At 65.2% G+C, this 57,141-nt stretch carries 51 protein-coding genes and 2 pseudogenes; 28 read left to right on the top strand and 25 right to left on the bottom strand.

Annotated elements, in window-relative coordinates:
• The 5 genes from J3S28_RS00005 to J3S28_RS00025 all read right to left on the bottom strand — a co-directional run.
• Positions 1-464: DUF222 domain-containing protein (locus J3S28_RS00005; RefSeq protein WP_207835341.1), on the bottom strand; the 464-nt coding region annotated here is incomplete at its 3' end.
• A gap of 51 nt (positions 465-515) precedes the next feature.
• Positions 516-1,286, bottom strand: coding sequence for an SDR family oxidoreductase (locus J3S28_RS00010; protein WP_207835343.1), 771 nt, complete (start codon positions 1,284-1,286; stop codon positions 516-518).
• Positions 1,287-1,372: 86 nt separating this feature from the next.
• A complete protein-coding gene (locus J3S28_RS00015) occupies positions 1,373-1,528 on the bottom strand; it encodes a hypothetical protein (RefSeq protein WP_207835345.1) in 156 nt (51 codons plus the stop codon).
• A gap of 24 nt (positions 1,529-1,552) precedes the next feature.
• Entirely contained in the window at positions 1,553-2,053 is a 501-nt protein-coding gene (locus tag J3S28_RS00020; RefSeq protein ID WP_207835348.1) for an STAS domain-containing protein, read from the bottom strand.
• Between the two features lie 146 nt (positions 2,054-2,199).
• Positions 2,200-2,931: an ANTAR domain-containing protein gene (locus tag J3S28_RS00025; protein WP_207835350.1), complete on the bottom strand. Its 732-nt coding sequence runs from the start codon at positions 2,929-2,931 to the stop codon at positions 2,200-2,202.
• A gap of 344 nt (positions 2,932-3,275) precedes the next feature.
• Here J3S28_RS00025 and J3S28_RS00030 point away from each other — a divergent pair, with 344 nt between their 5' ends.
• Both J3S28_RS00030 and J3S28_RS00035 read left to right on the top strand, forming a co-directional pair.
• A complete protein-coding gene (locus J3S28_RS00030; protein WP_207835352.1) occupies positions 3,276-4,040 on the top strand; it encodes a GAF and ANTAR domain-containing protein in 765 nt (254 codons plus the stop codon).
• 170 nt (positions 4,041-4,210) lie between these two features.
• Positions 4,211-4,834, top strand: coding sequence for an ANTAR domain-containing protein (locus J3S28_RS00035; RefSeq protein ID WP_207835354.1), 624 nt, complete (start codon positions 4,211-4,213; stop codon positions 4,832-4,834).
• Positions 4,835-4,838: 4 nt separating this feature from the next.
• Here the strand turns inward: J3S28_RS00035 and J3S28_RS00040 are convergent, their stop codons facing one another.
• From J3S28_RS00040 to J3S28_RS00050, 3 genes are read right to left on the bottom strand one after another with little or no spacing between them, the layout of a single operon-like run.
• Positions 4,839-5,465, bottom strand: coding sequence for a histidine phosphatase family protein (locus J3S28_RS00040; protein ID WP_207835357.1), 627 nt, complete (start codon positions 5,463-5,465; stop codon positions 4,839-4,841).
• Positions 5,462-6,061 (bottom strand): histidine phosphatase family protein, encoded by a 600-nt coding sequence (locus J3S28_RS00045; RefSeq protein ID WP_207835359.1) that lies wholly within the window; start codon positions 6,059-6,061, stop codon positions 5,462-5,464. Before J3S28_RS00045 ends, J3S28_RS00040 begins: the two co-directional genes overlap by 4 nt.
• A gap of 26 nt (positions 6,062-6,087) precedes the next feature.
• Positions 6,088-7,632 (bottom strand): AMP-binding protein, encoded by a 1,545-nt coding sequence (locus tag J3S28_RS00050; RefSeq protein ID WP_207835361.1) that lies wholly within the window; start codon positions 7,630-7,632, stop codon positions 6,088-6,090.
• A 215-nt stretch (positions 7,633-7,847) separates the two neighbouring features.
• Here J3S28_RS00050 and J3S28_RS00055 point away from each other — a divergent pair, with 215 nt between their 5' ends.
• Genes J3S28_RS00055 through J3S28_RS00080 form a run of 6 tightly spaced genes read left to right on the top strand, consistent with a single transcriptional unit; the run spans position 7,848 to position 14,150 of the window.
• Positions 7,848-8,876 carry a thiamine pyrophosphate-dependent dehydrogenase E1 component subunit alpha gene (locus tag J3S28_RS00055; protein ID WP_307796692.1) on the top strand — a complete coding sequence of 343 codons (1,029 nt, stop codon included), beginning with the start codon at positions 7,848-7,850 and terminating at the stop codon, positions 8,874-8,876.
• 21 nt (positions 8,877-8,897) lie between these two features.
• Positions 8,898-9,923 carry an alpha-ketoacid dehydrogenase subunit beta gene (locus J3S28_RS00060; protein ID WP_207835363.1) on the top strand — a complete coding sequence of 342 codons (1,026 nt, stop codon included), beginning with the start codon at positions 8,898-8,900 and terminating at the stop codon, positions 9,921-9,923.
• Between the two features lie 2 nt (positions 9,924-9,925).
• Positions 9,926-11,326 (top strand): dihydrolipoamide acetyltransferase family protein, encoded by a 1,401-nt coding sequence (locus J3S28_RS00065; protein ID WP_207835365.1) that lies wholly within the window; start codon positions 9,926-9,928, stop codon positions 11,324-11,326.
• A 7-nt stretch (positions 11,327-11,333) separates the two neighbouring features.
• Positions 11,334-11,735 (top strand): Zn-ribbon domain-containing OB-fold protein, encoded by a 402-nt coding sequence (locus tag J3S28_RS00070; RefSeq protein WP_207835386.1) that lies wholly within the window; start codon positions 11,334-11,336, stop codon positions 11,733-11,735.
• Positions 11,732-12,883 carry a thiolase family protein gene (locus J3S28_RS00075; protein WP_207835389.1) on the top strand — a complete coding sequence of 384 codons (1,152 nt, stop codon included), beginning with the start codon at positions 11,732-11,734 and terminating at the stop codon, positions 12,881-12,883. The genes J3S28_RS00070 and J3S28_RS00075 overlap by 4 nt, the downstream gene beginning before the upstream one ends.
• Positions 12,884-12,899: 16 nt before the next feature.
• Positions 12,900-14,150: an acyl-CoA dehydrogenase family protein gene (locus J3S28_RS00080; RefSeq protein ID WP_207835399.1), complete on the top strand. Its 1,251-nt coding sequence runs from the start codon at positions 12,900-12,902 to the stop codon at positions 14,148-14,150.
• 8 nt (positions 14,151-14,158) lie between these two features.
• Here J3S28_RS00080 and J3S28_RS00085 read toward each other — a convergent pair whose 3' ends face one another.
• Genes J3S28_RS00085 through J3S28_RS00095 form a run of 3 tightly spaced genes read right to left on the bottom strand, consistent with a single transcriptional unit; the run spans position 14,159 to position 18,395 of the window.
• On the bottom strand, positions 14,159-15,229 hold the full coding sequence (locus J3S28_RS00085) for an acyl-CoA dehydrogenase family protein (protein WP_207835410.1): 1,071 nt from the start codon (positions 15,227-15,229) through the stop codon (positions 14,159-14,161).
• Positions 15,226-17,772 carry a putative PEP-binding protein gene (locus tag J3S28_RS00090; RefSeq protein ID WP_207835412.1) on the bottom strand — a complete coding sequence of 849 codons (2,547 nt, stop codon included), beginning with the start codon at positions 17,770-17,772 and terminating at the stop codon, positions 15,226-15,228. Before J3S28_RS00090 ends, J3S28_RS00085 begins: the two co-directional genes overlap by 4 nt.
• Complete coding sequence (locus tag J3S28_RS00095; RefSeq protein WP_207835414.1) at positions 17,769-18,395, bottom strand: hypothetical protein; 627 nt, start codon at positions 18,393-18,395, stop codon at positions 17,769-17,771. Before J3S28_RS00095 ends, J3S28_RS00090 begins: the two co-directional genes overlap by 4 nt.
• A gap of 283 nt (positions 18,396-18,678) precedes the next feature.
• Here J3S28_RS00095 and J3S28_RS00100 point away from each other — a divergent pair, with 283 nt between their 5' ends.
• On the top strand, positions 18,679-20,112 hold the full coding sequence (locus J3S28_RS00100) for an aldehyde dehydrogenase family protein (RefSeq protein WP_207835417.1): 1,434 nt from the start codon (positions 18,679-18,681) through the stop codon (positions 20,110-20,112).
• Between the two features lie 30 nt (positions 20,113-20,142).
• Positions 20,143-20,631 carry a nuclear transport factor 2 family protein gene (locus tag J3S28_RS00105; protein ID WP_207835418.1) on the top strand — a complete coding sequence of 163 codons (489 nt, stop codon included), beginning with the start codon at positions 20,143-20,145 and terminating at the stop codon, positions 20,629-20,631.
• 24 nt (positions 20,632-20,655) lie between these two features.
• Here the strand turns inward: J3S28_RS00105 and J3S28_RS00110 are convergent, their stop codons facing one another.
• Entirely contained in the window at positions 20,656-21,180 is a 525-nt protein-coding gene (locus tag J3S28_RS00110; protein ID WP_207835431.1) for a VOC family protein, read from the bottom strand.
• 257 nt (positions 21,181-21,437) lie between these two features.
• On the opposite strand from J3S28_RS00110, the gene J3S28_RS00115 reads away from it, so the two are divergent.
• The 6 genes from J3S28_RS00115 to J3S28_RS00140 all read left to right on the top strand — a co-directional run bounded on the left by J3S28_RS00115 (position 21,438) and on the right by J3S28_RS00140 (position 28,251).
• Positions 21,438-22,961 (top strand): sugar ABC transporter ATP-binding protein, encoded by a 1,524-nt coding sequence (locus J3S28_RS00115; protein ID WP_207835433.1) that lies wholly within the window; start codon positions 21,438-21,440, stop codon positions 22,959-22,961.
• Between the two features lie 29 nt (positions 22,962-22,990).
• Positions 22,991-24,019, top strand: a complete 1,029-nt coding sequence (locus J3S28_RS00120) for an ABC transporter permease (RefSeq protein WP_207835436.1) — start codon at positions 22,991-22,993, stop codon at positions 24,017-24,019.
• 103 nt (positions 24,020-24,122) lie between these two features.
• A complete protein-coding gene (locus J3S28_RS00125) occupies positions 24,123-25,247 on the top strand; it encodes a sugar ABC transporter substrate-binding protein (RefSeq protein WP_207835439.1) in 1,125 nt (374 codons plus the stop codon).
• Positions 25,248-25,340: 93 nt separating this feature from the next.
• On the top strand, positions 25,341-26,183 hold the full coding sequence (locus J3S28_RS00130; RefSeq protein ID WP_307796696.1) for a sugar phosphate isomerase/epimerase family protein: 843 nt from the start codon (positions 25,341-25,343) through the stop codon (positions 26,181-26,183).
• 29 nt (positions 26,184-26,212) lie between these two features.
• The gene (locus J3S28_RS00135) at positions 26,213-27,181 is read left to right on the top strand and encodes a TIGR03621 family F420-dependent LLM class oxidoreductase (protein WP_207835442.1); all 969 of its coding nucleotides are present in this window, start codon (positions 26,213-26,215) and stop codon (positions 27,179-27,181) included.
• Positions 27,178-28,251, top strand: a complete 1,074-nt coding sequence (locus J3S28_RS00140) for a zinc-dependent alcohol dehydrogenase (protein ID WP_307796697.1) — start codon at positions 27,178-27,180, stop codon at positions 28,249-28,251. The genes J3S28_RS00135 and J3S28_RS00140 overlap by 4 nt, the downstream gene beginning before the upstream one ends.
• 135 nt (positions 28,252-28,386) lie before the next feature.
• Here J3S28_RS00140 and J3S28_RS00145 read toward each other — a convergent pair whose 3' ends face one another.
• Genes J3S28_RS00145 through J3S28_RS28665 form a run of 4 tightly spaced genes read right to left on the bottom strand, consistent with a single transcriptional unit; the run spans position 28,387 to position 32,943 of the window.
• Positions 28,387-29,157, bottom strand: a complete 771-nt coding sequence (locus J3S28_RS00145; protein ID WP_207835444.1) for an SDR family NAD(P)-dependent oxidoreductase — start codon at positions 29,155-29,157, stop codon at positions 28,387-28,389.
• Positions 29,154-30,260 (bottom strand): zinc-binding dehydrogenase, encoded by a 1,107-nt coding sequence (locus J3S28_RS00150; protein WP_207835446.1) that lies wholly within the window; start codon positions 30,258-30,260, stop codon positions 29,154-29,156. The genes J3S28_RS00145 and J3S28_RS00150 overlap by 4 nt, the downstream gene beginning before the upstream one ends.
• Positions 30,257-31,204 carry a TIGR03619 family F420-dependent LLM class oxidoreductase gene (locus J3S28_RS00155; protein ID WP_207835449.1) on the bottom strand — a complete coding sequence of 316 codons (948 nt, stop codon included), beginning with the start codon at positions 31,202-31,204 and terminating at the stop codon, positions 30,257-30,259. The genes J3S28_RS00150 and J3S28_RS00155 overlap by 4 nt, the downstream gene beginning before the upstream one ends.
• Complete coding sequence (locus tag J3S28_RS28665; protein ID WP_207835452.1) at positions 31,204-32,943, bottom strand: PEP-utilizing enzyme; 1,740 nt, start codon at positions 32,941-32,943, stop codon at positions 31,204-31,206. Before J3S28_RS28665 ends, J3S28_RS00155 begins: the two co-directional genes overlap by 1 nt.
• 277 nt (positions 32,944-33,220) lie before the next feature.
• On the opposite strand from J3S28_RS28665, the gene J3S28_RS00165 reads away from it, so the two are divergent.
• Together J3S28_RS00165 and J3S28_RS00170 are read left to right on the top strand one after the other, a co-directional pair.
• A complete protein-coding gene (locus J3S28_RS00165) occupies positions 33,221-36,604 on the top strand; it encodes a pyruvate carboxylase (protein ID WP_207835454.1) in 3,384 nt (1,127 codons plus the stop codon).
• A gap of 57 nt (positions 36,605-36,661) precedes the next feature.
• Positions 36,662-37,501 (top strand): mycofactocin-coupled SDR family oxidoreductase, encoded by an 840-nt coding sequence (locus J3S28_RS00170; protein ID WP_207835456.1) that lies wholly within the window; start codon positions 36,662-36,664, stop codon positions 37,499-37,501.
• Between the two features lie 99 nt (positions 37,502-37,600).
• Here the strand turns inward: J3S28_RS00170 and J3S28_RS00175 are convergent, their stop codons facing one another.
• The 4 genes from J3S28_RS00175 to J3S28_RS00190 are packed head-to-tail and all read right to left on the bottom strand — an operon-like array spanning position 37,601 to position 42,359.
• Positions 37,601-38,656, bottom strand: coding sequence for an acyl-CoA dehydrogenase family protein (locus J3S28_RS00175; protein WP_207835467.1), 1,056 nt, complete (start codon positions 38,654-38,656; stop codon positions 37,601-37,603).
• Between the two features lie 10 nt (positions 38,657-38,666).
• Entirely contained in the window at positions 38,667-39,893 is a 1,227-nt protein-coding gene (locus J3S28_RS00180) for an acyl-CoA dehydrogenase family protein (protein WP_207835487.1), read from the bottom strand.
• Positions 39,890-40,672 (bottom strand): enoyl-CoA hydratase-related protein, encoded by a 783-nt coding sequence (locus J3S28_RS00185; RefSeq protein ID WP_207835489.1) that lies wholly within the window; start codon positions 40,670-40,672, stop codon positions 39,890-39,892. The genes J3S28_RS00180 and J3S28_RS00185 overlap by 4 nt, the downstream gene beginning before the upstream one ends.
• Before the next feature lie 7 nt (positions 40,673-40,679).
• Positions 40,680-42,359 (bottom strand): AMP-binding protein, encoded by a 1,680-nt coding sequence (locus J3S28_RS00190; protein WP_207835493.1) that lies wholly within the window; start codon positions 42,357-42,359, stop codon positions 40,680-40,682.
• 200 nt (positions 42,360-42,559) lie between these two features.
• Between J3S28_RS00190 and J3S28_RS00195 the strand changes: the two genes are divergently transcribed.
• The 3 genes from J3S28_RS00195 (at position 42,560) to J3S28_RS00205 (ending at position 44,605) form a co-directional block, all read left to right on the top strand.
• Positions 42,560-43,306, top strand: coding sequence for a FadR/GntR family transcriptional regulator (locus tag J3S28_RS00195; RefSeq protein ID WP_207835495.1), 747 nt, complete (start codon positions 42,560-42,562; stop codon positions 43,304-43,306).
• Between the two features lie 108 nt (positions 43,307-43,414).
• Positions 43,415-43,633, top strand: a complete 219-nt coding sequence (locus J3S28_RS00200; RefSeq protein WP_207835504.1) for a hypothetical protein — start codon at positions 43,415-43,417, stop codon at positions 43,631-43,633.
• Between the two features lie 177 nt (positions 43,634-43,810).
• Positions 43,811-44,605: a BPL-N domain-containing protein gene (locus J3S28_RS00205; RefSeq protein WP_237340893.1), complete on the top strand. Its 795-nt coding sequence runs from the start codon at positions 43,811-43,813 to the stop codon at positions 44,603-44,605.
• Positions 44,606-44,656: 51 nt separating this feature from the next.
• On the opposite strand, the gene J3S28_RS00210 is transcribed toward J3S28_RS00205, so the two are convergent.
• The 3 genes from J3S28_RS00210 to J3S28_RS00220 all read right to left on the bottom strand — a co-directional run bounded on the left by J3S28_RS00210 (position 44,657) and on the right by J3S28_RS00220 (position 48,091).
• On the bottom strand, positions 44,657-46,252 hold the full coding sequence (locus J3S28_RS00210) for a serine hydrolase (protein ID WP_307796700.1): 1,596 nt from the start codon (positions 46,250-46,252) through the stop codon (positions 44,657-44,659).
• A gap of 104 nt (positions 46,253-46,356) precedes the next feature.
• Positions 46,357-47,457, bottom strand: a complete 1,101-nt coding sequence (locus J3S28_RS00215; RefSeq protein WP_207835530.1) for an inositol-3-phosphate synthase — start codon at positions 47,455-47,457, stop codon at positions 46,357-46,359.
• Complete coding sequence (locus J3S28_RS00220) at positions 47,450-48,091, bottom strand: PadR family transcriptional regulator (protein WP_207835532.1); 642 nt, start codon at positions 48,089-48,091, stop codon at positions 47,450-47,452. The genes J3S28_RS00215 and J3S28_RS00220 overlap by 8 nt, the downstream gene beginning before the upstream one ends.
• A 276-nt stretch (positions 48,092-48,367) precedes the next feature.
• Here J3S28_RS00220 and J3S28_RS00225 point away from each other — a divergent pair.
• The 3 genes and pseudogenes from J3S28_RS00225 to J3S28_RS00235 form a co-directional block, all read left to right on the top strand.
• Positions 48,368-48,757, top strand: a pseudogene (locus J3S28_RS00225) (DUF5318 family protein); the annotation flags it as partial.
• A gap of 101 nt (positions 48,758-48,858) precedes the next feature.
• A complete protein-coding gene (locus J3S28_RS00230) occupies positions 48,859-51,090 on the top strand; it encodes a transglycosylase domain-containing protein (protein ID WP_207835534.1) in 2,232 nt (743 codons plus the stop codon).
• Positions 51,091-51,169: 79 nt separating this feature from the next.
• Positions 51,170-52,780 carry a glycosyltransferase family 87 protein gene (locus J3S28_RS00235; RefSeq protein WP_207838011.1) on the top strand — a complete coding sequence of 537 codons (1,611 nt, stop codon included), beginning with the start codon at positions 51,170-51,172 and terminating at the stop codon, positions 52,778-52,780.
• Positions 52,781-52,793: 13 nt separating this feature from the next.
• Here J3S28_RS00235 and J3S28_RS00240 read toward each other — a convergent pair whose 3' ends face one another.
• Together J3S28_RS00240 and J3S28_RS00245 are read right to left on the bottom strand one after the other, a co-directional pair.
• Positions 52,794-53,366 carry a GNAT family N-acetyltransferase gene (locus tag J3S28_RS00240; protein ID WP_207835536.1) on the bottom strand — a complete coding sequence of 191 codons (573 nt, stop codon included), beginning with the start codon at positions 53,364-53,366 and terminating at the stop codon, positions 52,794-52,796.
• Positions 53,363-54,856 (bottom strand): glycosyltransferase family protein, encoded by a 1,494-nt coding sequence (locus tag J3S28_RS00245; RefSeq protein ID WP_207835554.1) that lies wholly within the window; start codon positions 54,854-54,856, stop codon positions 53,363-53,365. Before J3S28_RS00245 ends, J3S28_RS00240 begins: the two co-directional genes overlap by 4 nt.
• 344 nt (positions 54,857-55,200) lie before the next feature.
• Between J3S28_RS00245 and rpsF the strand changes: the two are divergent.
• The 4 genes and pseudogenes from rpsF to rplI all read left to right on the top strand — a co-directional run.
• Positions 55,201-55,476: pseudogene (gene rpsF / locus J3S28_RS00250) on the top strand (30S ribosomal protein S6); the annotation flags it as partial.
• 230 nt (positions 55,477-55,706) lie between these two features.
• Positions 55,707-56,237, top strand: a complete 531-nt coding sequence (locus J3S28_RS00255; RefSeq protein ID WP_084892104.1) for a single-stranded DNA-binding protein — start codon at positions 55,707-55,709, stop codon at positions 56,235-56,237.
• 63 nt (positions 56,238-56,300) lie between these two features.
• A complete protein-coding gene (gene rpsR, locus J3S28_RS00260) occupies positions 56,301-56,564 on the top strand; it encodes a 30S ribosomal protein S18 (RefSeq protein ID WP_023958686.1) in 264 nt (87 codons plus the stop codon).
• Between the two features lie 18 nt (positions 56,565-56,582).
• Complete coding sequence (rplI, locus tag J3S28_RS00265; protein ID WP_207835556.1) at positions 56,583-57,038, top strand: 50S ribosomal protein L9; 456 nt, start codon at positions 56,583-56,585, stop codon at positions 57,036-57,038.
• Positions 57,039-57,141: the final 103 nt, after the last annotated feature.

Genomic DNA, 57,141 nt, shown 5'->3' on the forward strand with positions numbered 1-57,141 from the left:
GACCACGATCCTCGGCGGCGTAGTTGCTGAGCGATGTCGCGGTCGATGTCGGCCATGTGCTCGGAGCCTTCGATCAGATCGGTGCGGGAGACGATCTGGGCGATGTGGTGGGCGGCGACCTGTCCTTGCTTCAGCAGCTGCTTGACGTGGGGGAGTCGGTCGCGCAGTGCCAGGGCTCGGGTCAGGTAGTGCTCGGCCCCTTGCTGGGTGATCTGCTGTGCGGCGGCCAGTTGCGCGGCGCAGACCGCGAACGGGTCGACCGCCCGCAGCGTCGCCGGGGTGTCGTCGAGGGGTGCCACGACCATTCGGTGCAGGTGAGCTGCGCTGTCGTATCGGACCCATTCGAAGTAGCTTTGCGCGGCGACCGACTGCTCGCAGTTACGGAGCAATTCATTAGGCCGCAACCAATTGGCGGGGCCGATACCGGCCACCCGCTGCACTTCGACATCCCCACCCTCGAACATATGAGCGACTATGCCAGAGGGGTACGACAAGGCCGAGGACAGTGCGCAGGCCTACTGCTCGGGGGATCGGTTGACTCGCTGCGTCACCACTGGTGCCAGTGAGGGGGCGTGGTTGGTCCAGGTGGGTGGGGCAGGGTCGCCGGACCGGGTTTGCGGTGGCGGATGGACGGCGTCGGTGTCATCGATGATGGGAGCGATCAGGTCGGGGTAGGTGAGCCGGTCGGGTCCGCCTAGTTCGTAGATGTCGTTGATCGGTTCCCCGGTGCCGGCAGCAATGAGCGCCGCGAGAACGTCTCCTTCCGTCAACGGTTGTGAGCGGGTGTCCATCCATCGCGGTGTGGGCCGGATGGGTAGGTGGTCGATGAGGTGCTGTGCGAGCCCGGTGGGTGTCGTAGGTGTGGCCGACAGTGGTGGTGGTGAGTGCATGATTCGAGTGGGTGTGCGTGCGGCAAGGAGGATCCGCTGCACCTCTGGGCTTGAGATACCGCCGTGGCCTGTGTCGTCAGCGACGCCGGCGGGTACATAGATGAGTTGCCGAAGACCTGCGTGGTCGCATGCCGCTCCTAAGGCGCGTGCGGTGCGGTCATCGTCGACGAGAGGGTCAACCAGGTAGTAGGCCAGATCTGTCCCATCGACCGCGTCGGCAATGCTGGTGGGGTCGGCGGGATCGAAACGCCGGGTCTGTAGCGCGTTGGGCTGGCCGAGCGCGGAAGGTGTTGCTGCAGTGGGTACTCCGGCGACAATCTCGTGGCCCGATCGCAGCAGTGCAGTGATGAGGCGGGTCCCGAGAAGGGTGTTCGCGGTGGCAACGAATGCGCGCATCAGTGGACTCTCTGTACTTGTGGAGCGCTGGTGGTCCAGGGATCTGCCCGTCCACGGTGCGCTGCCGTCAGTGACGGGCTTGGAGATCAGGTCAGCAGCGCATAGGTGAGGAAACCCGCTGCGACGACCAGGACGGCGAGGGTGCGGACGGTGGTGATCGTGAGGGTGCGCGGTGTGTGTTGGGCCAGGGCGTTGTGCCCGTCCACCCCGAAAGGCGAATGCCGCTGGTGCGGTGAAGACATGATGGATCTTTCGATGGCGTGTGGTTATCGCCCGGTGAGGGCCACGACTGCGCTGCGCAGGGTGGCGTGCACATTCAAGGTGTCGGTCAGGCCGGCCAGCGCAAGAATGCGGGTGGCGGCGCGGCTGGCAACGATGGCAACCTGGCCGGTGGGCGAGATGGCGTCGTGCGCATGCAGCAACGCTGCCATCCCTGCACATGACAGAAAACTCACGGCAGTGAGATCGATGATGACCCGCATCGCTGTGGGGTCGAGCATGGCCAGTTCACGCGACAGCACGGGAACGGTCTGCATGTCGATGTCGCCGGCGGCGGTGATGACGGTCAGTCCGTCGTGTACCGCTGTGCCGATCGTGAATTGCGCAGTGGCCGTCGACAAGACAATCCGGTCAGAACGTCGGAACCACGCTGCGGCTGCAGAGATTTCACGGCGACGCTGTGCGGTGCTGTCGGTGAGGCGGGTCAGCGTGTCACCCGAGTCAATCGGACCGCGTGTGTGCGGCGAGGGAGCGTGCTCGATGGTCATGGTGGGTACTCCGAAGAGTTGATCGCACCAGATGCCTGAACGGAACCCGTGCAGACGGGCTATAGGTTCGAACCCTGCATATCACCTTACCCCCGGCGCCATCGTCGTGCTGGACAACGACCGCTTCTCTCCGTAATGCGTGTACATCATGGCGCCTGACCGGGTACATCGTGGATGTGGCCGGACCTGATGGGGTGGTCGATCTCGATGAGCTTGCTGGCGGCGTCATACACCCGGATGTTGGTGTCTTGAGAGAGTTTTCGCAGGAGGGCAAAAGCGTGTTCGGCGTCGAGATCGAAGCGTTCCATGAGCATGCCTTTGGCTTGGCCGATGATGTCGCGGTGGGCCAGAGCGCATCGGAACTGTTCTGCGCGTTGCATCGCTTTGCACACCATCGCGGCTTGAGCGGCAAGGACGGCGCCAAGATCCAGGGTGTCGGCGTCGAAAGCATCGGCGGAATCGGCGTAGAGAGACAAGGCGGCGACGCTGTCGCGGGTGGTGAACAACCCGAAGGCGGCAATCGAACGGATCGGGGTCTGCGCAGCGGCGTCAGCGCGAAACACGGGCCACCTCGAGTCACTGTACAGGTCGGGAATGTAAAAGGTGTCGAGGTGGCCGGCGATGACGAAAGCGGGCCCTTCGCACTGTTTTTGAGCGATTGCGTCCAGAGTCCGGGGGTGCTCGTGGGTAGCTGCGGGGGTGGCAGTGTGTTCGCGGCGTTCGACGATGGTCACAGCGGCGTAGTCGGCCGCGGCGATGATCGGTGTGGATCGGGCCAGCAGCTGATCGAGTGCCGTAGCTGATGTATCGGGCGGTGCTGTGCTGATATCTCGCGCCACGGCAGCGATCTGCGCGCAACTGCTGGTGTGTCTGCTCATTGCTCGAGCCCTTCGCATCGGGGACAGAGAACAACCCAGGGCGGGTGAAACGGATGGCGATGGCCTTGTGCCCGCGGACCGCGCGGGGCCACTGCAATGGCCACAGGGGTGCGCAGGCCCACCGAGTTGTCGGGCGTCGCATATGCGGTGTCTGAGGCGTTCCCACAGACGGGCTCGTTGTTCAAACCCTGAGACTGACGGTACTCCAGGACGCCTGCAGTCGGGGCGCTTCGACCGGAGCCCTGGCAGGGGATCGGACACCTCGGCGAGGTGCTGCGCTTACACTGGTCGTGCGTTGCCGTTCTCCCCATGCGCCGCCGCGGACCAGAACAAGGGTGTCACCAATGGCTGATCACGAATCGGATTTCTCGCAGACACCCGATGATGAAGAAGACTTGAACAGTGCGCTTGCCGGGTTGTCGCAGCTGGCCACGGGATCGCTGTCTCTGGCTGATGCTCTCACTGCGGTAGCCGATTTCGCGGTCAAGGCCATTCCTGGCGCCGACGGCGCCGGAGTCACACTCTTGCATGAGGATCGGCCCGATACCGTCGTGGCCAGCGCGCCGTTTGTCCGAGAGATAGATGATATCCAGTACAGCATCGGTCAGGGCCCGTGCATTTCCGCGGCCGCCAACGGCTCCACCGTCCGCTCAGGTTCGCTGGGCGGCGAGGCGCGGTGGCCTGCGTTCGGGCCTCGGGTGGGACGCCTTGGCGTCCACAGCGTGCTCTCGCTGCCGTTGATCACCGGTGAGGAGGTCATCGGCGCGATGAACGTGTACGCGCACGCCAAAGACGCCTTTGACGAACGAGCAGCGGAACTCGGTGAACTGTTCGCCGTGCCGGCCGCAGTCTCGGTGCAAAATGCCCGCGCTCTGGCCACGGCGGTCCTGCTGTCGCAACGCCTGGAGAAGGCACTGACCAACCGCGCCGCCATCGACCAGGCCATCGGAATTCTGATCAGCCGCAGCGGATACACCCCGGCGCAGGCCTTCAACGCACTGCGCACCATCAGCCAGCAGGAAAACCGCAAACTCAACGACATCGCCCGCTCGATCGTTGACGACGCAGGCAAACGGGCCCGCGCCCGCCACCCCCACACCCCGCAGTGATGGGCAGCGAGGCAATTCTTCACCAGCTCCTGTGGGCGTAGGGTGAGGGTTGCGATGCGCACCGGCCATGGGACCCGACCCACGCGCCGGCATCGCACTTCCGCACGCGCAGTCTGACGCGTTCGGACACGGGCACGATGATGGGTTGCTCGGGTCACCCGGAGTACCCCGTGGATTCACCATCAGACGATCACCGCGCGCCGGCCAACCTGTATGCGGCGCTGCGCGCGTTGACCACAGCGCTCGACGAACCTGCCACCGATCTCGACGAGCACCTGAGCACCGTCCACGAACACCTCACCGGGGCGGTGCCCTCACTGCTCTCGGCGTCTCTGACCGTGATCGTGGACGGCTTCGACTTCAGCCTCACCGCGCCCCCGCGCGCCGACACCTCGGCACTCGCCGGATCATCGCTGCTCATCCCCCTCGCCGGCACCACGCTCGACCCGACGACCACAGCTCATCTGCTGCTCCGTGCGTCCACACCCGGCTCGCTGGTCGACTTTGCCGCCGACAGTGCGCATCTGCTCGGGATCGACCTCGCCGCACTCGACGTCGACAACCACCTCCACGGTGCACCCCCGGACCCGGAGTCGTCGTTGGACGAGCGTGCGGTCATCGACTACGCCGTCGGAATCCTGTACGAGAGCAACGCATTAGGATCGATCGCTGCTGCCCGAGCCGTCCTGCACCAGCTGGCCGACCGCGACCAGGTGACGATGTACACCGCCGCAGCCCGCATCGTCGCCGACGTCAATGCACAGCCACCCGGGCCGGCGGCCGACACCAGGTGATCTGTCAGCGCAAATGTGCTGTTTCGTTGACCGATTCGATGACGAACCGGCCTGAGCGCATGACGGCGATCCGGCTCATCGACGTGTAACCGGGGTTGAAGAAGAACGGCGACGGCGCGTGCAGGATGTCGGTGAGCAGGGTGTTGATGGCGCCACCGTGGGATGCGACGACCGTCAGTTGCCCGGGTGCCCGCCCCACGGCCTCGAGCACAGCAGCGCGCATCCGTGCCGCGAGCTCGACCTTGTCGTAGTCCGGGATGAAGTCGTCGAATCGTGCTTCGGCGAAGGCCTTTCCGCGCGGTGTCTCGGCGATGGCCTCCGGTGTGGAATAGGTGGTCCGGTCGCTGTCCCACTCGCGCAGCCGTTCGTCGACGACGACGTCGAGGCCATGCGGCTCGGCCGCGAACAGCGCGGTTTGGTGGGCGCGGGTGTAGTGGCTGGAGACAACCTGCGCCACCGGCTCGGTACGCAGCCAGTCGCCCAGTCGCTTGGCCTGGCCGATGCCCTCGTCTCCGAGTCCCGGATCAGCCACGCCGAGATCGCCGGGGAGTCCGTGTCTGACCAGGATCACCCTACTGGCGTTCGCCAGGGTGTCGGCGACGCCTGCAGCTGCGTCGACCACCTGTGTCATGCCGCCACCGTGCCGCGCAGGTGCGCGGTGTCGTTGATCGAATCGACGATCACCACCCCGGAATCAAGCTTCTGCACCCGGGCTACCGAGGTGTATGCGGGGTTGTGCCAGAACGTCTTCGGCATCTCCAGCACATCGGCGACGGCTGCGTTGATGATGCCGCCGTGGGCCACGGCGACCACTCGACCGGATTCGTACCGGTCGAAGATCTGATCCAGGGCCGAACGTGCGCGGGCCCGGAACTTCGGAAGGTTCAGGTCGGGGACGTACTCCTCGAATCGGCCGTCGCGCACCGCCGTCAGCCGGGCGTCGTCGGGCGCCATGTCCTCGAGGGCCATGTAGTCCTCGGGGCTGATGTCGTCATCCCATTCACGGAGGTCTTCGAGGACGAGGTCGACGCCGCGACCCATGCCCTCTGCGAGGGTCTCGGCAGTCTGGAGCGCGCGGGCCAGGGGGCTCGCGACGATCGCGTCGATCTGCTCGTGCCGCAGCCAGGTGGCGAGCTTGCGGGCATCGGCGATCCCCTCGGGCGCCAGGACAGGGTTACGCACCCGCGAGACGGGCTGGCCGTGCCGAACGAACAAAACCTCGATCATGAGTGCCTTCCAGTGGTTTCGCCGACCTAGCCGGCGATGGTGCGATCGCTGCTCCAATAGGGAGCACGCAATGCCTTCTTGTCGAGTTTGCCCATCACGTTACGGGCGAGTTCGTCGACGACGACGTACTTCTTGGGGCACTTGTACGACGCCATCGATTCCTTGGCGAACGCCTTCAATTCCCCGATGTCGAGGTTCGAGCCGGGCTCGGCGACGACAAGCGCGAGTAGGGACTCGCCGAGGTCCTCGTCGGGTACCCCGATCACCGCCACCTCGGAGACCGCGGGGTGGGTCAGCAGGACTCGCTCGCTCTCGGCCGGATACAGATTGACGCCGCCCGAGACCACCATGTCGGCAACTCGATCAGTGATGAAGACGTAGCCGTCCTCGTCGACATAGCCGACGTCGCCGAGGGTCGCGACACCGGGGAGGATGTATGCGGCAGCAGTCTTTTCGGGATCGGCGTGGTAGACGACGCTGCGCTCGGGCGGGGTGCGGAATCCGAGGATCCCCACTTCACCGCGGCCGAGTTCGGACCCGTCGGAGCCGACGACCACGGCCTCGAAAGGCGCAGTGGCGCGCCCGACGGAACGTGGATGCGCGAGCCACTCGACTGAATCGATGCGGCAGACCGAACCGATCTCGCTGCCGCCATAGGACTCGACCAGGATCGGTCCGAACCAGTCGATCATCGCGCGCTTGACGTCCGCCGGGCAGGCCGACCCCGTGTGGGCAACCCATTCGAGGCTCGTCACGTCGTAGGCGGCGCGGGTCTCCGCGGGCAATGCCAGCAAACGCTGGAAGTGGGTCGGGACCATCAGAGTGGAGGTGACCCGATGGGTTTCGATCAGCGACAACGCGCGTTCGGCGTCGAACCGGCCCATGACGACCACCGGGCGACCCGACAGCAGGTGCCGGATCGCGGTGAGCGGGCCGTTGTGCTGTAGGGGCCCGACCACCAGGTGCACGCCCGCCGGGTAACCCGACCGAGCGGCCACCGCATCGGCGTACTCCTGGGCGGTGTCGACGGGAGCCGGTAACCAACGCACCTGCGTGCCGCGGGCTCGACCGGTGGTGCCGGAGGTGTAGACGAGCGGGGGACGGGCCGGCCGGTCGGCGGGGCCGGTGGACACTGCGCCCTCGGCCGGGGTGACGACCTCCCGCCATGGCACGGTCTCCTCGCTCACCTGCGCGTTGTGGACGATCACGGCTCGCAGGCCGGTCTTCTGGGCGGCTGCCACAGAGGACGCGAGGCCCAGCGGGCCCGTGACCACCGCAACCGCTCCGGAATCGAGCAGCTGATCGGCCATCTCGTCGGGCTTGAGCTGCCGGGACACCGCGACCGTCCCGACACCGCGACCGATCGCTGCGGCATGGGTGAGCAGTGTTTCGATGGTGTTCTCACCGATCACCGCGACGCGTTCGTCGGGATCGGGGGCCAGTGCGATGAGGTGTTCGCCGAGCGCATCGAGAGCGTCCGCGGCCTCGGCCCACGTCAGCGAGCTGTTGTCGTCGATCAGTGCAACCCCGCTGGGGTCGGACACCGCCCGATCTCTGATTCGGTCGAGCATCGACTTTCTCCTTCAAACGGTCCACGTCCGGGCCTATCGTGCGATTTACTGGACACCAAGTCAAGTAAGAAGCAGTCTGACCTCAGACCTTAGTAACTTTATAGTGATTCTACTTACATTGGGCTACAGTTGTGGTCCATACTGTAGAAGACGTAAACAAAGTCAGCCCGAACTTCGTCGCTGCACTGTTGGAAACCAGAGAAGAGGTGCTCGTGGTGACTTCGACCGCGACAGACGCAACCCGTGAGGCCATCGAGCCCGTCGGATCGAACGACCCGACCCCGAGCCGCGAAGTGGTCTTGGACCTTCATCGCCGCATGGTGCGGATCCGACAGTTCGAGACCGAGGCCGGCCGCCTCATGGAAGGCGGCAAACTGCCGGGCTTCCTTCACCTGTACGTCGGCCAGGAGGCCGTGGCCGCGGGTGCGATGAGCAACCTGCGCGACACCGATCAGATCTCCTCGACCCACCGCGGACACGGCCATGCCGTGGCCAAGGGCGCCCAGTTCCGGCAGATGTTCGCCGAGCTGTTCGGCCGCGTCGACGGATACTGCAAGGGTCGCGGTGGCTCCATGCACATCAACGACCTCTCGATTGGCATGCTCGGCGCGAACGGCATTGTGGGCGGCGGTATCCCGATCGCCGTCGGTGCTGCGTTCGCGGCCAAGTACCGCGGCGAGGACACCGTCGCTATCCCCTTCTTCGGTGACGGCGCCAGCAACATCGGCGCTTTCCACGAGGCCGCCAACATGGCAGGCATCCTCAATCTTCCGGTCGTATTCGTCTGCGAGAACAACGGATACGCCGAGTTCACCGCACTGCGCGATCACATGAAACTCGAGAATGTCGCCGATCGTGCGCCTGCGTACGGCTTCCCGAGCGAGATCTGCGACGGCATGGACGCGATCGCGGTGCGTGCTGCGGTGGGCCGGGCCGTCGAGCGCGCCCGGAACGGTGGCGGCCCGACCCTGGTCGAGGCCAAGACCTACCGCTACTACGACCACCAGGGTGTGAAGGGTCTGCGCAAGACCTACCGCACCCAGGAAGAGGTCGAGGCGTGGAAGGAGCGGGACGCCATCAAGTTACTCGAGGCGCGCGCCGTGTCCGAAGGCCTCGTGACCGAAGGTGAGTTCGCGAACATCTGGGCCGAGGTCGACGCCGACATCGCCGAATCCGTCGCCTTCGCGGAGAACAGCCCGTTCCCCGACCTGGCCGACTTCGCCCTCAACGTCTACAGCGACTGAACCTCCCGAAAGGCTGAATCAATGTCTACTGCAACTGAATTGACCGTGCCCGCGGAGGCCGCCACGGCCCGGGTCACCACCTACGTCAAGGCCTACAACGAGGCCGTCGCGCAGACGATGCGTGAGAACGACGACGTCTTCGTCATCGGGGAGGACGTCGCCGGCTACGGCGGCGTGTTCCACATGTACGACGGACTCCTCGACGAGTTCGGGCCCCGCCGGATGGTCGACACCCCGATCGCCGAGATGGGCCTGATCGGCCTCGGTGTCGGAGCTGCTGCGCGCGGCCTGCGCCCGGTCGTCGACATCATGTTCATGGATTTCCTGGCCGTCGCGCTCGATCAGGTGGTGAACCAGGCCGCCAAGATGAAGTTCATGTACGGCGGCGAGGTGAAGGTCCCGATGGTCATCGCCGTTGCGTACGGTGCCGGCGTCAGCGCGGGCGCCCAGCACTCGCAGAGCTTGGAGACCTGGCTGGCCCACACACCCGGCCTCAAGGTCGTCATGCCGTCGAACGCTCACGATGCCAAGGGTCTGATGGTCGCCGCCGTGCGCGACGACAACCCCGTCATCTTCATGCTGAACAAGGTGCTGCTCGGTGCCCGCGGTGAGGTGCCCGAAGAGGTCTACGAGATCCCGCTCGGACAGGCCGCGATTCCCCGCGAAGGCGACGACGTCACCATCGTGGCGTTCGGCCGCATGGTGGTCGAAGCGCTGAAGGCCGCCGACATCCTGGCCGAGTCCGGCGTATCGGTCGAGGTCGTCGACCCGCGCTCGGTCCAGCCGCTCGACACCGCCGCGATCGTGAAGTCCGCGTCCAAGACGAATCGCATCCTCGTGGTTCACGAGGCCGTGACCTTCGGCGGCATCGGTGCCGAGGTGGCTGCACAGATCCAGGAAGAGGCGTTCGACTACCTCGACGCCCCGGTCCTGCGCATCGGTGCCCCGTTCACGCCCGTGCCGTTCAGCACACCGCTCGAGAAGGCCTACGTGCCGGACGCCGATCGCATCGTCGCCGGAGCGCGCCGCCTGCTCGAAAGGAACTGATCGTGGCTCAGCAGATCGTGCTGCCGAAGTTGGGGCTGACGATGCAGGAGGGCGTCATCGGCGAATGGCTGGCCGCTTCCGGCCAGCACATCGGTATGGGCGACGTGCTCCTGCGACTCGAGACCGACAAGGTCGAGGTCGACGTGGAAGCCGAAGGTGAAGGAATCCTGGCACTCAACGCGAAAGCCGGCGATGTCCTGCCGGTCGGAGCGGTGATCGGCTGGTTGCTCGGTGAGGGTGAGCAGGCGCCGGACGGCGTCGCGGCCGCGGTCGCCGACGACGTGGTCGCTCCCGAGGCGGAAGAAGTCGCCGCACCCGCTGTTGCCGTGGTCGCCGGAGACGGTTCCCGCATCAAGTCGTCGCCGAACGCCCGTCGCGTGGCAGCGGCATCGAACGTCGATCTCGCGACCGTCCGTGGCACCGGACCCGGCGGCCGCATCGTCTCCGAAGACGTCGAAGAGTTCATCGCAGCAGCGCCGGCAGCGGAACCTGTTGCCGCGACAGCTCAGCCCGCCGGCGACTCCGCAGGCCAGTTCGTCGGACCACTGGTCCGGCGTCGGGCCGCAGAACTCGGCGTAGACCTGTCGCAACTCGTCGGCACCGGTATCGGTGGACGCATCACCAAGGCCGATGTCGAGGGTGCGGCCGGCTCGACGGCAGCTCCGGCAGCGGTTGCGCCGCCGAAGACGACACCTGTCGCCGGACCGCAGCCTGGCGAGGTCATCCCGTTGACCGGCATGCGGGGAGCTATCGCCCGCAACATGGTCGACAGCCTGCAGACCATGGCGCAGCTCACCCACGGCTACGAGGCGGACGTGACCGCGCTGGTCGCAGCACGTGCCCAGCTCAAGGCGGAGTCCGCCGACACCGGTGCGAAGGCGCCCAGTCTCAACGACTTCATCGTCAAGGCGGTCGCTGTTGCGCTGCAGCAGCATCCGCTGCTGAACGCCGGTATCGCCGACGACAAGATCACCCTCTTCGAAGAGATCAACCTCGGCGTCGCCGTGGCGGTCGAGGGTGGGCTCATCGTCCCGGTCGTCAAGGGTGCAGACGCACTCTCGGTCGGCGAGATCGCCGGCCGCACCGGTGCACTCGCGGCGGCCGCACGGACGGGCAAGCTGGCTCTCGCCGACATGGAAGGCGCGACGTTCTCGGTCAGCACCCTCGGTGCCTATGGTGTCGATTTCTTCACGCCGGTCATCAACCCGGGCAACGTGGCGATCCTCGGCGTCGGGCGCGTCAAGGACGGATTCCGTTGGGAAGGTGAGACTCCGGTGAAGACCCAGGTCCTGACCCTGAGCCTGACGTTCGACCACCGGGCTGTCGACGGCGCACCCGCCGCGGAGTTCCTGCGCACCCTCAGCGGCGTGCTGTCGCGACCACTGAGCCTGTTGGCCGGGTAGGTACGACATGGATGCGATCGCCATCGACGAAACCTTGTTCGCACAACTGGATCCGCCTCTGTTGTCCGGAAGTGGTTGTGCCGAATGCGGTGTGGTGGTCTTTCCGGCTGCGGACCGGTGTCCTGGTTGTGCCGGGGCCAACGTCGTCCGGCAGGCGCTGCCCGGTCGTGGCACGGTCTGGACCTGGACGCGGCAATCGTTCGCCCCGAAGCCACCATTCGAGGCACCTGCATCCGGATTCGAACCGTTTGTCGTCGGTTACGTCGACCTCGGCGCGGTGCTGGTCGAATCGAGAATTGTCGGCGAGGTCGTGATCGGCGACCAGGTCGAACTGTGTCTGCTCGCCGTCAGTGATGCCGAGTTCAGCTTTGCGTTCGAGAAGGTCGCGTCCGAAAGGGTTGCGTCGTGAGCAACGAGGACATCTACATCGTCGGAGCCGGCATGCACGCCTTCGGGCGGCATGACGGGGTCACCGGCATGGACATGGGTGAGCACGCGCTGCGCGCCGCGCTCGCAGATGCCGGTATCACCTGGGCCGAGGTCGACGCGGCGGTCGGTGGCAGCAATGTGTCCGGCAAACCGGACTCGCTGGTCTCACGGCTCGGCCTGACCGGTATCCCGTTCACCACGGTCAAGAACGGCTGTGCCACCGGCGGAGTCGCGCTGTCGACGGCCGCGGACATGCTCGCTGCGCGCCGCGCAGACGTGGTGGCGGTCGTGGGCTTCGACAAGCACCCGCGCGGGGCGTTCGGTTCCGACCCGGCGGCCTACGGACTCGGTCAGTGGTACGCGCGTACCGGGATGATGGTCACCACCCAGTACTTCGCGATGAAGACGCGTCGGTACTTCCACGAGCACGGACTCGACGAGCATGCCCTCGCGGCGGTCTCTGAACGCGCCTTTGCGAACGGTGCCGCGCATCCGAAGGCCTGGCGCCGAAAACCTCTGACCGCGCAGCAGGTCCTCGACTCCGCGCCTGTCAATGACCCGCTCACCCAGTACATGTTCTGCTCACCCGGAGAGGGCGGCGTCGGCCTGATCCTGGCCCGCGGAGACCGCGCGCATGATCTGTGCGACAAGCCGATTCGCCTTGCTGCCGTCGAGGTGCGGACCCGCCGTTTCGGGTCGTTCGAGGTTTTCTCACCCTGGCTCCACACCGAACCGGTGCACAGTCCGAGCATCGACGCCGCTGCAGCAGCTTTCGCGAGTGCGGGTGTGAGCCCGTCAGACGTCAAGGTCGCCCAGCTCCAGGACACCGACTCGGGATCCGAGATCATCCACATGGCCGAGACCGGGCTGTGCGCCCACGGCGACCAGGGCAAGCTCCTCGACAGCGGGGCAACCCGTTTCGACGGCGACCTGCCCATCAACACCGATGGCGGTTGCCTGGCCGGCGGTGAGCCGATCGGCGCCTCCGGTCTGCGACAGGTCCACGAAGTGGTCCGGCAACTGCAGGGCCGGGCCGAAGGCAACCAGGTACCGGGTGGCCCACGGGTCGGGTTCACCCACGTTTATGGCGCTCCCGGGCTCTCGGCGTGCACGGTGCTGACGGTCTGAGAATGAAAGGCATGTCGTGACTCGAACACTCGGTGTGGTTCCCGAATTGGCCACTTTTCAAGAAGAAGTGCGAACGTGGCTGGCCAGTATCCTGGCGCCTCGACCGGCTCCGTCGCCGGACGACCGGGCCGACCTCGCGGTCTTTCGGAACCTGTCGGATGACGACGAGCTGTCGTTGCTGAACGCGGTTCGTGACTATCGCAGGCAGCGCTTCGACGCCGGCTATGGTGCGGTGACGTTGTCGGTAGAACACGGCGGACGGGGGCTACCGGCCTCGTTCGCGTCCGCGATCGCCCAGGCCGAGCGCGACTTCGATGTGCCACCCTCTACCGAATTGATCAGCGTCACCACGGGTCTGGTCGGCCCCGCCGTCGCGATGTTCGGTTCCGATGACCAGCGCGCTGCCTACGCGAACCCGTTGCTGCGTACCGACCTGCTGGCCTGCCAGCTCTTCAGCGAGCCCGGAGCGGGATCCGATCTGGCGGCCCTCAGCTGCCGCGGCGTCCGTCAGGGCGACGAGTGGGTGTTCAACGGACAGAAGGTGTGGTCGTCGGGGGCTCGGTTCGCTGATCTCGGCATGTTGCTGGCCCGCACCGACCCGGATGTGCCCAAGCACAAGGGCATCACCGCGTTTCTGATCCCGCTCGACGCCGAGGGCGTCGAGATCAGACCCATCCGCCAGATGAGCGGGGGCGCATCGTTCAACGAGGTGTTCCTCCACGACGTGCGCGTCCCGGACAGCATGCGGCTCGGTGAGGTGGGACAGGGCTGGAAAGTCGCCGGTGCCACGTTGGCGTTCGAGCGGACCGCGTCCGGTTCGGTCACCCGGAAGAAGGGTGGCTCAGTCGCCGAACTGGTCGCGTTGGCGCAGTCCCTGGGCGTCGCCGACGATCCGCTGGTTCGTCAAGACCTCGCCGATGTCTACATCCGCTCCGAACTCCGTGCCGCCACCGCCGATCGCGTCGCCCGCGCTGCTGCGGCAGGGATCTCGCCAGGGCCCGCGGCGTCGGTCGGCAAACTGATGGCCTCCGACGTCTTGGGCAAGATCGGGGAGATCGCGGCAGATCTGCTGGGCAACAACATCACCGCCGCTGTCGACGCGGACCAGTTCGCCTGGACCGAACACCTGCTGGGCAGCCCCGGCTATCGACTGGCAGGTGGAACTGACCAGATCCAGCGCAACATCATCGGCGAGCGGGTGCTCGGCCTTCCGCCGGAGCCTCGCGAAGACCGCGATCAGCCGTGGTCGCAGCGCGACAAGCGCTGACCCGGGGTTTACCAGGCGAGGGTGGCAGCGAGACGTTCGCGATGGAGCGCGGTTCCGCCGAAGAGCTGGGCGTCGGCGCGGGCACGGCGGAAGTACAGGTGGCAGTGGTGTTCCCAGGTGAACCCGATACCACCATGGAGTTGCACGGCCTCGGCGCTGACAGTCCGGTAGGCATCGCTGCACCAGGCCTGAGCGAGCGCACCTGCCTCCACGAGATCGTCGGCCTCCACCGCCCGGGTGACCGCTGATCTGCTCGCCTCGACGAGCACCAGCAGGTCGGCGAGGGTGTGCTTGACGGCCTGGAAGCTGCCGATCTCGCGACCGAACTGCCGGCGTTCTCTCACGTACTCGACCGTCCGGTCGAGACTGGCCTGTGCCCCGCCGAGCTGTTCCGCGGCGAGGACGATGCAGGCGACATCGAGTGCGGGAAGTACTGCTGCAGTGGCAGTTCCACCGGTGGTCAGACGCGACCCGGAGACGTCGGTGAGTGTGATCGCCGCCTGGGCGCGGGACAGATCCAGAGTCTCGAGCGGAACGACGGCTACACCCGGCGCTGCCGACTCGACGATGAACACATCGGGACCCTCCGGGGTTTCAGCGGTGACCACCAGCCATCGCGCACCTGCGGCGCCGAGAACGGCGGGCGCGTGACCGGTGAGGGTCAAGGAGCCGCCGTGGTCGGCCGCGGCGAACACCAGATCGTCTGGCGTCCACCACCCCTGCCGATTGAGTCCTGCGAACGCTGCGGGGGCTCCCTCGGCGATCTCGGAGAGAGCGTCGTCTGCACCGCCGGCGTTGACGAGTACCTGCCCCGCGACGACGGTCGACAGGAACGGCACGGGCAGCAGCGCGGCGCCGAGCTCCTCGGCGACCACAGCAAGTTCGGCCAATCCACCGAGTCCACCGCAGGATTCGGGGAGACCCAGCGCGCCGACGCCGATCTGTTCGGCCAAGACAGACCAGGCCATAGAATCCCAACCCGGGCCGGAGGTATCCAGCGAACGGCACAGGTCCGGGCCTCCGAGATCGGCCGCTGCAGAACGGACCGCGGCCCGCAGGTCGTCCAGTTCAGTACTCATCGACCACTTTCGAGGGTTGCGTGTGCGGCGGCAAGACGTGCGACGGGAACCCGACGCGGCGAACACGAGACGTAGTCGAGGCCGATGGAGTTGAGGAACGAGATCGACGCCGGGTCGCCGCCGTGTTCACCGCAGACCCCGAGCTTCACGCTCGGCCTGGCCTCGTGGGCCCGCTCTGCTGCCATGGCGACCAGCGCACCGACGCCGTCGGGGTCGAGGACGGCGAACGGGCTGTCGGTGAGCAACCCGTGGTCGAGATAGTGGGCAAGCATGGTCTTTTCGACGTCGTCGCGCGAGAAACCGTAGGTCAACTGGGTCAGATCATTGGTTCCGAACGACAGGAACTCCGCGTCGGCGGTCAGTGACGCGGCGAGCAGGGCGGCGCGTGGGGTCTCGACCATGCTGCCCACCAGGTAGGGCACCTTGACGCCGGTGTCCGCGGCCACGGTCGCGGCTGCGCTGTCCACCTGTGTGATGGCCTTGCTGAGTTCACCGGGAAGCGAGACCAGGGGAATCATGACCTCGAGTATCGGCGAGATCCCCTCGGCGTTGACAGTCACCCAGGCGCGGAACAGAGCTTCGGCCTGCGCCGGATACAGCCGTTGCTGGACCATCGCGAAGCGGACGCCGCGCAGGCCCAGCATCGGGTTGGATTCGTGTGTCTCCGCAGCCCTTTCGGCCTGGGCGGCATCGCGGTACTGGCCGTCGGCCGGCAAGAACTCGTGCAGCGGGGCGTCGAGTAGTCGCACGGTGATGGGGCGATTGCCGACCACGCGCAAGAGATCGGTGAAGTCCGACTGTTGCGCGGTGGTCAGGGCTGCGATGGCCTCGATCTCCTCGGCCTCGCTCTCGGCGAGAACGAGACGCTGCACCAACGGCAGCTGGTCGCCCATGAACTGATGTTCGGTGCGGCACAATCCGATTCCCTCGGCTCCGAGCCGGAATGCGGTGGCGGCGTCTTCAGCGTTGTCGGCGTTGGTGCGGATCCCGAGTTCACGGATCTCGTCGGCCCAGCCGAGCAGGATCTCGAGTTCGGGAGACGGTTCCGCAGGACGGATCGTCACGGCTCCGGTGTAGATGTCGCCGGTCCGTCCGTTGACAGAGACGACGTCGCCCTCGGACATGGTGACGCCGTTCGCGGTCACGGTGTGTGCGGTCAGGTCGATGCGCAACGAGGTGGCACCGCAGACTGCCGGCCGTCCCGCGCCGCGCGCTACGACGGCGGCGTGGGAGGCGAGGCCGCCGTTGGAGGTGACGACTGCGGTCGCGGCGAGCAAGGCGGGTACATCGGCAGGACTGGTCTCGGATGCGACGAGGATGACGTCTTTGCCCTGCGCGGCCAACTGGAGGGCGCGTTCACTCGACAGAGCGATCTCACCGATCGCGGCACCGGGAGATGCCGGCAGGCCCTGGGCGAGGAGTTGCTCGTTGCCGCTGAGCTTGAGCTGGGCATGGAGCAGGTCCTGCATGAGGTCCGGTTCGAGCATCCGTACGGCTTCACTGCGCTCGATCGAGTGGTTGTTCGCCAGATCGACGGCCAGGTTGGTGACGGCACGGGGTCCGGGATGTTCGCGGGCACCCGCGCTGAGGAGGGCGAGTTGCCGGTCGCGGACCTCGAACTCGACTTCTGCGACACCACGCAGGTGAGGTTCGAGGGTCGCAAAAATCTGATCGAGGATCGAGACACCGCCGGGGACCTGGCCGAGAGGCTCGCCGGGTCCGGGATTGGGATCGGTCCGCCGGACGCCGAGATGGAAGACGCCATGCGGCGCGTATTTCCCGGTCTCCAGGTCGCGGCTGATCGCCGACCCGTAACCCGACTCGTTCCACGACCCCAGCCGCAGAGCACGGACGTGGAGCGCGATACCGAGATCGTCGGGGAGTGACAGCGCTTTGCGGGCGCGCTGGCCGCGCGGGGAGGCCCAGCGGGCGAGCATCGCCTTCGCCGCGAGTCCGAGTTGCTCGGCCGGGTCGGCTGGGTAGGGAGCGCCTGTGGTCTCTTCGATGAGTTGCAGGAGGGCCGGGACCCGGGCGCGGCTGTCGGGGTGGTCGTCGTCGAGATCGTCGAGATCATCCACGTCGACGTCCAGTGCGCCTTCGGCGACGAAGCGCAGATTCGCGGCCCAGGAGTCATAGATGTCGCGGTCGCGGCCGATGACTTCGACCAAGGCGTCGATGTTGCGGTTCGACAAACCGATGACCGAGATCGCGGGCGGCAGGGCGGACACCGGAACCGGTGCGCTGCAGCGGAGGTGCATCAGCATCGGACGCCGCTCGGTACGGGTGGCAGGCCAGATCCCGCGGACGGCGAGCTTCTCCACCAGGTCGATGGCGATGTTCGCGGTCTCCCGATTCTCGAGGCCGCTGCCGGATCCGATCGGAACGGTCAGGCCCGGGACCACCGGGAGGCCGAGTGCGACCAGGTTGTCCATCTCGACGCCGTGAACTCCGAGCACATCGGCGCCGAGTCCACGGGCGCGCCCCTGTCCGTAGGGGACCGCTGCGCGAGTGAAAGAGTGAACAGAGTTGTCGGACAGAGTCATTCCGCGCTGCCAGTGACGAGCTTCTCTTCGAGGGCTTCGTCTTCGGCGCGCGTCACGCCCAGCATCATCAGCACGTGCTGGTGCAGCCACATCCAGACGGTGTGGTAGCCGTCCGTCAGCGGCGAGGTGAGGGATGCGGTGTCGCCGCTGTCGAAACGCTCGAGGGCGAGCGCGAGCTGATCCCGGTAGCCGAGGAGGGCTGAGGATTGCTTACCTGCCCGCCGGAGCATCTTCGACACGTCGGTGTGGATGTCGTCGAGCTGGTCGCGGATCCGGGCGTCGTATTGCGCGTCCGAGTGATCGTTGACAGAGCCGTCCGGCCGGCACTGCCACGCGGTGCACAGCTCACGCAGGCGTCGGTTGACAGGAAGGAACGCGTGCAGGAAATCGTTGACGACTTTCTCTTCGTCGCTGCCCTCCGGCAATCGGACGAGTGCGCCGGCCGCGCTGATCCCGGCGGGGGTCGGCATCACCATCGGGCCCTTGGCGACCGCGTCCCCGGCGTCGATCACCATCTGCAGCTCGGGTGAGACCGGGCCGCGGAACATCCCTTTGACCACGAGACCGACCAGTTCGCTCGATGCGGTGGCCGATGTGGACGTGTTGATCGCGAGGTCGTTCATGGTGCTCCTCGAATGGTTCTCGGGTCCCCGGGATCGGGGAGTGCGTCGGAGGTGACTGATGCACCACCTCGGCCGGGACTGTGACGGTGCTCATAACCTACCCAAATAGTAGTGGATGTCAAGAAAGAGCCGCAAACTATGTACAGAATTATCCTCAGCCAGTTACTTGACAGTGCCTCCTCAAAGTCGGATACGCTACATGTGACGACGACCACTCGGCTGAGCTGAGGTGACGTCATGGGCATACCCCGACCAGACGACAGACAACAGTGAGGCGCGGGCAATGGAAGACCGGAACGAGCTCTACATCGGCGGTAAGTGGGTTCCCTCCGCAGGTGACGCCACGATCGACGTCCTGGAGGCCGCCACCGGAGAGCTGATGGCCCGCGTCCCGGCGGGCACCGAGAGCGACGTCGACGACGCGGTCGCCGCGGCCAGAGCTGCGTTCGGTGAATGGTCGCAGTCCGCCGTCGCCGATCGGATCACCGTGCTGCGGCGGATCGCCGACGGTCTTCTCGAACGGGAGACCGAACTCGCCGAGATGATGGCCCGCGAAGTGGGCACACCGATCGCTCGTTCGCGCACGGTCCAGGTGGGGTTGGGAGTGACCATCTTCCGGTCGATGGCCGACATCCTGGAGACCACTCCCCTGGAGGAGCGGCGAGGGAACTCACTGATCCTCAAGGTCGGAGTGGGTGTGGTCGGTGCGATCACGCCCTGGAACTACCCGCTCTATCAACTCGCCGCGAAGGTCGCGCCGGCGATTGCCGCAGGATGCACGACCGTGGTCAAACCGAGCAGCGTGGCGCCCCTCGCGGCGTTCGTCGTCGCTGAGATCGCCGAAGAGGCCGGGTTGCCGCCGGGGGTCCTCAACATCGTGACCGGCGCGGGTGGCCGGGTCGGCGAGCGTCTCGCGGGTCATCCCGACGTCGATCTCGTCAGTCTCACCGGATCGACCTCTGCCGGCGCGAGAGTCGGCCAGGTAGCTGCAGCGGGCATCAAGAAAGTAACCCTCGAGCTCGGCGGTAAGTCGGCGTTCATCGTTGCGCCGGACGCCGACGTGGATGCGGCGGTCACAGCCGCCGTACGAGGTTGTTACGTCAACAACGGACAGACCTGCGCCGCCACCACGCGGTTGCTGGTACCGGTCGGCAGGCTCGAGCAGGTCGAGGCCAAGCTGGTCGAACTCGTGGGGGGCCAGCGCGTCGGTGATCCATTGGACGAGGCGATCGACATCGGACCGATGGCGTCTCGTGAGCAACAGCAGACGGTCCTCGACATGCTCTCGGAAGTCCCCGCCGACGCAGTCTTCCTGGTCGGCGGGCCGGGTGAGGTCAGTGATCTCGACGAACGGCTCCGGTCAGGTTTCTTCGTCCGTCCGACGGTCGTGAGCCGCGTCGACAACAACTCGGCCATCGCCCGCGACGAGGTGTTCGGGCCGGTGCTCACAGTTCTCACCTACGACGACATCGACGAGGCGATCGACATCGCCAACGACTCAGACTACGGACTCTCCGGCGGCGTCTTCGCGGCCGATGACGACGGCGCGATCGCGATCGCGCGCCGACTGCGGACCGGTCAGGTGTCGATCAACGGCGGCCGGTTCAATGCGATGGCGCCCTTCGGTGGCATGAAGAAGTCGGGAATCGGCCGTGAACTCGGCCCGGACGGTTTGGACGAGTACTTCGAGAAGATCTCCCTTCAACTACCCGCCTGACCCGCCCCACAACGACGAAAGCGATCCGACATGGCCACGGAAGCAGAACTGAACACCGCGCACAGGGAGATCACCAACCTGATGTCGCGCTTCTCGCGCGGTATCGACCTGCGGGACTGGGACATGTACCGGTCGGTGTTCACCGACGAGATCGAGATCGACTACACCAGCTATCGGGCCGGCAACGGCGGGATCTTCCGCGCCGAGGACTGGGTGCAACGCGGGCGGATGCTGTTCCCGGGGCTGACGGCGTCACAGCACTTCCTGTCGAATCTGCACATCACGGTCGAGGGTGATCGCGGCACGGTGATCTCGTATGTCCGCGCCGAACACGTACTCCCGAACACGGCAGGTGACGCGATGTTCACCATCGGCGGGTACTACACCGATTCCGTTGTGCACTCGGATGGTGAGTGGAAGATCTGCAAGAAGCAGCTGACCGTGCTGTGGAACTCCGGCAACCCTGCGGTCCTGACCATGGCGCGCGAACGCGCGGCAGCACTGCTCGCGGACGCCTGAGGCTCCGGCGCTCATTCGGAGCGTCTACATATCGCGGACCGGGTCGCGGCCGTCCCAGTCGACGGCCGCGTCCGCGACCGTGCGGTAGAGCGCGAGGATCGTCGGGCGCGGTTCGTATATCTCCACCAGGTGTCCGAGTTGTGCACGGGCATCGTGGAAGGCGAAATTGTTGCCGTTCGGGGTGGTTGCGGTCAGCACGGCCGGCCACCCGTTGGCGGTGAACTGGCGCTGCTGGTCGTCGAACGATGACACCATGATCGCGACGTGATGAATCTGGTTGCGTGACAACGTTGTCTGCGCGAACACTGCCGGCTCCGCGCTGTGTACCTCGACCAGTTCGACTTGGATGTGTCCCCACTGTCCGTACGCGGAGGAGTGATCGAAGGAGCCCTCGGCCCCGTCCGGACCGAGTGCTGACGTGACCGGGTTGCGTCGCACGAAGAACGGCCCGGCACCGGTCCGGGACGCGAAGTCATGAGCCGCGGTCCGCACGTCATCGACGATGTAGGCGATCTGGACGACCGCGCCAGGGGAATACTCGGTCTCCATCGCAGCCCTCTCTGCTCGGGCGAGCGCTCGTCTGGGCGTTCGCTAACTTTTTGACGACTATAGATAGATCGGGCCGGCTTCGAATCTGGATTGCTGGGAACCGGAGCCTGCGGTGGACGCTTTGGCGGTAAGTGTGCACGTGAGAGGCAATTATAACGAGTTTGCCGGATCGCTGGACTTATCCATGTACATAGTTCAGTATGACGTAGGTAACAAAACAATGGTTCAAGTAACTCACCTCACGTAGGTAGGCCTTCATGACAGACGCGCTCAGTATCAGCGGTCTTTCCAAGACTTTCGGCGGTCAGCGAGCACTCAATGATGTGACTCTCGTCCTCGCACCCGGTGAAATTCGCGGTTTGGTCGGACAGAACGGATGCGGAAAATCCACACTCATCAAAGTTCTTGCCGGATACCATGATCCGGACGACGGAGCAAAGATCGTCGTCGCAGGTAGCGAACTGAACCTCGGTGTCCCCGGGAGTGGAGAAGCAGCCGGGCTGCGCTTCGTACATCAGGAGCTGGGGCTGGTGGAAAGCCTCGACGTCGTCGACAACCTGGCTCTCGGACACGGCTACCAGACCAGGTCCATCGGCACGATCGACTTCAAGGCCGAACGCGCGCAGGCCAAGGCGGCCCTCGCCGAACTGGGCTTCGACATCGATCTCAAGAAGCTCGCGTCCGCACTGAGCATGAGCGAACGAACGATGCTTGCGATCGCCCGCGCCGTACAGGATCGGTCGGGCGCGACGAACATCCTGGTTCTCGACGAGCCGACCGCGAACCTACCTGCAGCCGAGGCTGTTCGGCTCTTCGACCTGGTTCGCAGGATCCGGGACCGCGGAGTGGCGGTGCTCTTCGTCTCGCATCACCTGGGCGAGGTCTTCTCGCTGTGCGACAGCGTGACGGTCATGCGCGACGGCAACATCGTCACCACCCGCAGCCTGGAAGGGCTCGACGAGCCGGGACTCGTGGAACTCATGATCGGCCGCCGAGTCGAAGAGTTCCTCGCCGAACCCGACGAGACGACCGACACCGCGGGAGATCCTGTCCTCGAGGTGCGTGGGTTCTCCTGCGGTGCCGTGAAAGACTTCGACTTCTCGATCCGATCGGGCGAGGTGCTCGGGATCGCCGGGATCACCGGGTCGGGCCGCGAGCAGATCGTGCCCGCACTCTTCGGTGCCGAGACCAGAGGTGGCACTGTTGTTGTCGACGGCAAGACGGTGGAGGACGGACGTCCCGACCTCGCGATGGCAGCGGGGGTGGGTTGTGTGCCGGCCGAGCGGCTGAGCAACGCCGCCTTCGCCACCGCCTCCCTTCGTGAGAACGTCTCGGTCGCCGACCCCTGGGCTTACACCAAAGGTGGCATGCTGCGGATCAAGCGTGAGAAGTCCGACGTCGCAACATGGCTCGAGAAGCTCGGAGTGCGGCCCTCCGGCAACACCGAACGCCATCTCGGCACCCTCAGTGGTGGCAACCAGCAGAAGGTGGTGCTGGCCCGATGGCTGCGCCGCAAACCTCGCGTACTCCTGCTCGACGAGCCCACCCAGGGTGTCGACATCGGCGCGAAGGCCGACATCCACACGCTGGTCGACGACGCCGCACAATCCGGGGCCGCAGTGCTGGTGGTCTCCACCGATCACGGCGAACTCACCCGCCTCTGCGATCGCGTGATCGTGCTGTCGGCCGGCTGCGTGGTCGACGATCTCTCCCGCCCTCGGATCGACCCCGACCGGTTGACCGCCTCGACTCTCAAGAAGCCAGCTCGCGCCGAGGCCTGAGCCCCCGTGCTATGTGCGAAAGGAACACCATGACAACACAATCGACCGACGCCGCGGCGACAGCCCCGAAGGGCCCGCCCCCGGGCGGCGGAGACTTCCTCCCGGAGAAGACCAAGGGACGCAAGATCAACCTCGGTCTCGACCGTTTCAGCGGACTGTACGTATGGGTCGCCATCATCGTGCTGTTCGCCATCTGGATTCCCGACCTGTTCCTGACCGAGGGCAACTTCCGCATCATCGCGGGCGATCAGGCCATCACCGCGATGCTGGCGATCGGCCTGATCGTGCCGCTCGCGGCAGGAGTCTTCGACCTCTCGATCGCGGGGGTGATGGGGTTCTCCGTGGCGATGGTGTCGTACCAACTCTCGCAGGGAATCGCAGCACCGATCGCGATCCTCAGCACCCTGCTGTGTGGCGCTCTCATCGGTGCGGTGAACGGCTTCGTGGTGGTCAAGCTCAACGTCGACTCGTTCATCGCAACCCTTGGTATGTCCAGCATCCTGCTGGCAGGTACCTATTTCGTGACAGACGGTAAGCAGATCACCGAAGGCTTCACCGACGGATTCCTGGACATGGGTAGCAAGCCGTTCCTGGGACTGCCCCTTCCGTTCTTCTACATGATCGCCGTCGCGGCGGTGATGTACGTGGTGCTGGAGAAGACACCCCTGGGCCGCTACCTCTACGCGACCGGCGGAAACCGCCAGGCAGCACGGCTCGCCGGTCTCCGGGTCGAGCGAATCATGTTCGGCGCCTTGGTCACATCGGCCACTGTTGCTGCGCTGACGGGTGTGATCTTGGCTGCGAAGCTGGGTACCGCAGCACCCGACATCGGGCCCTCCTATCTGCTCCCGGCGTTCTCGGCGGTCTTCCTGGGTTCGACGCAGATCCGCGCCGGCCGGGTGAACGTCCTCGGAACGCTCATCGCGATCTACCTGCTGGCCACCGGTGTCAAGGGTCTGCAGCTCGCCGGGGCTCCGAGTTACGTCAACGACCTCTTCAACGGCCTGGCGCTGATCATCGCCGTCGCACTCGCCGCACGCACCGCTCGACGCGTGTGAGCATCTCCACGATCAACGACCATTCCCTCTGTGACCCCTTCCAGCTCAAGCATCTACTTCAGTCAATGGCTCTGCAGAGAGCCAACACCCGAGAGGAATCCCAGTGAAGACAACCCGATGGACAAAGGCGTTCGTCGCCGTGGTCGCCGCGAGTCTGTTCGCGACAGCGTGTAGCAGCTCTGACGATGGGGGCACCGGCCAAGCGGCCGACGTGTCCGGTGCGCAGGCGGTGGCAGACCAGTACGAGGCGGCACCGACGAATCTCGTTCTCGACACGCCGTTGAGCAAGGCTCCCGCAGCGGGCAAGTATGTCATCAGTATCGAGACACCCCAACCGATCTCGAGCGCCAAGGACGATGCGATCCAGCAAGCGGCCGACTTGCTGGGCTGGCGCTATCAGCGCATTCTGATGGGAACCGACGCCGAAGCGGCCCCGAAGGCCATGGATCAGGCCATCGCACTGAAGCCGGACGCCATCCACTTCTCGGGCACACCCGTGTCGATGCTGGCGAAGCAGATCGAATCGGCCAAGAACGCCGGCATCGTCGTGATCGCCGACAGTGTTGGTGACGAACCCATTCCGGGTGTCATCTCCACGTCACTCGACGGCACCGCTCAGGTCCAGGAGTGGGGCAAGATGGTCGCCAGCCAGGTCGTGGCCGAGAGCGAAGGCGACGCCAACGTCGCGGTCTTCTCCATCACCGACTACCCGATCCTGAATGTGTTCACCGACGCGTTCACCGCGCAGATGAAGGCGCAGTGCCCGGATTGCAAGGTGGATCTGGTCAATCAGCAGGTGACCGATCTGGGCACCAAGACCCCGCAAAGCGTGGTCAGTACCCTGCAGCGCGATCCGTCCATCAACTACGCGGTCTTCTCCTTCGGAGACCTCGTGCTCGGTGTGGACGCCGCCCTGCGCGGTGCCGGACTGCAGGACCAGGTGACCTTCGCGGGTCAGACCCCCACCCCGGACAACCTGAAGTCGCTCAAAGACGGGGACAACAGCGTCTGGGTCGGGTTCCCGGTACAGATCCTGGGGTGGCGCGTGCTGGACATGCTCGCCCGCGAGTTCAACGGTGACGACCTGAAGCCTGCCGACGACGCATTCCTGCCTACCCAGTTGCTCAACAAGGACAACATCGAGGCAGCGGTGCTGGACCCGGAAACCGGCTTCTACGTGGGTGTCGAGGACTACCAAGACCAGTTCAAGGCCCTGTGGCTCAAGTAAGCGAGACCGGATGAGATGACACTGCCCGGGCCGCGCGTGACCGCCCGGGCAGTGTTGTCTTTCCTGGAGAGAACCGATGAAACCGGAGCAAGAGTGAAAGACAACCGAGCACAACGCATCATGTCCCTCTCGCACCTGTCCTCGATAGGTGTATCCCCGCCGCGGTTCATCGACAATGCCGCACACGGCGGATTCGACGCGGTCGGGCTACGGGTGGCGCAGACACCGCAGGACCGCGGATTTCAGCTGCCTGCGGGTTCGGCTCTTCTGCGTGACACGAAGATCGCTCTGTCGGACAACGGGATGCGGGTGCTCGACGTCGAGGTGGTCAAACTGCACCCCGGCAGCTCCCGGTCTGATTGGTTGCCGGTCCTCGAGGCAGGAGCCGAGCTCGACGCGAGCTACCTACTGGTCACCGTCCTCGACGACGACTACCCCCGGGCCACCGACAACTTCGCCGACCTGGCAGAGCTGTCGCGGGAGTACGGACTCCGAACCTGCCTGGAGCCCATGGTTTTCTCGTCGGTCCGAGACATGACTGCCGCCGCGGAGTTCGTGATGGATGCCCGGAACTCGGATGCGGGACTCCTCGTCGACGCACTGCACTTCTCGCGTGCGGGGTCCCAGTGGTCCGAACTCGACGTGATCGCACCAGAGCTGCTGCCGTATTGCCAACTCTGCGACGCTCCCACCGCCGAACCTGCCGCCGATCACAACGCGGCGATCACGGAGGCCCGGACCGATCGCCTCGCGCCGGGATCGGGGGTATTGCCACTGGTGGAGCTGTTGCAGAGGCTCCCGGCTACCGCCGCGGTCAGTGTGGAGGCGCCTTCTGCGCGGTCTGTCACCGACCCGCGCGGGTGGACCGCCGACCTCGGCCGAGCAGCACGTCAGGTCTTGGAGCAGGTTGTGCGAACTCCGAGCCCGGCCTCGTGAAAACCGACGAAAAATGAGAAACTGTAGTCATGACTAAGAAACCCTTCAGGTTCGCTGCCCAGGTGTATCGGGCAAACACCGGACAGGAATGGCGCGACGTCGCGCACAGGGTCGAAGACATGGGCTATTCGGCCTTGCATGTGTCCGATCACTACATCGGGCCGGGTGCCGCACTCGACCCGACCGGGCACCGCCCGGTGACGATGGCGCCCATCACGAGCATGGCCGTCGCCGCCGAGGTCACCGACACGCTGAAGATCGGCTGCCGCATGTTCTGCACCAGCTACCACGAACCGGTGGTGTTGGCGAAAGAGGCTGCGACGCTGTCGATGTTCGCACCAGACCGGATCGAGATCGGGCTCGGCGCAGGGTGGCTCGGCTCCGAATACGACGCGATGGGCATTGACTTCCCGTCGGCGGGTCTGCGCGTGGACCGGCTCGAGGAAACCGTCGAGCTGATCACCCAGTACCTCGCCGGAAACGAGATCAAGGTCGACGGGACGTTCGTGAAGGCGCACAGCTTCTTGCCACTGCCGGTCCCCGAGATCACACCCCCGATCATGATCGGAGGTGGAGCGCGGCGGGTCCTGACGCTGGCAGGCAGAACCGCCGACATCGTGAGCATCAACTTCAACAACCGGTCGGGTGTGCTCGGCTCCGACAGCGTGCTCACCTCGACCGTCGACGAGACCCACAGGAAGCTGGGCTGGGTACGCGGCGGGGCGGGAGATCGAATGGCCGACGTCGAACTCGAGACGGGCGCCTACTTCGTCGCCATCGAGGGTCAGACCGATGTCACCGAGGAGGCGTTGATCGAGCGCACGGGCTTCTCACGCGCCGAGCTCCGGGCCTTCCCGCACGCGCTCGTCGGCTCGGTCGACGACATCTGTGATCAGCTCGAACAACGTCGTGAAGAGTTCGGATTCTCGTACTTTACGATTGGTGATCGGGCTTACGAACAATTTGCGCCCATCGTCGAGCGCATGACCGGGAAGTGACGGCAGCCATGGATTCCGAGACCACGGGGACAACTGTCGAGAACAAGTTCGTCCACATGATCGCCCCAGAAGTCGCCGAGACCGTTGTCGAGGCCGAACCGGTACCGGCGCCGGATGGTGTCATCGTCGACATCGGGTTCTGCGGTATCTGTGCCACCGACACCCACGGATACGCCTCTGCGGCGTTGCCGCCTGCGGTATTCGGACACGAGTGGATGGGCACTGTCGCCGCGGTGGGCGACGATGTCACGACACTGCAGGTAGGCCAGCGAGTGATCGCCGGGGTCGGACCTGCGTGCGGTGTCTGCGCACAGTGCCGTGCCGGTCACGCGCCCAACTGCGACCTCGCCTTCGCCGAAGCCAACGGCATCACCGACGATGCGCCGACCCACGGCGGTTTCGCGACAAAGCTGAAAGTTTCTGCGCGACGGGCAATTCCGGTACTCGATGAGCTGTCCGATGAGGAAGCGGCGTTGATGGAACCGGCCACGGTGACGTTCCACGCGGTCCGGCGAGCGCAGATGCGGTTCGGGTCGACCGTCGTGGTCCAGGGCGCAGGACCGATCGGCCTGCTCACCGCACAACACGCTCGCACCGGTGGTGCGGGCAGACTCATCATCAGCGAACCGTCGGCTCCGCGCCGGGCGGCAGCGACCGCGCTCGGCTTCACCGACGTGGTCGAGCCTGCCGACCTTCCGGCGTTGCTCGCCAAGGCCACGAACGGCCTCGGCGCGGACGTACTCTTCGAATGCACCGGCGTCGCGGCGCTGCTGCAGCCCTCGGCCGAACTGGTCAGGCGCGGCGGAACCCTCGCGCTACTCGGGTACCCGGGCACCGATTCATCCGTGAGTTATGGGGATTGGCAGAGCCGGGAGCTGACCGTCATAGGATCGCTCGCGTACTCCCACGAAGACTTCGCGGCCACCATGCGGCTGATCGCGGACGGACGTATCGACGTGAAGTCGCTGCACACCGGCACGATTGGGCTGGGCGATCTGGTGGCGATGTTCCGAGAGCTCGATTCGGGTACCAGCGAACACGCCAAGGTCCTGGTCGACCCGACCAGGTAGTCCGTGCCTGCGGTCGGGCAGGCACCGTCGACCGTGCCTTTACAACCGTCGACCGTGCCTTACCGACCATCGAGCGTGCCAAAGTTGTGAAACTTCGGCACGCTCGACGGCGTTATCGGCACGCTCGGCGGGAGGTCAGGCGGGTGCGGGAATCGGGATCGTTTGCCCGCTGCCGCAGGTCGCTCCGCCGTCGACGGGTATCGCTGCTCCCGTGACGAACGACGCCAGGGGTGAGGCCAGGAAGGCGATGACCTCCCCGACCTCACGGGCGGTCCCCCACCGTTGCAGAGGGACCATCGACGCGAGCGACTGATACCGCTCCGGGGTGTTCTCTTCGATGCGTTTGGTCATGCCGGTACTGATCGGACCGGGGCAGACGGTGTTGACCCGGATCTTGTCGTTCGCGAGATCGATGGCGAACGAACGCGCCAGGTTGACCACGCCTGCCTTCGCGGCGGCATAAGGCCAGCGATTGGGTTCGCCTCCCATCGCAGTCGCGGATGCGGTGATGACCACCGAGCCGCCACCGTTGCGCCGGAACGCCGGAATCGATTCGCGCACACCGAGCGCCACAGCGCGCAGGTTGACGTTGATCGAGCGGTCGAAGACCTCCATGTCGAGGGTCTCGATGGATCCGGAGGCCGGTACGCCGGCATTGAGGATCAAGGCATCGAGCCGGCCGAACGACTCCTCGGCGAGCTCGATGGCGGCGCGGTTGTCGACATCGCAGGTGACGTCGCCGACGAACGGCACCGCGCTGTCGTTGCCCGCCAACCAATCCAGCGACTCCGAGGTCATATCGAAGGCGACCACCGACCCGCCGCGCTCGAGAATGATCTCGACGGCGGCCCGGCCGATACCGGACGCCGCGCCAGTGACAACAGCAACAATGCCCCTCTCCGTCATTGTGATGAGGCCATCTCGATGATCGCGCGCCCGATGATCTCACCGCGGGCCAGCGCCTGATACGCCTCGTCGGCTTGATCCAGCGTGTACCGGCGGGTGATGACGCGTTCGGGCTCGACGATCCCGCCTGAGACCAGGCGAAGCAGGGCAGGCATGTCCGTGCGGGCCTTGGCGCCGTAGGAACCGTGGATCTCCAGCTTGCGCCGGACCAGTCGGGCCAGGTCGATCTCTCCCACGCTGCCAGCGGGTGCGATACCGACCACTACTGCCCGGCCGCCGTCGTCGAGGATGTCCAGTGCGGTGGCGAAGGTGTGTTTGTTGCCGAGGGCCTCGAACGCGACGTCGACCCCGTGACCGTCGGTGAGGGCCTTGACCTCGGCGACCACGTCGGTGTCCCGGGAATTGATGGTGTGGGTGGCACCGAGTGCCGCAACGGCTTTCAGCTTCTCGTCGTCGATGTCGATCGCGATGATCTGCGAAACGCCGGACGCGACCGCGAACTGCACGATCGACGATCCGACCCCACCGGCTGCGATGACCGCGATCCGGTCGCCCAGGACGAGTTCGGCGTTGTTGATCGCACCGAGTGCGGTGAACGAGCTGCAACCGAGGATCGAGACCTCACCGAGACCGACTCCTTCGGGAACCTTGAAGGCGTCGGATGCGGGCACGACGCAGTATTCGGCCAGTCCTCCCATGGAGTACATCGCCAGTGGCGTACCGTCTTCGCGGCCCAGTCGCGTCTCGCCGTCATAGAGAGTGCCGTTCAAGCGGTTGTGCGCGAAAAACTTCTCGCAGAGGTCCTCTTTGCCGCTGACGCAGTGCCGGCAATCGCCGCACGGCATGATGAAGCTACAGACGACGCGATCGCCGACGGCGACGTTGTCCACTCCTTCGCCGGTCTGCTCGACGACACCGGACACTTCGTGACCGAGTACTGCCGGGACCGGGAACTTGACCTCGGACTTGAGCACATGCAGGTCGGTGTGGCAGACGCCGCAGGCGGTCACCTTCAGCAGGATCTCGCCGCGCCGGGGCTCGGGCCGTGGGATGTCTTCGATCGTCAGCGACGGGCTGGTGCCGTCGAATACTGCTGCCTTCACAACACACTCGCTTTCGAAATGTCGGTCGAGAGTTCTTCGGCGGTCTCGAGTAGCGAGGCCAGCCGGGCCGGCGCCTCCGCCCAGTCCCGGGTGGATCGCATCTCGTCCCAGAAGTTTATCTCCACGATGAACTGCTCGGCCCCCGCTGCGACCGCGGTACGGAGATCGCCGCGGACACCCTCGATGCCGTGTCCGCCGGAGCCGACGGCGTCGGTGGGCCGCTGCAGATAGGAGCGCAGGAACAATCGGACCGGTGCAGCATCATCGGCACGCAGCCCCGCCATCGTGTCGAGTTGTTGCTGCAAGGCCTCCACGGTCCCGCTGCTGGGGTTCCAGATGTCGAACAGTGCTGCGGTGCGGGCCAATCCGGCCACCGATCGCAAACCGGACAGCAGTGGCGGGTGTGGTTGCTGCAGCGGTTTAGGGCGGATCACCGACCGCGGGATGGAGAAGAACTCCCCGGAGAACTCGACCGGATCGGGACCCCAACAGGCCTGCACCGCGTTGACGAGTTCGCTCATCCGTCGACCACGCGTGCGCGGGTCGACGTCCATCTGGCTGTGCTCCTCGTCGGACCAGCCTGCCCCGAGGCCCGCGACGAGTCGGCCGCCCGACAGTACATCGAGCGTCGAAAGACGTTGCGCCAGTTCGACCGGACGGTGGTAGCCCGCGACGAGGATGCTGCTGCCGATCATCGCCTTCTCGGTACAGGCGGCGACAAAGGCCATCAGCTCGGTGGCCCCGAGTACCGAGCGGTACGCGGGGTGGACGCTGGTGGTGTGCCGTCCGCCGTAGATCGACTCGTTCGCCTCCGGGTAGAACAGGTGCTCCTGCACCCACAAGCTGGCGAAGCCGAGTTCTTCGGCCGAGGTCGCGAAGGCCCGGATCGCACCGGCGTCGACATGTTCACCGAGCTGCGGGAGGGTCAGACCGATCTCGACCACTAGAGCACCGTCACTGTTCCGGTGTTGCCGTCTACCTCGACCATCGCACCGTCGGGGATGCGCGCGGTGGCATCCTGCACCGACACCGCGCAGGGAATTCCCAATTCGCGACAGACGATGGACGAGTGCGTGATGGTCGAGCCCACGTTGACCACGACGCCGCCTGCGAAGACGAACAACGGAGTCCAGGCCGGATCCGTCTGGGGCGCAATGATGATGTCGCCCTCTTCGAGGTGCTCGGCGTCGTAGGGATCGTGCAGGATCCGGGCGCGGCCGCGGCTCACACCGGGTGCCCCGGACACCCCGGCGATGGATTCGCCGGGGACGGCGATCTGTGCTTTGTGCTCGGTCCGCTTGGGCCACTGCGACAGCGGCAGCGGCTCGAACAGGAAGAACGGAGGCTCGAGGTCGAACAGTGCGAGATACTGCTCGCGCCGTTGCGCGATGGTCTCCTTGAAGGACTCGGGATCGGCAGCGAAGGCGTCCAGTTCATCGGCGAGCAGCATCGTGACGTCGTGGTGGTCTTCCATGACCCCTCGCGCGACCATCCGGTGGCCCAATTCGTAAAGGGCTGTGCGCATCTCACCCATCACCTTCACGCAGGCGGTCTTGGTGCGCTCTCGCCACGGCATGAACCGGGTGATCGACTTCGCGGCGTCGAGGAAGCTCTGTCGCGTCTGTTCGTCGGGCATCTTGGCTGCGAGTTCGGCGGTCAGGGCGATTCGCTTCGTCTCGTTGCGCTGCCGGATCAGCTCGGGGTCGGAAGAGTCCGGACTCAACCGCATCCCATTGATCGCGAGCAGGGCGAGAACAGGCTTCGACTCCCAGCTGTCCGAACGGATGTCCCATTCGTTGGGCGCGCGCGAACCGTATTTGTAGAGGAAGTCGTCGAAGTCCGTCCGGAACTGCTTGGCGTCGGGGGAGCCGCTCGCGTCTACGGCGTCGAGCAGGGTGGCGAGGCCGTTGTCGAACAGCGCGGTCAACTCGTCGGAGCCCGCAACCAACCGGCCCATGTTCCACAGTGCGAACGACGGTGCGGCCGAATCGACACCACCGAGACCGCTGAGCAGGTCGCCGAGTTTGTCGGCTTCACCGATCGATGCCAGCAGGGCGCCCGCGACCGCAGGTCCGACGGTCGAGAGTGTGGTGGTCACCGGGTGGTAGGCGTAGCAGAAGATCAGGTCGGGGACGAATGACCGTGCGTGATCGACCAACTGCTGATCGTTCAGCGTGTTCAGGTCAGGCCGGTTCGCCCGGGCCTGGTCGGCCCGTCGCTTGGTCTCCTCCGCCTCGGGGAACTCGTCCGTTGTCAGAGCCCAGGCGCTCTTCTCCGCTAGACGCGCGGTGAGTTCTGCGTTGGCGTGGCCGGGCTTTTCCACGTAGTCGGGAAGGTCCGGGTGGTCGCCGACCCACAACCGGTTCCATTCCGGAACGGTCATTCCGGGCAGGCGGGCACCGTTGAGTTCGGTCGCCGAGAAGTTCGTGAAGTGGTAGCCACCGAAGTTGCCGAGCGTCTCGGGCATCACCTCGTCGAGCTCCGACGCCAGGTGGGTGCCGAGATGCTCGACGTATCCCTCACGCCAGCCGATGTTGAGGCCCTTGTTCCAGACGAGGCTGACATTCAGGGGACTCGACGGGTCCGGCAGCACCTCTCCCGCGTTGGCACGCGTGTACACGGGGTACCGCTCGCTGTACTCCCAGTCGGTGATCCAGCTGTCGGCGTTTTGCTCGTTGCTCACGAGTCCTCCTCGAGGTGCTGTAGGACTGTATTTCAAGTCACACTATAGAAACATCGGCACAATAGAAACATGTACAGAGATATTGCGCAGCAAGTTGGCGATCTTTTCTCTGCAGACGCGCTCGTCCAGTAACTTTACGAGTCATCTAGTAAGTTGGTTCGAAATGTGGGAGACTCAGCTCACATCCCCTGTTCCACGCCTCGCCGAGCCCGCGAGGTGTTCTTCGTCATTCCGCCATGACCCGTATCCGCCATGACCCCTTGTTCGGAGGAACGCCATGTTCTCGAAAGTCCTCGTAGCCAATCGCGGAGAGATCGCGGTCCGAGCATTCCGTGCCGCCGTCGAACTGGGCGCTTCGACCGTTGCGGTCTTTCCCTATGAGGACCGGAACTCCGCGCACCGGGCGAAGGCGTTCGAGTCCTATCAGATCGGTGAGACGGGGCACCCGGTCCGTGCCTACCTCTCAGTCTCCGAGATCATCGCGGCAGCGAAGCGTTCCGGTGCCGATGCGGTGTACCCGGGGTACGGGTTTCTCTCGGAGAACGCCGGCTTGGCGGCCGCCTGTGAGGCCGAGGGCATCGTGTTCGTCGGTCCGTCGGCGCAGATACTGGAGTTGACGGGTGACAAGTCCCAGGCCATCGCCGCCGCTCGCGCGGCGGGTCTCCCGGTGCTCGCCTCGTCGGCGCCCTCCGACGACGTGGAGGCGCTGATCGACGCGGCCGCCGAGATGCGATTCCCGCTGTTCGTCAAAGCGGTGGCCGGCGGTGGAGGGCGCGGGATGCGCCGCGTCGCCGGGCCGGAGCAATTACGCGAATCGATCGAGGCGGCATCGCGGGAGGCGAAGACCGCGTTCGGCGACGGTACGGTGTTCCTCGAGCAGGCGGTCGTCGATCCCCGGCACATCGAGGTACAGATACTTGCCGACGCCACCGGAGACGTGATCCACCTGTACGAACGGGATTGCTCACTACAGCGACGGCACCAGAAGGTGGTCGAGGTCGCACCCGCCCCAGGACTGGATCCCGAACTCCGGCAACGAATCTGCGCTGATGCCGTCACGTTCGCCCGGCACATCGGCTACACCTGCGCGGGAACCGTCGAGTTCCTCCTCGACCCGTTCGGCAACTACGTGTTCATCGAGATGAATCCGCGGATCCAGGTGGAGCACACCGTCACCGAGGAGATCACCGATGTCGATCTGGTGGGCTCGCAGCTGCGGATCGCCTCCGGTGAGACCCTCGCCGACCTCGGACTGACGCAGGAGTCGATCGAGATCCGCGGTGCTGCCATGCAATGCCGCATCACCACGGAAGATCCGACCAATGGCTTCCGGCCGGACACCGGCCGGGTCACGGCTTATCGAACCCCCGGCGGATCCGGGGTGCGCCTCGACGGCAGCGTGGGTGTCGGCTCGGAGATCGGGTCGCACTTCGACTCGATGCTGGTCAAACTCACCTGCCGCGGTCGCGACTTCGCGACGGCCTGCGCGCGGTCGCGGCGAGCGATCGCCGAGTTCCGCGTGCGCGGCGTCTCGACGAACATCCCCTTCCTGCAAGCGGTCCTGGACAATCCGGATTTCCTCGCGTGGAACGTCACGACGACGTTCATCGAAGAGCATCCCGAGTTGTTGACGCAGAACGTCTCTGCAGACCGCGGCACCAAGATCCTGCGCTATCTGGCGGATATCACGGTCAACCGGCCTCACGGGGAACGCCCCACGTCGGTGTACGCGATCGACAAGTTGCCGACCGTCGATCTGGCTGCCCGCCCCGAACCGGGGTCCCGGGACCGGCTCCTCCGGCTGGGTCCGGGCGGGTTCGCGGCCGATCTCAGAGCCGCCACCGCGCTGGCCGTCACCGACACGACCTTCCGCGATGCCCACCAGTCCCTGCTCGCGACCCGGGTCCGCACCCGCGATCTCGTCACCGTCGCGCCGCATGTCGCGCGTTTGACCCCGCGGTTGTTGTCCGTCGAGGCCTGGGGCGGCGCGACCTACGACGTCGCGTTGCGCTTCTTGCACGAGGATCCGTGGGAACGTCTCGCCGCGCTCCGCGCAGAGATGCCGAACATCTGCCTGCAGATGCTGCTGCGCGGCCGTAACACCGTCGGGTACACGGCATACCCGGACGAGGTCACCCACGCGTTCGTCCGCGAGGCGACCGACACCGGCGTCGACATCTTCCGGATCTTCGACGCGCTCAACAACATCGATCAGATGCGTCCGGCAATCGACGCGGTCCTGGAGACCGGGACGGCCGTTGCCGAAGTGGCGATGTCGTACACCGGCGACCTCGCCGATCCACGCGAGACGCTGTACACGCTGGACTACTATCTGCGACTCGCAGAGCAGTTGGTCGAGGCAGGTGCGCATGTCCTGGCCATCAAGGACATGGCCGGTCTGCTTCGTCCCGCCGCGGCGTCCACATTGGTCACCGCGTTGCGTTCACGTTTCGACCTCCCGGTGCACCTGCACACCCACGACACGCCGGGTGGTCAGCTCGCGACCTACTACGCCGCCTGGCAGGCGGGTGTCGATGCCGTGGACGGCGCCAGCGCAGCGCTCGCCGGTACCACCAGCCAGCCTGCGTTGTCGGCCATCGTCGCCGCGACCGACCACACCGACCGCGCGACCGGACTCGACCTCACCGCTGTCTGTGATCTCGAACCCTATTGGGCAGCAGTGCGATCTGCGTATGCACCTTTCGAATCCGGACTTCCGGCACCCACCGGGCGGGTCTACACGCACGAGATCCCCGGTGGCCAGCTGTCCAATCTGCGTCAGCAGGCCGATGCTCTCGGCCTTGCCCACCGCTTCGAGGACATCGAAGCGGCCTACGCGGGTGCCGACCGGATCCTCGGCCGCCTGATCAAGGTGACGCCGTCGTCGAAGGTCGTCGGAGATCTGGCGTTGTCGCTGGTTGGTGCGGATGCCACGGCGGCTGACTTCGAGGCCGACCCCGCCGGCTACGACATCCCAGCGTCGGTGATCGACTTCCTGCGCGGAGACCTGGGTGAACCTGCCGGTGGCTGGCCCGAACCCTTGCGCTCTCGTGCGCTGGCCGGTCGCGCAGAGCCCCGCGCGACCGTCCCGCTGACCGAGGCGGACACCACCGCACTCGGCGCCGGGTCGCGCGAGCGGCGAGAGGCTTTGAACCGGTTGCTGTTCCCGGGGCCGACCGCCGAGTTCGAGTCGCACCGCGACAACTACGGCGACACCTCGCAGCTGTCGACCAACCAGTATTTCTACGGTCTGCGGCAGGACGAGGAGCACCGGGTGCAGCTCGAAAAGGGCGTGGAACTGCTCATCGGTCTCGAGGCGATCTCCGACCCGGACGCGAACGGGATGCGCAACGTCCTGTGCATCCTCAACGGTCAGCTGCGTCCGGTCCAGATTCGCGATCGGAGCATCGAGACGACCACACGTTCGGCTGAGAGGGCCGACCGTACCGACCCCGGACATCTACCGGCGCCGTTCACCGGGGTGGTGACGCTGTCGGTAAAAGAGGGCGACACCATCGCGCAGGGCGAATCGGTGGGTTCGATCGAGGCAATGAAGATGGAAGCGACCATCACTGCCACCAAGGCGGGCGTCGTGACCAGGATCCCCATCAGCCGGGGCGCACAGGTCGACGGTGGAGACCTGCTGCTCGTCGTCGGCTAGATCAAGGGTGCGGGCGCGATGTCGCCCGTGACCAACAATCCGAAGGAGTGAGAACACATGACCGGTCGGTTCGAGGGCAAAGTCGCCTTCATCACGGGAGCTGCACGAGGACAGGGACGTTCGCACGCGATTCGTCTTGCCGAAGAAGGCGCGGACATCATCGCGATCGACATCTGTCGGCCGATCGAGAGCGTGACGCCGTTCTATTCGCTGGCGGATCCCTCCGACCTCGCGGAGACCGTGCGCCTGGTCGAGGGTCTGGACAGACGCATTGTGGCGCGGGAGGTGGATGTCCGTGACCTCTCGGCGCTCACCGCCGCTCTCGACGAAGGCGTTGCTGCACTGGGGGGTTTGGACATCGTTCTGGCCAACGCCGGCATCTTCATCAGTCATGACGCCGACGGCATGCCGGAAGAGGCATGGCGTGACGTCCTGGACATCAATCTGACCGGTGTCTTCTTCACAGCGCACGCCGCCATCCCGCACCTCAAGAAGCGGGGTGCCGGCGTCATCCTGCTGACCAGCTCCACTGCCGGAATGCAAGGCTACGCAAATGCGCCGCACTACACGGCGAGCAAGCACGGCGTGGTCGGGTTGATGAAGAGTCTCGCGCAGGAACTCGGCCCCTTCGGCATCCGGGTCAACACGGTGCACCCGACCGGTGTGGATACCCCGATGATCCAAAACGAACGAACCTGGGGATTGTTCTCCCCGGACGACCCGAATCCCACTCGCGAGGCCGCCGCCGAGGCGATGAAGGTGACCAACCTGCTTCCGGTTCCATGGATCGACCCTCGCGACGTGAGCAACCTAGTGGCCTGGCTGGCCTCCGACGAGGCGCGTTACGTGACGGCGTCGCAGTATTCCGTCGATGCGGGCGCGGTGAACAAGCCGTGATGAAACCCTGATACTCCTGCTCCACAGCACAAACGAGCCGGAAATACTAAGACGAGCCACCTACAGGTGGCTCGTCTTCGTATAGGTGGATCGTTTGGTTCAGCTCACGAGCGCGGCAGCAACCGTCTCGGCGTGCACGGCGGTGTTGCCGAAGAGTAGTTCGCTCGTCTTGGCACGACGGAAGTACCTGTGCAGCGGGTGTTCCCAGGTGAACCCGATGCCGCCGTGGATCTGGACGGACTCCTCTGCCGCGAAGGTTGCGGCCCGTGAGGCCAGCACCCGGGCGGTCGCTGCAGCGACGGACAGTTCGTTGTGACTGCGGGTGTCCGCCTCGGCCGCATCGAGCACCGCGGCCTCCGCGAGTTCGATCGCGACGAGCATGTCGGTGAGCCGATGCTTGATCGACTGGAACGATCCGATGGCCCGACCGAACTGGTGCCGGGTCGTGGCGTACTCCACGGACATCTCGAGGCAAGCGCGCGCCGCCCCCACCTGCTCGGCGGCGAGTGCGGTGATCGCAACGGCCTGCGCCTTCGCCAGACCTGCCGCGAGATCATCGCCGCCGATGCGCTGGGCCGGCGCCGCTGTGAACTCCACACGTGCGAGTGGTCTGGTGAAGTCGAGGGATTCGCGTGCGGTGCGGACCACGCCGTCGGCGTCACCGGCGATGATCGCCAACTCCGGACCGGACGACCCGTCGGCGACCACGACGAGCAGGTCGGCGTCTGCACCGGAGACCACGGCTTCCTGCGCGCCATCGAGGACGAGCGTGTCTCCGTCACCACCGGACGCCGTGATCGACGACGTCGCAAAGGGGTAACCGGTCACGAGTGCGGCGGTCACGCTGCCGTCCGCGATGGTCGGCAGATGTTGTGCCCTGGCGTCTTCCGAACCCGCATGCAGCAGGGTGAAACCCGCCAGGATCACCGACGAGAAGTACGGTGCGGCACCGAGTGATCTACCCAGCTCGGCCATCACCACCGCGGTGTCCTTCAAGGTGAATCCGGCTCCACCGTAGGTCTCCGGGAACGGGACCTCGGTCAGTCCCATCTCCAGCAAGGCGCTCCAGACGTCGTCGCCCGCTGCGGTCCGTGCCAGTGACGACCGGAGACTGGATTCGAGATCGCGTTGTTCGACCGTCAATTCGAGTGGCATTGCCGAGCTCCTAACGTGGTTCGCGGGGCAGGCCGAGCCCGCGTTCGCCGATGATGTTTCGCTGTATCTCGTCCGAGCCGCCGGCGATGCGATAGCCGGGCGCGCCCAGGAGATGTTCGGTCCACGCGAACGTGTTCAGTTCTCCGGTGTCGGCGAGGATTTTCGGCCCGAGGAACGACGCGGCAGCGTCGCCGATCCGCTTGAGATTCTGGGTCCAGACGAGCTTGCCGATCGACCCCTCTACTCCAGGAACGGCTCCCGATTGCTCACGTTCAGCGTACCGAGCCACCATCAGCGCCGAGGCGCGCTCGTAGATCACGGCGTCTGCTAGTTGCTGTCGTACCAGGGGGTCGTCGGTGATGCCCATGCTCTTGGCCAGCCGCACGAGGTCGGCGCTGTTGCCGCCGGCGCTGACGATGCCGGCGCTCGAATTGCGTTCGAATCCAAGCGTTGTGAGCGCGACCTTCCAACCGTCGCCCTCGGCACCGATGCGCAGCGAGTCCGGGAGTTCGACGTCGGTGAGGAAGACCTCGTTGAAGGTCGAACCGCCAGAGCTCTGTCGAATGGGACGTACGTCGACCCCCGGCGCGTCCATCGGCACCATGAACGCCGTCATCCCACGGTGTTTGGCGACGGTGGTGTCGGTGCGGGCGATGAGCAGGCCCCACTCAGAGAACTGCGCGCCCGAGCTCCAGACCTTCTGCCCGTTGACCCGCCAGGTGTCGCCGGACTTCACGGCCTTGGTCGAGAGGCCGGCGAGATCCGATCCTGCACCCGGCTCCGAGAACAGCTGGCAGCACAGGAGGTCGGTCCGCAGGAAAGGTCTGACGAAGTGTTTCTTCTGGTCCTCGGTACCCAGCACGTGCAGGGTCGGCGCCACCAATTCGACAGTGACCAGCACGGTCTCGTGACGGTCTGGTGTGTTGTATTGCCGCTCGAGGCCTACGTACACTCGTTCGTGGCTCGCCGTGAGGCCTGCACCACCCCACTCAGAACCCCAGGTGATCGCGCCGAATCCGGCGTCGACCCTGCGCCGCTGCCAGTCCCGCGCGGCGTCGATCAGTGCCCGTTCCTCGTCGTGGGTGTGGTTGTGGAAGATCGCATAATTGGGGTCTGGGGCGACCGTCGATTCGCTCTCCCGCCGGTCGAGGTGCTCATCGAGCCAGGCAACGCACTTCTCTGAGAACGCGTCCAGGTCGATGACCTGTGCTTCGCCCGAACCGGGTGCCGGCGTCATGGCTTCTTTCCTTTCGCCATCTCCGCGATCCTGGCCTCGACGGCCTTCTTGGAGTCGGGGTGTTCGGATAGGCGGACGGTAAAGGTCTGTTCGAGTTCGTAGCCACGCTTGAGGTCGACGTCTTCGCATCCGTTCAACGACTGCTTCGCGAGGGTCAGCGCATATCGGCTCTTCGCGGCGATGACGCGCGCCCGCGACATCGCGACCTCGAGGAGGTCGTCGTGGGGCACCACGTCGATCGGGGCACCCCAGCTGCGCAGGGTCTCGGCGTCGACGGGTTCGGCGGTGAAGAACATGCGGCGCATCGCCTGTTGCGGAAGCATCCTGGCGGTGAACCGGCCTCCACCCAGTACGCCGACGCCCATTTCCGGCAGGCCGAACGTCGCCCGGTCGGAGGCGACGACGATGTCGCTGAGCGAGGCCAAAGCGAGACCGCTGCCGAGAGCGGGACCGTTGATCGCAGCAATGACTGGCAGCGCGCAGTCGTACAGCCCGAAGAGTGCGCGTCGCACGCTGCGCATCTCGACGTCGCCGCTGACCGCATCCATCACCCGAAAGTTGCCGAGATCGTTTCCTGCACAGAAGATCCGGCCCCGGCCGGTGAGTACGACGGCCCGGATGTCCTGATTGTCGGACAGGGCGTCGAAGACCTCGGCGATCTCGTGATACATCTGCGTGTCGATCGCGTTCACCTTGCCGCGTGCGAGTTCGACGAGTGCAATACCCGATTCCGGCTCGGTGACGACGAGGTGTTCGATCCCAGGCGTCTGAACAGTCATTCGGCCTCTATTTCTCATGTGTCGCGGCGAACTTCATCGCCGACATCTGCGGTGGAAGCGCATTCCGATCGCGGGTCCAGTCGCGGAGCGCAAACTTCTGCACCTTGCCGCTGGCGGTCTTCGGCAGCGAATCGACCACGAAGACGCTCTCCGGAATCTTCTGGACCGCGATCTCTCGGTCGAGCAGGAATGAGTGGACCTCTCCGAGGGTGAGGTCGCGATGGTCGCGGGTCACGACGAACGCGCAGCCGCGTTCTCCCGTCCGGGGGTCCGGTCCGGCGACGACAGCGACCTCGACGACAGCAGGGTGTTCGCTGAGCTGATTCTCGACGTCGTGGGCACTGATCTTCTCGCCCGACCGGTTGATGATGTCCTTGATACGACCGACGACATGGATGCCGCCGCTGCTGTCGAACCGGCCCAGATCGCCGGTTCGAAAGAATCCATCTGGCGTGAAAGCATCTGCATTGAGGGAGGATTCGAGGTACCCGAGGAAGGTGTCGGGGCCGCGCCACATGATCTCGCCGACGTCACCGGTCTGCGCGAGGCCACCCTTGCCGTCGGACACCAGGAGTTCGGTCGGACCGATCGGCCGCCCGTCGGTGTTTATCCGGAGATACAGCGGATCCAGGCGGTCGGCGGTGCTGACCGACGGGCCCTCGGTGGCGCCATACATCCGCACCACCGTCCCGAGTCGTTCGGTGGCCGCAGCGGTGAGTGCGTCAGGGATGTTGGCACCGCCGCAGACGATGTACCGGATCGAGGGGGTCGGTGTGCCTGTTGTTACGGCAACGTCGAGCAGCCCACGAAGAAACGGCGTGGAGAAGATCATGAAGCTGCCGCGTTCAGTGACGATGCGCTGCAAGGCAACCGCGGGATCCCACACGTCCTGCAGGACAACGGGTGCGCCGAGTAAAAAGGGGAGAATCAAGGCGCAGTTGATACCGGTGACGTGGGTGACCGGTGAAGGGTTGAAGATCACGTCGGTCTCGTTGAGACCGAACCAGTCGATCATCGAGCGGTTTTCGTAGACCAACGTGTTGTGGCTGTGCAGCGCCCCTTTGGGATCGGCGGTGGTGCCCGAGGTGTACAGCAACAGGCAGACGTCGTCGGCAACCGGAGGTGCGATGGCCCGGGTCTTGCTGATCATCGGCGTCGTGACCGAGCTCATGAGGTCGGTCCAGGTGACGGCAAGACTTCCGGCGCCGGAGGCGTCGCCGAGCGAGATGATCCATTCGAGGTCGGGTAGGGCGGCAGCGAGGCCCCGGTACATCTCGCCGACATCGGCGCCGCGGAGCTCGGCCGGGATGAACACGACCTTGGCCCGGGACTGACCGAGGATGAAGCGTAGTTCGCGGGAGCGGTAGATGGGCACGATCGGGTTGGCGACGGCACCGATCTTCATCACGGCTTGGAAGACGATGACCGCTTCTGCGCAGTTGGGAAGCTGAAAAGACACCACGTCGTCCGGGGTGACCCCACGGGCTTGCAGTGCGGCCGCCAATCGCGTTGCTTGTAGGTCGACCTCGGCGAAGGTCAGCCGTCGGTCGCCGTCGACCACCGCTGTCGCCATGGGATAGCGCTGGGCCGCGCGGGTGAGAAAATGGCCGATCGGCTGGTCAACCCAGTACCCGCCATCGCGAAACGACTGCGCGAGTTCAGCATTCGGTGGCCGTGTTGGCAACATGGCTACCTCCTGTCCTGCGCCGCGTACTTTTCTGACATCGGCTACAGTATCTAATCTCGCTAACTATGTACAGACTTGACCCACATCACAGTTCGGATGGGTACTGTTGGGCGCAATGCCGGAGCGCTGAAAGTGTTGTCAGCGTACGAGCCGAATGCGCTGATATCCACGCAGCGCCTGCTGATCGCCATGGGGGAGAGATGACCGCAGAAGACACCGTAGGGCCGAAGGTCCGCGGGCAGAAGATGTCCGCAAAGATCGCAAACGTCATCGCGGATCAGATCCTCACCGGCGGCATCGTGGTCGGTCAGCGGCTTCCGACCGAGAAAGAGATGGTGGCCGAGCACGGGGTTGCCCGCACCACGGTCCGGGAGGCGCTGCGGCTACTCGAGAGCCGGGACCTGGTGACCATCAAGTCCGGCATCGGCGGCGGCCCGGTCGCCAAGCGGCCGGAGCTCGAATCGCTCGGGAACACAATGAAGCTGTTCCTGCAGATCGACAGCGCCAACATCAGCGACGTCATCGATGTCCGGCTGATGCTCGAACCCATCGTGGCCCGCGCCGCTGCGGCGAACGTGACCGACGAACAGATCGAGGTCATGCAGACCGCGCTCGACAGGATGCGCGAAGATCCGGGTGACTATGCGAACTTCCAGGAGAACAACGCGGTCTTCCAGCGCTGTGTGTACGAGGCGGCCGGCAATCCCGCGCTGAAGATCGTCATGGAGACGCTGTGGTTGCTGGTGCGCGACGCCGAACCCAACGAGCATCCGATGGCCACCAGACTTGCCGCGGTCGAGATGCAGCAGGACGTCTTGGACGCGATGCGTGCGCGCGACACCGAGGCGACCGCGAAGACGATGAGCGCGTTCAACGAGGAGTCGGCGAAGTACTACCGCCGGCGGCTGGCCGACATCATCTCGCGGCCGGTGCACTGGCAGATGTAGGGGTGAGTGCGCTCGTCGACCGTTCGGCCGACGTTGCAGCCGTCGGGAACATTCGCGGGTTCCGGGCTCTCCTATCCCTGAAAGCCACACATCAGCGAGGAGAACATCATGGCCACCGAGTACTACGACACCAACGCCGACGGAATCATCGATGCGGCACTCACCGACACCGACGGTGACGGCATCGCGAACTACGAGGAATACGACACCGACGGCGACGGTATGGCCGACGAGATGCACGAGGACGCCAACAACGACGGCTACATCGACACCGTGCACGTCGACACCGACGGTGACGGTTACTACGACACCACCGTGGTCGGCTGATCCGCCACCGTTCACTCGCCGAAGACCCACCGAGATCCGGTGGGTCTTCGTCGTAGTCCTCCTCCTCGATCTCCGGTGCGCACCAGGCGAAACCATCTACACTGCTGTGAATCGAACAAACGCCGGGTCAGCCGCTTGTGGTCGCCGCCGGGGGAGCCGTCCGCGAGGAGAGACGACATGACCATTCGCCGCCAGCAGAAGTCGCACCCGTTCCGCTCGACATGGGTGCGCGCGTTGGTCGCGACGGCCCTGGCCGTGCTGGTGATGGTGATGGGTTGCACTCCTGCGACCAGTGCGCCGGAGCCAAAACTCCCCCTCGCACTGATCTACAACGGTCCGCAAGGGTGCGACGACTGTGCGCCCTCCATCGCGACGCTCCTGCGCAACGCGCCGCACCCGTTCCGGACCAAGTACGTGGGTCCCGGCACCGGCACCCCTCTCACCGCGGCCACTCTGGCCACCGCGTCGCTGTACGTGCAACCTGGGGGAGGTCAGGATCTCGAGTCCAGCTGGGCCGACCTCAAAGCAGTGGCTGACGACCTACGAGCGTGGATCAGCCGCGGAGGCAGCTATATCGGCGTCTGTTTCGGAGGTTACCTGGCGGGATCCGATCCCGGTTTCGACCTGTTGCCCGCCGCAGTGGGCGGATATACGGACACCGCGGGCGCCACCGTGCACAACGACCGGGACACCGTCGTCGGCGTCACCTACCGCGGACAAAAGCGCCACATGTACTTCCAGGACGGTCCCGCATTCACCGTGAAGCCGAACGCGGATGCCGAAGTCCTGGCGACCTACCCCAACGGCATCGCCGCAGTCATGGTGGCGCCCTACGGCAAAGGCAAGGTCGGTGTCAGCGGTCCACACCCCGAGGCCGACCAGTCATGGTATGACGAGGCGCGTCTGAAGAATCCGGATGGAATACGGACCGATATCGCCTACGAGCTCGTCGAGAAGACCACTGCCCGCTAGGGGAAATCGCGGAACGCCGCCGCAGCAGGCTGATCCGCGAACCGAATTCGATCAACCGACTTTCGAGAACGTCCCGAGCCCGTTGTCGTCGAAGTACTCCAGCACCACGGTGTTGCCGCTGAAGGTTGCCTGCGACACCGTGCCCGGGTTCGGCATCTCACCGGTCGGTGTGAAGGTCCAGGTGTCGCCACTCCACGGCGTGAGGGTGTACTGCACTCGATCCGGTCCGATGGTCAATTGCAGGTTGCCGTCGGGCATCGCAGCCACGGTCGCCTCACCCCAGTACGGATTGGCGTAGGTGCCGGCGTACTGCGGTAGCGGCCCGGCAGGCGCGGCGTCGGCGGGACGCTGCTTGCCTGCCAGTTCACCTCCTGCGGGTTCGGCGGTGAGCTGTGCGTAGTCCGCGACCCAGTCCCGGGTGACTTCTCCGTACTGGACGAGGTCGACGAATTCGGCGGTCAGAGCTTCGACCGCGCCGATCGGTCCGGCGTTGCTCAGGGCCACGATCCCGACGTTCAGGGACGGGATCATCACGTAGTTGGTCGCTGCACCCAGGTTGAACGCTCCGGAGTGGCTGTTGATAACGCGTCCGGACGACGTCGTGCTGACGTTCACGCCATAGCCCGACGTACCCGACCGGAACGAGGTGTTGCGCCCCGGTCCGTTGACGAACTCGCTGGTGAACGCTGCGACGAGCGGCTCCTTCTCGACGAGGGGCTGACCATTGTGTTCGCCACCGGCGAGGATCAGGTTCATCCACTTGGCCAGGTCGTTGACCGTCGATGAGACGCCGCCGGCGGGGGCCTGGGCGTCGGGGTCGCGCTGGAATCTGGGCTCGTACTTGTCGCCGACCAGCGTGTGCGGGATCGCGCGGTCGCTGTGCGCCATGTAGTCGGCGAAGCGGGAACTGGTGTTGGTCATGCCCAGCGGTCCATAGAGCGAGTTCTGGCTCAGCGTGGCCCAGTCGGTTCCGGCGGCGGCGGAGACGGATTCGGCGGCTGCGGTGATGCCGAAGTTGGTGTAGTTGTCGTGAACCCGGAAGTTCGCGACCTCGATGGGCTCCTGCGCAAGCTTGCTCAGGATCTCTGGCTGCCCGTAGCCGAGGTCTTCGAGGATGTCTCCTGCGTGCAGCGGCAACCCCGACCTGTGCGTGTACATGTCAGCAATGGTCACGTGGTCACTGATCCACGGATCGCTCATGGTGAACGACGGAAGGTTCTGGCGGACAGGGGTCTCCCACTCGACGACCCCCTTGCCGACCTGTTCGGCGATGACCGTCGCACCCACGGATTTCGAGAGCGATGCGATCTGGAAGACGGTGTCGGCGTCGACTCCCGCGTCTTTTCCGACCTCTTTGACCCCGAAACCTTCGGCGAAAGCCACCTCGCCGTTGTGTACGACCGCCACCGCGAGGCCGGGGATCTTGGTCTTCGAGAGAATGCCATCGGCGAGTTCGGGCACCCGGTCGATCGCGTCCTTGATCTGCGCGTCGCTCACCGACACCGCCGAATTGGCAGGCGGCGGGCCCGAGAAGTCGCCCGCGGGAGCAGGTGATTCGTTGTCGCCTCCGCATGCGGACACCACGAGAACAGCCGCCAGCGCCGTGGCGGCGACCTTGATGCGGCGAGAGGTGATCAAACTCGTCATAAGCGACATTCTTGGTCATCGCTGCGCACTTTGCACGGGAAATACCAAGAGCCGCACACCTTCTGCAGGTGTGCGGCTCTCGGGTGAAGCGCGATCAGATCAGATCAGGCGTCTGCTCCGACGATGAAGGCTTCGAGCTGGGTGCGCGCGACGTCGTCGGCGAGCTGCTCGGGCGGGCTCTTCATCAGGTAGGCCGACGCGGGGAGGATGGGTCCGCCGATGCCGCGGTCCTTGGCGATCTTGGCGGCCCGCACGGCGTCGATGATGATGCCGGCCGAGTTGGGGGAGTCCCAGACCTCGAGCTTGTACTCGAGGCTCAGCGGCACGTCACCGAAGGCACGGCCTTCGAGGCGGACGTAGGCCCACTTGCGGTCGTCGAGCCACGCGACGTGGTCCGAGGGTCCGATGTGGACGTTCTTGTCGTCGATCTTGCCCGACAGCGAACCGGTCAGGTTCGAGGTCACGGCCTGGGTCTTCGAGACCTTCTTGGACTCCAGACGCTCACGCTCGAGCATGTTCTTGAAGTCCATGTTGCCGCCGACGTTCAGCTGGTAGGTGCGGTCCAGGGTCACGCCGCGGTCTTCGAACAGCTTCGCCATGACGCGGTGGGTGATGGTGGCACCGACCTGGCTCTTGATGTCGTCTCCGACGATCGGCACGCCGGCGTCGGCGAACTTCTTGGCCCACACGGGGTCGCTGGCGATGAAGACCGGGAGGGCGTTGACGAACGCGACGTTCGCGTCGATGGCGCACTGCGCGTAGAACTTGTCGGCCTCCTCGGATCCGACGGGCAGGTACGACACGAGCACGTCGACCTTGGCATCCTTCAGGGTCTGGACGACATCGACGCCCTCGCCGTCAGCCTCGGTGATGGTCTCGCGGTAGTACTTGCCGAGTCCGTCAAGGGTGTGTCCGCGCTGGACGGTGACGCCGGTCGGCGGCACGTCGGCGATCTTGATGGTGTTGTTCTCGCTGGAGAAGATGGCGTCCGAGAGATCGAATCCGACCTTCTTGGCGTCCACGTCGAACGCGGCGACGAACTGCACATCGCGGACGTGGTACTGGCCGAACTTCACGTGCATGAGGCCGGGAACGACTGCGCTCTCATCGGCATCCTGGTAGTACTGCACGCCCTGGACCAGGGATGAGGCGCAGTTTCCCACGCCAACAATCGCCACGCGAACTGAATTGGTGTTGTCACCCATGGTCGGGTTCCCCTTCTTTGTGTGGTGTAACTGAGGTTGTTTCTGGTTCTGCATGGACCGTCTCGGTGGGTAACGGGCCGGGGTTACGCGACGCTGCTGTCGGGTCCTCGGCTCGCTCCGATCCCTCGGCGGCGATGAGCTCGTTGAGCCAGCGGACTTCTCGTTCGCTGGATTCGAGACTCAGCTGATGGAGCTGCTTCGTGTAGCGATCCACTGTGCGGTTGGAACGTCCGACTGCCTCACGGAGACCTTCGCGGCGCTCTTCCACCTGCCGGCGACGACCCTCGAGAATGCGCATCCGCGCCTCTGCCGGGGTCCGGCTGAAGAATGCGAGGTGCACTCCGAAGCCGTCGTCGGTGTAGTTCTGAGGACCCGTGTCCGCGACCAGTTCAGCGAACCGCTCACGTCCTTTGGGAGTGAGCGCATAGACGCGACGTGCGCGTCGTTTGAGCGTTCCCTGTGGGCCGGCATCCTCAGCGATCAACCCGTCGGCCTGCATACGGCGCAGCGACGGGTACAGCGATCCATACGAAAACGCCCGGAATGCCCCGAGAAGACCGGTGAGCCGCTTGCGCAACTCATAGCCGTGCATCGGGGACTCGAGGAGCAAACCGAGTACTGCAAGTTCGAGCATCGGGATGACACCTCCATTCAACGTGTTGCAGAAACCTGTGTGCCAAACAGTACACCCGAATGTATCGGGCCGATATAACCGGGTGGGAAACTACGTCTGAACTGGGGCGATCCGAGGGGTATCGGCCAGAAAGCGTTCAGATGTCCTCTGCTGGCGGCGCTGCGGGGGCGCTCGAGCGCGGTGTTGATGCCGGTGACCGGGTCTGCACTCGGGCCGGGCCCGTGCAACAACCGCAGACGACCGCTGAGCGGTGGCACGTACTCTTGACGAGTGCGATTGCAGCGACAGGTGGTGGACTACGCGTTACAGCGCAAGTCTCGGCTGGCCGAGGTGTACTCCGGACGTACCGGGGTCGCCGAGGTCTGCGATGCCAGCCCCTATCTGCTGCGAGCGGCCAAGTTTCACGGCCGACCGTCCACGACTCGGTGCCCGATCTGCAGAAAAGAGCAGGTCACCATCGTGTCGTGGGTGTTCGGCGAGAAGCTTGGACAGGTTTCGGGATCAGCCCGGACGACCGAGGAGATCTTGCGTCTGGCGGTGAGCCAGGAGGAGTTCTCGGTACATGTGGTGGAGGTGTGCCGGACATGTAGCTGGAACCATTTGGTCCAGTCATACGTATCTGGATTGCCGCCACGGCCACGGGTGCGACGCAGTCGCAGGGTGGCCGGCGGACGCGTGGCAAACAATTCAGCCGGCGGTGGATCCTCGCAAGTGGACACCGCCGGTGGCCCGGAAGTACTGGGTACCGAAGGTATGGAGAAGTATCTGTGAACAGCGGCCCTGACGGACCGAACAGGTCCACTTGGACCTCGGAGCACGATGGCGGACGTCCCGCTTCGGCCGGCCTGACCCCGGCGCAGAAGAAGCGACGCCTCCACAAGGTCATCGCTTGGATCGTCGGCCTCGGCGGCGCGTTGCTGCCGGGGTTCGTCTTGGTGATGGCGGCAGTGTTCCTGTTCACCTACGCAGACCTATCCGTGCCCGCACCCGGCGACATCAAGCAGAGCCAGATCGCGACCGTGGTCGATTCCTCCGGTGGTGAGATCGCGAAGATCGTGCCACCGGAGGGCAACCGAACCGACGTCCCGATCGAAGAGATCCCGCTCGTTCTGCAGCAGGCGGTCATCGCCGCCGAGGACCGCGAGTTCGAGGAGAACGCGGGGTTCTCGATCAGTGGTTACGGACGCGCGGCGCTCGGCAAGATCACCGGTCGCGAAGACGCCGGCGGTGGCTCGACGATCACCCAGCAGTACGTGAAGAACGTGCTGACCGGTGACGAGGCCAGCTACCAGCGCAAGTTCCGCGAGCTCGCGATCTCCACGAAGATGGCCAACGAGTGGTCGAAGCAGGACATTCTCGCCGCCTACCTCAACACCATCTACTTCGGTCGCGGCGCCTACGGTGTCTCGGCTGCGTCGAAGGCGTACTTCAACAAAGACATCCGCGATATCACCTTGCCTGAAGCCGCCGTCCTGGCGAGCTCGATCCGGTCCCCGTCCTACTACGATCCCGCGACGAATCTGCAGGCAGCCGAGGGCCGTTGGAACTACGTCCTCGACGGAATGGTGACCACCGGGGCCATCACCGAGGAAGACCGTCTCGCGCAGCAGTACCCCAAAGTCGTCGAGCAACAAGCCGAGACCGGTGACCCGGCGAGCAACGGACCCAACGGCCTGATCAAGCGGCAGGTACTGGCCGAGCTGGGCACCCTCAACATCTCCGAGGAGGAGATCCGCACCGGCGGGCTTCGGGTCACGACGACCATCGACCCGCAAGTGCAGAACGCGAACGTCAGCAGCGCCAACGACTTACGTGAAGGTGAACCCAACGACATCCGGACGGCAGTGGTCTCGATCGACCCGCGCACCGGCGGGGTCAAGGGCTACTTCGGCGGAAACGACGGCAACGGTTACGACTACGCCCAGGCCGACCTGCAGACCGGGTCATCGTTCAAGGTCTTCGCGCTCGTGGCCGCCCTCGAGCAAGGCATCCCGCTCTCCAAGAACTACAGCTCGGCACCCTTCGAAGGTGCGGGCGGTCTGACCGTCAACAACTCCGACGGCGAATCGTGTGGCAGCTGCAACCTGGCCACCGCGATGAAGATGTCACTGAACACCGTCTACTACCGACTGATGATGGACCTCAACGGCGGACCCAATGCTGTCGCCGAAGCGGCCCACCGCGCAGGAATCCCTGAGGTTTCCAGTAGCGGAGTCAAGACTCTCCAGAACGCAGACGGCGGTGTCGAGGGTGGTGTGGTTCTCGGACAGTACGATTCCCGCGTCATCGACATGGCCTCGGCGTACGGCACCCTCGCCGCGTCCGGCATGTTCCACGCCCCGCACTTCGTGCAGAAGGTCGAGAACTCCAAGGGCGAGGTGCTGTACGAGCGCACCGACAACCAGGGTGAACGCCGGCTTCCCGCCGAGGTCGCCGACAACACCACCGCGGCGCTCGAACCGATCGCGGCCTACTCCAACGGCAATGCTCTTGACGGCGGAGAACGCCCGTCGGCATCCAAGACCGGAACCACCCAGCTCGGCGACACCGGTAACAACAAGGACGCCTGGATGGTCGGTTACACCCCCCAGCTGTCGACCGCGGTGTGGGTCGGTACCGACAAGGGTGGGGCGCTGAAGAACTACAGCGGCGCAACCATTTATGGGTCAGGGCTGCCCGCCCAGATCTGGCGCACCGCGATGAACCGTGCGCTCGAGGGGCAGCCGATCGAGAACTTCCCGGAGCCCACGGAAATCGGTGGGGTCGCCGGCGTGCCGTACGAGCCGCCGCCCGAGACCTACACCACAACCCGCAGCAGGCCGCCGGCGACAACGACCGCTCCGCCGACCTCGACCACCCAACCGGGGGTGACGCTCGCGCCGGGCGTGGTGATACCGCTGCCAGGGCAGGCGAACCCGGATCCCGACACGGAGACTGAGACGGAGACGGCACCGACCCTGCCTCCTGAAGAGGGCGGCCCGGGCCGCGGTAGCCCGTAGGCGACGGTTCGTGACGACTGAGGGGGACTCGGAGAGCGCAGTCGGGGCCCGAGACGATGAGCCTCGCGCCGAGCAGGCGCTGACAACCGATTCGCTGGATCTGTTCGAGTCGCCGACCGAGTTCGCTCCCGATCGACGAGAGGCGAGCACTCGGATCCTGCCGAGCCGCAGCGACCCCATCGCCGCCCCGGGCAGCATGGTGATCGGTGGCCCTGTCGGCCTGCACGCAGTCGTCGGCCGCAGTCCCGGCTGGACACCGGTGCGGGTGATCCTGCTGATCGCACTCGTATTCCTGGCGCTCGGGTGGTTCGCGAAAGCCGGTTGCCTGCAGCAGGCTCCGGACAAGACCACCAAGGTCCTGGGTCTGGATTGGGACAACCACCGCCAGTACACCGCGCTGTGTTACGCCGACACCATCCCCCTCTACGGCGCCGAGAAACTCAACGAGGGGGCACTGCCGTACAAGGCGTCCTGGTTCCAGGACGACGGAAACGGTGGCCAGGAGCAGCGCTTCATGGAGTACCCCGTTGCGACGGGCATGTTCATGTACGCCGCGGCGCAAACCGCGCAAGGGTGGGAGTGGGCGCACGAGAACTGGGGCGTGCCTGCAGCGCTCGACGTGGTGCTGTTCTTCAATCTGGTCGCGCTCGGTCTTGCGCTGTGCTGGTTGGTCACCATCTGGGCCACCGCGCTCACCGCGCAGCGCCGGGTGTGGGCGGCAGCCTTGGCCGCCGCATCGCCGTTGGTGATCGTGCACATCTTCACGAACTTCGATGCCATCGCCACCGCCGCGCTGGCCGTCGCCATGTTGGCGTGGTCGCGCCGAAATCCCTGGCTCACCGGACTATTCCTGGGAATCGGGATGGCGGCGAAGCTGTATCCCGGGCTGTTGCTGATCCCATTGCTCATCCTGTGCCTGCGTGCGGGCAAGGTTCGCGACTTCGGGATCACCGCTGTCGTGACCGCCACCACCTGGCTGGTGATCAACCTGCCGATCATGGTGCTGTATCCCCGCGGCTGGTCAGAGTTCTTCCGCTACAACTCAGAACGCGGCACCGACCCCGACACCCTCTTCAATGTCATCTCGGCGGTGTCCGGGTATCAGTGGGGCAATCAGCCGGGGCAGGCGCCGTCGTTGCTCAACGCGATCAGCATGGGTTTGTTCATCCTGATCTGCCTCGCACTGGCGTTCATGGCGTTTCACGCTCCGATGCGTCCACGCCTGGCGCAGCTCATGTTTCTGACCGTCGCCGGATTCTTGCTCGTGAACAAGGTGTGGAGCCCGCAGTACTCGTTGTGGCTCGTGCCGTTGGCGGTGCTGGCGTTACCTCACACCCGGATCTTGTTGGCTTGGATGGTGATCGATTCACTCGTATGGGTGCCGCGCATGATGTGGTACCTGTTCCAGGAGACCGGCGACGGGCTACCGGAGCAGTGGTTCCTCACGGCGGTGGTGATCCGCGACATCGCAGTGATCGCGCTGTGCGCGTTGGTCATCTGGCAGATCTATCACCCGACCGAGGACCTGGTCCGCCGTGGGCACGGCTGGCGGCGACTGTCCGCCGACGACCCCGGTGGCGGCGTTCTCGATCTCGCTCCCGATCGGATGCCGTGGCCGCGGCGCACGCCCACAGTGCGCCAGCGCGAAGACGATCAGGCCACGGGACCGCTCCTGCTCGAGGACTCCTAGCCCGCGCGTGCACTCACCGGAGGCGTTCCTGCAGTTTCGCCCGCGCAGCGGGCCAGTCGTCGTCTGTCATCGCGAACTGCGCGGTGGTCCGCCACTCGCCGCCGGCCAATGGCTTGTGTTTGCGGAGCAGACCTTCGAAGGTGGCGCCCAACTTCGCGATACCCGCCCGCGACTGGGCGTTGCGCTCGTCGGTGTGCCACACCACGCGTACCGCGCCGAGGTCTTCGAACGCCCGCCGCAGCAGTAGCAGTTTCGCATCCGGGTTGACGGTCGTGCCCTGCACCGATGAGGAGTACCAGGTGTAGCCGATGGCGAGAGCCCGATTCGCGGGGCTGATGTCGTAGAAGCTGGTCGAGCCGACGATCCGGTCGGTCGCCCGGTCGACGACGGCGAACGCGACCTGATCGGCGGTGTCGAGAGCGGTCTGAATGTAGTCGTGGGCTTCCTGCTCGTCTGCGGGGACGGTGGTCCAGCGGAAAGGCTCAGGGGTGTCGACGGCGGCAGCCAAGTCGGCCGCGTCGGAAAGCTCTAAGGGCCGCAAAGTAACTCGCGTACCGGACAGGACGGGGGCGCTCAACCAGGTCATGCCGGTACGGTAGCGCTCCGCGGCCCGGCCGTCGAGGGCATTTCCGGCGGTACGCGTAGCCCTCTGCCCACGAAGTGGTAGATCAGGAACGCGAGGCAGAGCGCGTGAGACCACACGCCGAGTTGTACGCCGCCCATGACCCACCAGGTCATGTCGTCCCCACGGGTGAGGATTCCGAACATCCGGAAGATGGTGAGGTCCAAGGCGAGATCGCCGACGAGATACAGCAGGATCACGCGCCAATCGACCTTGAGAAGAACGAAGAACGGCAGGATCCACAGCGTGTACTGCGGCGAGTGCACCTTGTGGAACAGCATGAACCCGGCCAGCATCGCGGCGCTGACGCCGATCCAGGGAAAGACGTTGCCGCGCTGCCAGTGCCGTAGACCGAACCAGACCGCCAGGGCCAACGAGGCGATGATCAGCAGTGGTGAGGCAACCCCGACGATCGAGTTGTACAGGCTCGGGTCGTCGCTGGGGCCGCTGCCGGTGAAATGCCGCAGACCCCAGTACCAGATGGAGTTGGTGTCGACATCGGCCTTGCGTTTGCCCTGGAACGACAGTGAGGCCTGCCATCCCTCGAATCCGGCGATCATGAACGGCAACTGGACCGCGAGCACGGTCGCGACCGCGACTCCGGCAACCGCACCTGCGCCCGCCCAGTCGAGGCGGACCCGCGAGTCGTCCTCGTGCCCGGTGCCCGCCGACCTCGGTGCCATGGCGCGGGTGAGCACGAAGATGGCCAGCGGAAGGACGAACAGGCCGGGATAGATCTTGAGTGAGAACCCGATCGAGAGGATGAACGATGCCCAGAGTGCGCTGGTACGCAACGACATCCACGGTCTACCGGTGCGTCTGTTGATCCGCGCACCGAGCACCATCACCGCGACCGCGCCGACCGTGGTCGCGACGACGGGGAGTTCCCAGTTGTGGAACGCGTAGAGGATCAGCGGCGGGGTCGCGGCCCAGAGCAACACCCACCAGCGCGCCAGCAGGGCGAGCAGGATGACGATGAGAACGCCGAACGGTGCAAGCAGTAGTGCCGACTGGGTGAGGAAGTCGATGTCGGTGTGGGCGCCGCTGGCACCGATGTACATCAGCAGACCCGACAGCACCGGGTATTCGACGACGCCGCCGTAGAGCACGCCGTTGTCGTCGATGCCGCCGTGGATGAACGGGAAGATGTGATTGTTGATGTCGCGGCCGACCCACAGGAACTGCAGATCCGAATAACACGGCATCACGATCTCGCCGGAACCGACGGGCCAGACGGAGCTGCGGCCGAACTCGTCGAAGGGAGCCCCGCCGCACGTGGCCTTACCCAGATAGCTCAGCCACATGAAGAAGGAGCTGACGAGCAACGAGATCAGCAGGATGAGGATGAGTTCGCCGCGTCCTGCGCTGATGCGGGTCCGCCACGATGGAGTCTGGCCAGACGGCTCTTCGGGGGTCACCTCTTCCCACGTCGAAGCGCGGGGCGGCGATGGCATGGGCTACAGAGTAAGGGCGCACATCTGACGCTACGAAATCTGGTTGCGGTTCCACTCGATTTAGCCCACCCCCTGCAAGGTCACCGACGTCGATGGTGAGCGGTTCGTTGCCTACCGGCCGATCACTCCGGCCAGCCAGTCGGCGGTCAAGTTATCGGTGACGGCTATCACAGTTGGGGTGCCCATCCGCAGAAACTGAGCGGAGATTCAGTTTCGATGCGCAGATCGGCGAATTTCGCTGGTCACGGTCAGTTGAGGTAGCCTGGCCAGCGTTGCCGACGCGGCGACCCTCCTGCCACGGAACGTCCGTGGCCGACCTAGTCCATAGGAGGTGATGAGGTCTTATGCGTCACTACGAATTGATGGTCATTCTTGACCCCAACCTGGATGAGCGAACTGTTGCTCCATCGTTGGATACCTTCCTCAACGTGATTCGCCAGGATGGCGGAAATGTTGCAGGCGTCGATGTCTGGGGCAAGCGCCGTCTTGCCTACGAAATCCTCAAGCACACCGAGGGAATTTACGCAGTCGTCGATCTCAATGCGGAACCCCAAACCGTCACCGAGCTCGATCGTCAGCTCAAGCTGAACGAGTCGGTGCTGCGCACCAAGGTGATGCGCGTCGACGAGCGTGCCAAGGTACGTCGCGCCAAGGTGGCTGCCAAGCACGCCGCCAAGGCTGCCGCGAAACCGGCCAAGTAGCCGCTGGGAGTCCGGGAGAACCGATCGGGTCTCTCGAACGTCCAATGCGTGTCGGTACCGGGCTCTAGGGTTCCTTATTGACTAGGGGCCCACTCGGTGCACATCGACCCCAACCACTGCGCAATCGCAACTGAACTCGGGAGATACACATGGCAGGCGACACCATCATCACCGTCGTTGGGAACCTCACGGCAGATCCGGAACTCCGGTTCACGCCGTCAGGTGCCGCCGTCGCGAACTTCACCGTGGCTTCGACGCCGCGGGCGTTCGACCGGCAGACCAACGAATGGAAAGACGGAGAAGCGCTGTTCATGCGCTGCAACATCTGGCGCGATGCCGCCGAGAATGTCGCAGAGTCTCTCACCAAGGGTTCACGCGTGATCGTGTCCGGCCGGCTCAAGCAGCGGTCGTACGAAACCCGTGAGGGTGAGAAGCGCACAGTGGTCGAACTTGAGGTCGACGAGATCGGTCCCTCGCTCCGCTATGCCACCGCCAAGGTCAATCGGGCCTCGCGTGGCGGCGGCGGTGGTGGCGGCAATGCCGGATCCGGCGGCGGCGGTGGAAACCGTGGCGGCGGGGGCAATTCCGGCGGCGGCGGCGCTGCGCAGAACGACGATCCGTGGGGCAGCGCCCCGGCTAGCGGATCGTTCGGCGGCGGGGACGACGAACCACCGTTCTGACGAACATCCTCGGGCGCGGCAGTCACATGCCGCGGCTAGAGAACACTTTTGGAGTATGTACACATGGCTGGAAAAGCTAAAGGCGGACGGAAGGTCCGTGGTGCAGAAAAGATCGTCAAGGCCAAGGCCTGCACTTTCTGCAAAGAGAAGAACCTGTTGATCGACTACAAGGACACCGCGCTGCTGCGCCGTTTCCTGTCCGATCGTGGCAAGATCCGTTCGCGTCGGGTCACCGGTAACTGCGTCCAGCACCAGCGGGACGTGGCCATCGCCGTCAAGAACTCGCGCGAAGTTGCCCTGCTGCCCTTCACCTCGACCTCTCGATAAGCGGAAAGGACCAAGAACATGAAACTGATCCTCACCGCAGAGGTTGAGAACCTGGGTGTCGCAGGCGACACCGTCGAGGTCAAAGACGGCTACGGCCGTAACTTCCTGCTGCCCCGCGGACTGGCCATCGTCGCCACCCGTGGAGCACAGAAGCAGGTCGACGGCATCCGCCGCTCGCGGGATCTCCGCGAGGTTCGCGGCGTCGAGCACGCCAACGAGCTCAAGCAGGCCATCGAAGGCCTCGCCGAGGTCAAGCTGGGCGTCAAGACCCACGACTCCGGCAAGCTGTTCGGTTCGGTCTCCACGGCTGACGTCGTGGGCGCGATCAAGAGTGCCGGTGGACCGGCACTCGACAAGCGCACCGTCGAACTGCCCGAGGGCCACATCAAGGCCACCGGCAAGTACCCGGTCGTGGTGAACCTGCACGGCAACATCGCCGCCAAGTTCAGCTTGACCGTCGCTGCCGGCGAGTAGTCACAGGCAAGTCATACAACAAACCCCCGGCCATGTGGTCGGGGGTTTGCTGTACCTGGAGTTGTTATTGCCGGGTCGGCTCTGACATCCCCGCCGCCCACCC

The organism is Williamsia soli, assembly GCF_017377795.1.
Taxonomy (GTDB): Bacteria; Actinomycetota; Actinomycetes; order Mycobacteriales; family Mycobacteriaceae; genus Williamsia; species Williamsia soli.

Excerpts from the sequence above, each read along its gene's own strand:
- J3S28_RS00010 (WP_207835343.1), bottom strand. The coding sequence starts at position 1,286 with ATGCGCGCATTCGTTGCCACCGCGAACACCCTTCTCGGGACCCGCCTC.
- J3S28_RS00015 (WP_207835345.1), bottom strand. The coding sequence starts at position 1,528 with ATGTCTTCACCGCACCAGCGGCATTCGCCTTTCGGGGTGGACGGGCAC.
- J3S28_RS00020 (WP_207835348.1), bottom strand. The coding sequence starts at position 2,053 with ATGACCATCGAGCACGCTCCCTCGCCGCACACACGCGGTCCGATTGAC.
- J3S28_RS00025 (WP_207835350.1), bottom strand. The coding sequence starts at position 2,931 with ATGAGCAGACACACCAGCAGTTGCGCGCAGATCGCTGCCGTGGCGCGA.
- J3S28_RS00030 (WP_207835352.1), top strand. The coding sequence starts at position 3,276 with ATGGCTGATCACGAATCGGATTTCTCGCAGACACCCGATGATGAAGAA.
- J3S28_RS00040 (WP_207835357.1), bottom strand. The coding sequence starts at position 5,465 with ATGACACAGGTGGTCGACGCAGCTGCAGGCGTCGCCGACACCCTGGCG.
- J3S28_RS00045 (WP_207835359.1), bottom strand. The coding sequence starts at position 6,061 with ATGATCGAGGTTTTGTTCGTTCGGCACGGCCAGCCCGTCTCGCGGGTG.
- J3S28_RS00050 (WP_207835361.1), bottom strand. The coding sequence starts at position 7,632 with ATGCTCGACCGAATCAGAGATCGGGCGGTGTCCGACCCCAGCGGGGTT.
- J3S28_RS00060 (WP_207835363.1), top strand. The coding sequence starts at position 8,898 with ATGTCTACTGCAACTGAATTGACCGTGCCCGCGGAGGCCGCCACGGCC.
- J3S28_RS00070 (WP_207835386.1), top strand. The coding sequence starts at position 11,334 with ATGGATGCGATCGCCATCGACGAAACCTTGTTCGCACAACTGGATCCG.
- J3S28_RS00085 (WP_207835410.1), bottom strand. The coding sequence starts at position 15,229 with ATGAGTACTGAACTGGACGACCTGCGGGCCGCGGTCCGTTCTGCAGCG.
- J3S28_RS00090 (WP_207835412.1), bottom strand. The coding sequence starts at position 17,772 with ATGACTCTGTCCGACAACTCTGTTCACTCTTTCACTCGCGCAGCGGTC.
- J3S28_RS00095 (WP_207835414.1), bottom strand. The coding sequence starts at position 18,395 with ATGAACGACCTCGCGATCAACACGTCCACATCGGCCACCGCATCGAGC.
- J3S28_RS00100 (WP_207835417.1), top strand. The coding sequence starts at position 18,679 with ATGGAAGACCGGAACGAGCTCTACATCGGCGGTAAGTGGGTTCCCTCC.
- J3S28_RS00105 (WP_207835418.1), top strand. The coding sequence starts at position 20,143 with ATGGCCACGGAAGCAGAACTGAACACCGCGCACAGGGAGATCACCAAC.
- J3S28_RS00110 (WP_207835431.1), bottom strand. The coding sequence starts at position 21,180 with ATGGAGACCGAGTATTCCCCTGGCGCGGTCGTCCAGATCGCCTACATC.
- J3S28_RS00115 (WP_207835433.1), top strand. The coding sequence starts at position 21,438 with ATGACAGACGCGCTCAGTATCAGCGGTCTTTCCAAGACTTTCGGCGGT.
- J3S28_RS00120 (WP_207835436.1), top strand. The coding sequence starts at position 22,991 with ATGACAACACAATCGACCGACGCCGCGGCGACAGCCCCGAAGGGCCCG.
- J3S28_RS00135 (WP_207835442.1), top strand. The coding sequence starts at position 26,213 with ATGACTAAGAAACCCTTCAGGTTCGCTGCCCAGGTGTATCGGGCAAAC.
- J3S28_RS00145 (WP_207835444.1), bottom strand. The coding sequence starts at position 29,157 with ATGACGGAGAGGGGCATTGTTGCTGTTGTCACTGGCGCGGCGTCCGGT.
- J3S28_RS00165 (WP_207835454.1), top strand. The coding sequence starts at position 33,221 with ATGTTCTCGAAAGTCCTCGTAGCCAATCGCGGAGAGATCGCGGTCCGA.
- J3S28_RS00170 (WP_207835456.1), top strand. The coding sequence starts at position 36,662 with ATGACCGGTCGGTTCGAGGGCAAAGTCGCCTTCATCACGGGAGCTGCA.
- J3S28_RS00175 (WP_207835467.1), bottom strand. The coding sequence starts at position 38,656 with ATGCCACTCGAATTGACGGTCGAACAACGCGATCTCGAATCCAGTCTC.
- J3S28_RS00180 (WP_207835487.1), bottom strand. The coding sequence starts at position 39,893 with ATGACGCCGGCACCCGGTTCGGGCGAAGCACAGGTCATCGACCTGGAC.
- J3S28_RS00185 (WP_207835489.1), bottom strand. The coding sequence starts at position 40,672 with ATGACTGTTCAGACGCCTGGGATCGAACACCTCGTCGTCACCGAGCCG.
- J3S28_RS00190 (WP_207835493.1), bottom strand. The coding sequence starts at position 42,359 with ATGTTGCCAACACGGCCACCGAATGCTGAACTCGCGCAGTCGTTTCGC.
- J3S28_RS00195 (WP_207835495.1), top strand. The coding sequence starts at position 42,560 with ATGACCGCAGAAGACACCGTAGGGCCGAAGGTCCGCGGGCAGAAGATG.
- J3S28_RS00200 (WP_207835504.1), top strand. The coding sequence starts at position 43,415 with ATGGCCACCGAGTACTACGACACCAACGCCGACGGAATCATCGATGCG.
- J3S28_RS00205 (WP_237340893.1), top strand. The coding sequence starts at position 43,811 with ATGACCATTCGCCGCCAGCAGAAGTCGCACCCGTTCCGCTCGACATGG.
- J3S28_RS00210 (WP_307796700.1), bottom strand. The coding sequence starts at position 46,252 with ATGACGAGTTTGATCACCTCTCGCCGCATCAAGGTCGCCGCCACGGCG.
- J3S28_RS00215 (WP_207835530.1), bottom strand. The coding sequence starts at position 47,457 with ATGGGTGACAACACCAATTCAGTTCGCGTGGCGATTGTTGGCGTGGGA.
- J3S28_RS00220 (WP_207835532.1), bottom strand. The coding sequence starts at position 48,091 with ATGCTCGAACTTGCAGTACTCGGTTTGCTCCTCGAGTCCCCGATGCAC.
- J3S28_RS00240 (WP_207835536.1), bottom strand. The coding sequence starts at position 53,366 with ATGACCTGGTTGAGCGCCCCCGTCCTGTCCGGTACGCGAGTTACTTTG.
- J3S28_RS00245 (WP_207835554.1), bottom strand. The coding sequence starts at position 54,856 with ATGCCATCGCCGCCCCGCGCTTCGACGTGGGAAGAGGTGACCCCCGAA.
- J3S28_RS00255 (WP_084892104.1), top strand. The coding sequence starts at position 55,707 with ATGGCAGGCGACACCATCATCACCGTCGTTGGGAACCTCACGGCAGAT.
- rpsR (WP_023958686.1), top strand. The coding sequence starts at position 56,301 with ATGGCTGGAAAAGCTAAAGGCGGACGGAAGGTCCGTGGTGCAGAAAAG.
- rplI (WP_207835556.1), top strand. The coding sequence starts at position 56,583 with ATGAAACTGATCCTCACCGCAGAGGTTGAGAACCTGGGTGTCGCAGGC.